The sequence below is a fragment of the Domibacillus iocasae genome (genome assembly GCF_001750285.1).
Classification (GTDB): domain Bacteria; phylum Bacillota; class Bacilli; order Bacillales; family Domibacillaceae; genus Domibacillus; species Domibacillus iocasae.
The window spans coordinates 1-57671 of record NZ_MAMP01000012.1; the positions used below are offsets into that span (position 1 = coordinate 1).

The following is a 57671-nucleotide window of genomic DNA, read 5'->3' on the forward strand; positions in this document are numbered from 1 at the left end:
TTTTATTGAAAAATCTTGACATCCTATTAGCTGGTTTAGTTGAAGAGTAATATAAGAAAGGACCTCAAATGCACTGGATAATGAGGTCCTTTTTTATCTCAAATAAATAATATCTTCCCAACTGTATATTTTATCTACTACACCAATCCTTTGAGCCGGAGCTGCAAGTTTTCCCTCCTATTTAAAAACTCTTAATGTTTTGTATTTGAAGTCTCAACTGGTAATCTTGTTATATAGGGATACTAATTCGAAGTGAGTTAGTAGACACGATAGAAAAATTGGGGGAATAAAGATAATGGAATTCAAAATTAGTGAAAAGCAAATGACTTTTGAAAATGAACAGTATGTCACTCAGATGCTTGTTAATGGAAAGGGAGAAGGCCACGATAGAGGAGAACCAAGACTTCGATGTGCAGTCGCAATTATCCTTCGTGTTAAAGAAACTCAAAACGAATTAAACCTTCGAGCAAATATTTACTGGGATACCAAATATCCAAAAACTCACCCTATCTTTACGGGTGGCAGCCTGGTTAATTTTATAAATGATCAAGGTCATAATTATGATGAGTTCAAAGAATACTGGGATAAGGTTAAACGATTGGCATCCAACGTATTCACAGATGAGGAAATTCTTGAGTATCAAAAAAAGATGCTAGTAAAAGCTTAAGTTACTGACTGAACAGGTGCTATTTTAGAATAGCACCCTTATTTTTGATTAATCCGATTCTTGTTGAACTAACAGTAAGTTATTCACAGATGTTTGCCTATGTGAATAACTTACTGTTAAAGCCATTTTAATTTTATGGGGGAATCGGTGTGGGATACTATGTGACTGTAGAATTAGGCGTAAAATTATATGTGGAAGATATAAATCCCGAGGGCAGTAAGACGATAGTGTTTTTACATGGTTGGCCATTAAACAATAAACAGTTTGAGTATCAGTTTGATGTTCTTCCCGCAATGGGATACCGCTGTATCGGAATTGACTGGAGAGGGTTCGGAAAGTCGGATAAACCAATGAGTGGCTACAATTATAACCGATTAGCAGATGATATTCGTACAGTAGTTGATGTACTTCAATTAGACAACTTCACTCTTGTAGGTCATTCTACAGGTGGAGCTATCGCTATTCGGTATATGTCCCGATATAATGGTTACGGAGTTTCCAAGCTTGTCCTTGCAGACGCCGCAGCTCCAATAGGCTTTACTAAAGAAACTGCTAATAACTTTCTTAAAGAAACCTTAAATGACCGCCCTAAAATGATGCAGGACGTAACAGATGGCTTTTTCTTTCAGTATATAACTAAACCATTCTCGGATTGGTTTTTTCTATTGGGGTTACAAGCAGCAGGTTGGTCAACAGCAGCAATCATAATTACGCTAAGAGATGAGAAGCTTTATGCGGATTTGCAAAAAATCCTTGTCTCGACCTTAATCGTCCACGGCGTTCATGACAAAGTTATTCCATTTGCACAAGCTCAGGAACTAAATCAAAAAATAAAAAATTCACAGCTTGTTCCGTTTCATTACAGCGGTCATGGTCCTTTCTGGGAAGAACGTGACAAGTTTAACCAACTATTGAGGCAATTTATTGGTTGATAGTTTTCTTCAGCTAAAGGGGGCATTTAATGGAATAAAACATTATAAACAAAACACTCAGAGATCTTTCACTCTGAAGGTTTTTTTATGCCAATCGTAATGTTATTTACATTGATAAATCGGTTGCTAAATCTGTTTCGATTTTGCTCTCTAAATGCGTTTTTGTACTTTAAAACCGAACTACGTGAAGTTTTGGGTTTTTACACAGAACAGGAAGGAACGTATCCAGGGTCTCAACCTACAGTCAACTCGCAATTCACCAGTTTAAGCATCATTGCACCCTTTTGGTATAAGCTTGATGATAAACGTCCAGGCAGTCTTATAGTTTCCATTACAGCAGATCATAAGATAAAGGTTATTCAGAGTGCTCATAAAAAACACCTGAAGGTATATACGGTTGTACATAACCTCTTTTATGAAACCGCGGAGAAGGGCAAGCAGGTAGCGATTAATGTACTCGAAAACGATAAGAACCGCAATGTTTTCATTCAGAACTTACGCAATGAAATGAATCAGTTTAAATATGACGGTATTAATATTGACATGGAAAATTTGTATTTGACTGACCGAGATTCCTCTAGTCTGCTGATAAAAAATTGTCTGATGCTGTGCATCGTGATGGAAAAGTAGTTATGGTTTCAGTCCCTGCAAACACAGATGATTCCCATGCTAATCCCGGGTCTCAGATGGGTTAATGATTATGACATACGATGAACAAAACCCAAGAACAAAACCTGGGTCAACAGCATCTGTCAATTGGACAGAAGCAACGATCCGTTATGCACGGTGGTTTGATTACGAAAGCTTGGTCTATATTTTGAAACATGGCGTACCACCATCAAAAATTTTACTCGGTATCGCTGGGTATGGATGGGACTGGGTTACGAGAGCAGACAAAGTCTTGTATAACTCCTACGCACAGTTAATGGATCAGAGAACAAAATATAAAGCTAAAGTTATATGGGAATCCCGTTCGCAAACACCTCATTTCAGTTACGTTGATCATAATCATCATAGCCACCAAGTTTGGTTTGAGAATAGCGATAGTCTGCGGTTTAAGTTAAACCTAGTAAAAAAATATAACTTTGGGGGAATCGGGATTTGGCAGCTCGGCTTAGAAGACCCAAAGTTCTGGACCACTATACCCGAGGAAATAAAAGTAAAAAAGAGACTAATGGTTCTCTAAATCCTGAACTTGTTTAATTGTGAAGATTTGTACTTAAAGTAACGGGGGCAAGAGTTTAAAAACCGGCTGCTGTTCTAGTGGGTCTTTTTTCTACCTCAACTAAAGAAGCAGAATAGCTCAATACGGAAACTGTATTAAAATCATTAAATTAATCCCCCAATAAAAAATAGCATCATTATTAAATAATCTCCCGGTTCACAATAAAGCGTTAGGATTTTCGCTTGAAAGGGCAAAAGTTTATTAATTCTTTCTACTTCTAAGAGTTCATAACCAAACTCTTTTAATGCTTGTTTCAATTTTCTCCCTGCAATTAAGTCTCGTAATTGTAGATTAGAAAACATACACAATCCTCCCGACCTTTTTCCACTTGTTCTTATTTCATTATAGACTATTATTTTATAAAGACCCTGAAACCCTTTTAAGCTGTCGCTTTTCTTAATGGAATCGTTAAGTTTGTTTCGTTCAATTTGAAAAGCTGCACTTAAACTAATGGGGCGTTAGTTGAAAAAGTGAACTATAAAACTCATTTCCGAAAGCAATATAAATGATATTGTGTTGCATTGGAAAGCGCCATAGCTTTCAGATACTTCCTTTAAATGTAAGTTTTTTTGCAGAACTCTCCGCTTTGAGACGGTATTTATTTTTTTGCAAAAACAGTGTACATCATGCAGAATTTCGTCATTTGAATATTATTTAATTGACATCGATTCTCATTATCATTTATGATGTTATTTGAGCAACAAATAAAGTGGAAATGAAAAAAAGGTCGATTTGACATTCCGAGGAGAGAAATGAGCATGATAACCTTCACAAAGAAAAAGTTACTGGCTATAGCAGCAGCTGCTTTTATGTTAAGCGGCTGCAGTTCTAATGAAGAAGCATCTAATCAAGCAACTGCTGATCAAACACAAGAAACTGTCAGAATTGGGTATCCGAATATTTTATCGGTGGCACCAGCCATTATTGCAGAAAAGCAGAAATTGATGGAAGAGCAAGGGATTAAAGCTGAGTTTTATCAATTTGCAAACGGGCCTGATCTTAACAAAGCGTTGTCTTCTGGGAAATTAGATATCGCTTATACAGGCATACCAGTTGTTGTGAATTGGGCGTCAAAAGGGGCGGATATTTCGGTCATTGCTAAAGTAGGCGACGGGGAATTTGGACTAATCGCAAAAGAGGATTCGTCCATTACACAACCCTCTGATCTAGAGAGTAAAAAAATTGGGTTTTTGGGAAGAGGGACCGGATCGGATATTCTTTTACGAGGCTTTTTGCTGCCGGAGGCGCAGTTGGATGAAACATCGGTAAGTTTGGTAGAAATGAAAATGCCGAACATGGAATCAGCAATTACGAAAGGAACAATTGATGCGGCTCTTTTAGGAGAACCTTTCGTGACATTTGCTGAACTGCGGGGATTAAAGGTTGTTCGAAAAATTCCGGACCCTGCTGTCGTTGTTGTCGCTCATAATGAATTTGTCAAGGAACACGGAGATGCAGTGGAGAAATTTATGCAGGGGCACCAGGCATCCATTGATTATATTAATGAAAAACCGACAGAAGCGGCTGTTGTCCTGGCCGAAGCATTTAAGGTTCCCGAGATTGAAGCGGACGGAAAAACATGGACACCTGCAGAAGTGATGGAACAAGCGCTGGCAAAACAAAAGTATGAAGCTGGGTTTTCCGATGATGATTTTTCATTCTATCAACAACTTGCGGATGCCAATTATCAGTTGAAACTCATTGATAAACCGTTTGAAATTAAATCGGTGTTTAATTTGAAATGGATGAAATAAGAGAAAGGAAATCAGGGGCTGTCCCGAAAGTCGGTGAAAACGGACGAGGGACAGCCCTCTTTTTTATGGAGGCGGGATGTTGACTCCCGATGGCAGGATGAACGCAAATGATGACGGGAATCGATTGAATGACGGCGAAACACCGACTAAAATATAGAAGAAAAATGTTTCATTCAACTCAGAATGAAACATTTTTTGTTTGTACACTTCACTTTACATAATAGTCGTACATGGGTTAATACCCCTATTCATTGAAATGGTGATCGTCCTTTTGGTCATTACGTGTTTCTTTTTAAATACAGTGAAGCAAAGAAAAACATTAATACAAAAGGGTGGGACGCGTTTACCCATCTAATAGCGTACAAAAACAGGGTGAAATTGAGGGGTTATATTATTGAATACTTACCACCCATAGATTTAGTGCAGGAAACAACAGAATGAATTTTAAAAAATATAAAAACCGACTTTAAAACGGATTTTTTTACCCGCATGACTTATTTCGACAAAATTTCATGTGATCATGTAGTACAATTTTAGATATATTGAAATCGAGATAATGGCCAACTAGTCGAAAGACTAGGACGCAAAGATGCAAATCTAAGGTCAAGCGACTAGGATGGCTGAGTTACCTCAGAAAATGGGGGGATTCGATGCTGGATCGAATCAAGGTTGAATTTGATAAATTAGATAAGGAATGGCTTGAACCGATTCAAATTGCACGTGACATGAATATTCCGATTGAGGACACTAGAGCATTTTTATCCTCTGGTAGAATCCCATTAGAAGGAAGCAATTTGGTAGAAAAGATTATTTGGTTGATCTAACCTTTCAATTTTCTGAAAATAGGGAAGGGAAATACAATTCGATATGAAAAGAAACAAAATAAAACTAATTTTGGTATTCTCTATTTTTCTGTTATTGTTTTTTACAAGTTTAAATATCTTTGCATCTTACATAAAGATAAAAAAGACTGTTGAAAAGTCAATCGCACACCAAGGTCTTCAAACAGCAGAGTCAATAGCTGCTTCAATGGATATTGAAGGTTATAAGCAATTTCTTCTTAACCCTTCGAAAAATCAAGGTTATTGGGAAATTAACAAAGTTTTAAATGATACACGGGAAAAAACAGGTGCTTTACATGTATATACACTCGCTATTGATAATCCTAAAGTATCAACAGTCATGATTCCAGGGATGCCCAAAGAGATAGCGGAGGAGTTTCCGATAGGGCTAGTCTGTACAGTTCCAGAAAAGCAAGTTAAAAGAGCATATGAAGGAAAGACCTATATTACAGAAATTATCAATGACCCTAATTATGGAAATTACATATCAGTTGGAGCACCTATCAAAGATGATGAAGGAAAAATTATCGGATATCTAGGAATGGACGTTGATAAGGATACACTTAATACTATTGGTGAAAAAGTATTGGGGAATAGCAATTCAATTATTGAATTAGTAAAATACATAAGTATAACAACTATCCCATTTATCATTTTGGTTTCCATAGTAGCCTATATCGTGTTACAAAAACTTATAAAGCCTATAAGGGATTTATCCACGTATGCACAGCTAATTACAGAAAAGAAAGCGGTCCCACCTCCGCATATTCCAGATTGGTATTTTGAGTTAAAAGAGTTGAGAAATACTATTTTAACAGCTGTTGATTTTTATGAGAAAAAAGCTAATTATGCTGAGAATGAATCAAACATTGACCCGTTAACTGGCTGCAATAATCGTCGTTCTTTAGAAAAAACAATTAATGATTTAGATATGTACTCTACTATTTTGTTTGACATTGACCATTTTAAAAATGTGAATGATAAATACGGACATATAGTAGGGGACGAAGTATTAAAATATTTGACCAAATTAGTTAAAAAAGAAACGAGGAAGAGTGATTTGCTTTTCCGTTTAGGTGGAGAAGAGTTTTTGATTATTCTCCCAGAAACCGATATTGAAATTACACAAATAATTGCAGAAAGAATAAGAAAAACGACGGAAACAACTATTAGCCCTACAGGAAAGCCAATTACAGTTTCAATTGGAATTGGAAACATGCCGAAAATGGCAAATCATTTTTCAGAGCTATTAAACATTACTGACCAAGCATTATATAAAGCGAAACAAGAGGGAAGAAATAAAATAGTCATTGCAACTACGTTAAACAATAATAATGAGAAATTTAATGGGTTTATTTCTATTGAATCAAAGAGCAAAGCTAATTGAATCAGATAAACAAAAAAACCGCAATAAAAATCGGTTTTTTTCTTTGGTTAAAAATTAATAACAAAATTTAATACGCCCTTTTTATAGCAGTTATTTAAGTTATTCTATAAACCAATGTTTGAGATGATCGGATCCGTAATGCAAAAGGGCGCGACGTGTTTATTCATATGGTGCAATACAAATGCAAGTTAATAAAATAAATATAAAATCGTATGAGTTAAAAAATAACAATATTTTATTTTATTATAGTATTCATTATTGGAGATGAATTGCCGATGTAAAGGTTATGTAAACTAATTGGTGGGGAGTTTTGTGAATGAATTTTACAATCGGAAAAAAGTTGATGAGTGGATTTCTAAGTATTGCCATTCTTCTTGGTATTATTAGTTTTATATCTTATTACAACATTCAAAAAGTGGACGATTCCTACTCGGACTTAACTGAGCGTCGAGCGGCAATTTTGTCAAACGCAAAAGACATACAAATCTATGCTTCAAGAGAAATTTCAAACGTACGAGGACTTTTATTAGAGGAAGAGGGTGCTGCAGATGCTTTATCAGAATCTACAGCCGGAATAAATGAAAAAATTAAAAGCACAACCAATATAGTTCAACTTCAAGAAGTCAAGGATTTACTGAAAGAGCTTTCTATATTGAATGAGGAATTTAAAAGTAAGTCGGAGCAATTTGTCACTTTGGTGGAGACCAATAAAGGAGAAGCTCAAAAGTTCGCTGGCGAAGAAGTTATCCCACTGGCAAGAGAAATAAGAGATACAGCGGATAAAGTAGCGGATTTACAAGCAAAAGCTATGGAGGAAGGCAGCAAAGCAAATACCAATATGGTTCATTCAGTTAAAACAATGGTGCTGATCTTGAGTATAGCCGCTTTTATCTTGGCTATTATAATAGGTACGATGATTACCCGAATGATTACCAAACCTATTTTATCTCTCGCAAAAGGAGCAGAAAGTATCGCATCGGGTGATCTGACTCAAGATGACATTCAAGTGAAATATCGAGATGAAATTGGAAATCTGGCAGAGTCCTTTAATCAAATGAAAATGAACCTTCGAGAGTTGATTCATCAAGTTGGCTCAAATGCCGAGCAGGTAGCAGCAACCTCGGAAGAATTATCTGCGAGTGCTGAACAGACGAGTAAAGCGACGGAACAAATTTCAATGGCTATCCAAGAAGTGGCATCAGGTTCAGAAAAACAAGTTTCCAGTACCGGAGAGTCTGCCCAAGCGGTCGATGAAATCTCAAGAGGAATGAATCAAGCCGCATCTTCTATTCAATCTGTTGCAGATTTAACGGCTTCTACAAACGAGAAAGCAAGCATTGGTAATACAATCGTTGCCCAAACTGTTGAACAGATGAACCTTGTACAAGATTCTACAACTGAATCTTCAGAGGTTGTAAACGCTCTTGGGCAAAAATCAAAGGAAATTGGTCAAATTGTGGAATTGATTACACAGGTTGCAAATCAAACGAACCTATTAGCGTTAAATGCTGCCATAGAAGCTGCTCGAGCAGGTGAACAAGGGAAAGGTTTTGCAGTCGTTGCTGATGAGGTTCGGAAGTTAGCAGAACAATCGGCTGACGCAGCAGGTCAAATTCGTGATCTGATACAGGAGATACAATCAGAAGCAGAAAAGGCTGTCCAATCGATGAATAACGGTGCAGACGTTGTTCAAGAGGGGATTAAAATGGTGGATCAAACGGGAGAAGCCTTCCGAGACATTGTGCAGTCAATTGAGCAGATAGCTGTTGAATCTCAAGAGGTTTCTGCTATTGTAGAACAAGTAAGTTCAAGTTCGCAAAGTATGGTAGGAATGATGAAAGATATCAGTCATATTGTAGAACAATCCGCAGGGAATATACAAAATGTGGCTGCTTCAGCCGAAGAACAAAATGCTGCAATGGAAGAAGTTTCATCTTCAGCGGTAGTTTTAAGTGAAATGGCTCAAGATTTACAACAAGTAATAAGTAGATTCAAAGCTTAATAAAAAAGGTATCCTCATTGGTTTAATGCCAGTGAGGTTTTTTGAATATGAGAAGTGGAAAATAAAAGATGTTCCAAATTTAAGCATATAGTTCAAGGGTAAGGGCTGGCATATTAGGTCGATACCAAAATGTATCCTTCTGCTGCGAGAGATATGTATTGATACCTAGATGTTAAATTCCGGAAAATAAAACAAATGAGATGAATGTAATGCAATTCGACAAGTTTCGAAAAAATAAACCTTTTTACTTACGAAAGGAAATGTATTATATTAAAGGTAATTGTTGTTCATATTCTTTCTGGAATATACAACGAAAAGGCAAAACTATGGAAACATAGCAGCGCAAAGCTATAGGGGCTAAAGTGGTTAATCCACTATGCCAGCCAGTTGCCGAAAATATATGATAGAATAGGAGAAAAAGAATGAAAACGATGAAGAAAGTTTTAGTTAGTAGTTTAGGTCTATCCTTGTTATTATCACCAGGGTTTACACCGGCAGAAGCTCAAGGTAAGGGAAAACAGAAAGTTGTTGATAAGAATAAAAACGAAATTGCTGACAATTGGGAGAAGAAGTACAAACTATCTGGCAAAAATGTAGCTTCACTAGATAATGACAAAGATGGTCTAAATAATCTTGTTGAATACAAGCTAAACTTAAACCCAACATTAGCAGATACAAATAAAAATGGAACATTAGATGGACAAGAAGATCAGGATAAAGATGGACTTAGCAATGTAGCTGAGGGTGATCTCAGCTTGAATCCCTTAAATCCTGATACGGACAAAGATAAAATAAAAGACGGGGATGAGAAAGGAAAAGACGGGATAGCGTTTTCCGATAAAATCCGCGAGCTGGAAATTGAAATTTCCACGGATAAACATGATATTGAAATTGAGTATGAAGTGAAAAAAGGTAAATCAAAAATTAAAGTGAAAGATAAATCCCGTACTGTAACAAAAGAAATGGTTGCTGTTCTAGCAAATGAACTGCAGGATCCTGCGACTTTGACTGAAGAAGAAATTATTGCGAAAATTCAAGATCTGTTCAACATCACTGGCCCATTTAGTATTGAAATGGAAATTGAATTTGCAGACGGAGAAGAACTAGAAATTGAACAAGAAGTAGACAATGATGATCAAAACGATAATGGCGATGATGATCAAGAAGATAATGATGATGATCAAGACGACGAAGATGATAAATAAGAAAGGAAGCCAGCTTACCAAGCTGGCTTTTTTTATTAACCATTTAGAATAAAACGTTGAATAACGTACAACTCGCTATCGGTAAACCAGTGACTAAAGAATATGAAATAATGGCTTGTCCATCTTTTTTTAAAGAGTGTTTTTGACCGAAAATGTCCTTTGTATATTCTTCAGCTTTCAAAAACTGGTCATTTTTTCACTCCTTTTAATATATATGAGTATGTATGTTTGATTAGAGTGTACAATAAAAACATTTAGAAGAAAATTCTAGAGTGAAAAAATTAACAATAAAGGTGCTAAATTACCTATTTGTCCTGCTGATTCAATACTAATCCTTTTTCATAAAAACATTATCTATACAGGCAAGTGCCTAATCCAATGCGCTTCTCTCTTCAAATCCTATAACATAGATCAATTCAGAAATATTGATTTATATTATTACTTCATTACCTTTTCGATCCATAAAAAGAACATGCAGGATCAGGGGCGTGTGAAAGGCATTGATCCTACGCAGTTTGAACCCTGGCTTGATGAGTTTATGAGAACATCTATAACGGAGAATGTGAGCTATATCAGCACTATTCGAGATGAATACTTTTCTAAGATTGAATCCATCATCTATCAAGGCATACAGAATGGTACTAGTCCAAAAGAAACTCGGGATCAGCTGATACAACGGACTGGCATGTCAGTGAATAGAGCAAAATTCATTGCCCGGGATCAGGCAGGCTCCATTCTTGGCCAAATGACTGTCGAGCGGCATAAGACAATGGGCGCCAGCAAATTCAAGTGGAGCACATCAAACGATGAAAAGGTACGTGATTCGCACGACAAGCTGGAAGGACAGGTATTTGAATATGCTGATCCGACGGCTGTTGGTTTCCCTGGCACTGACTATAATTGCCGCTGCACTGCTACCCCGTTTTTGATGATAATTGAAGCTCATTAACGATGATTAGAGAACTTAGGTAAAATGATTCTGACAGTCGTGCCTTTACCAAGTTGACTGTTAAATTCTATCGTGCCGTCATGGTTTTCTATAATTCGTTTACACATCATAAGCCCTAATCCTGTTCCTTTTTCTTTTGTTGTATAGAAGGGTTCAAATAGTCTTTTCTGTCTTTCTTGTGAAATTCCGCACCCTTTATCAGTAATTTCTATTAATAGGCTATTTTCGTTTGTATTTTTAAGCGAAACCACTATTTTTTGTGTAGAATCGGTCGTTGCTTCAATAGCATTCTGTATCAGGTTCATTATAACTTGTGTTATCTGATTGGGGTCACAATGTGCAGTAAATATAGAATCAGAACTAATAAATTTGATAAAGTTTAAACCTTTTAGATTTGTTTGGGGTTTCATAAATTCTATAACTTGGGAGACCAAAGCCTTCATATCCGTATTTCTAGTCTCCATGTTTTCTTTAGGTTTAGATATAAACATAAATTGATTAACGATGGTATTAATTTGATTTAATTCATTAAGTATTATCTCAATGTAATTATCTATTGTTTCGTCATTTGAAAGTTCCTTAATCATTTGAGCAAAACCTGTTACAGATGTTAAAGGATTTCGAATTTCATGGGCAATTCCTGCTGCTAATTCACCGACTAATGAAAGTTTTTCTAGTTCCTGAATCTTGGAGGCGTTCTTTCGGTGTTCTGTAGTCTCGATAGCTGTACCATTTACTTCAACAACTTGTGAATTGATTATTACTGGAGTTAACGAAGCAAGGTAATGGAATCCATTTGCACTTCCTTCACAGTTAATAGTATTGCCGCTCCAGGCTATTTCATAAAAATAATGTTTCTGATTTGCCCGATCTTCAGGTAAAAAGTCATGCAAAGTTTTACCAATAATACATGCAGAAGAAAGCCCTATTTTTTCTAGAAAATCACCTTCAGCGAACGTATGGATAAAATCGTTATCTTTCTTTATAAATTTAAACACAAACCCATTTCGTCTTGGGATAAGATGCTTGTAATCAACTTGATTGTTATTAATATTCTTATTACTTTCATTGTTGTAGTGATCCATGCGTAACATCCTCTATTTATATTAATGGTTTATAAATTCAATTTATCATAATCGGTAAATATCTTTAGATTATACAATACATTTCGCTATGTTTTCTTTATATGACGACATTTTGTTTTGAAAAATGTCACAAGACCGAGAATCGGTCTTTTTTTATTGCCTAAAAGGGGGTGAGAACATTGTGAAGGTACAACGATATGACAAAATGCTGATTATGGATTTCATATCATGCGGTACCAAAAAGGCAAGAGCTATAAGGATAGCCGTGTGGAAGGCGGAATGCTGGTTGTCTCCATGACGATAACGGATTCCGCTTTAATGGACTGGATCTTCAGCGGGGAACAAAGTGAAATCAGTATTGGCTTCATGAGCGATATTGTGGAGCAGCGTGGCACATATCAAGGTGGTTAATACGGATATGTTCAGTGCAACATCGATATTAACCATATTGCCATCGTGGACAGATGACGAGTGCGATCCGCGCCGATTCTGATGCATGGCAAATCAATAACGAAAGTGGAGGGAAACCAAATATGGCAGTCTATAAAATTGACGGCAAAGAGTACGAAGTAGATTCAACAGTAAAAGCCCATATGGATGCACAGGATGCTCGGTCATCTTTTAAGAAGAATTTTGGATTGAAAGTAATTTTTATAAATATAAGATTACTTTATATCATGAAAAACAAAAATAGATAAATTCGACATTTTTTATAGTAAAATTAGGTAAGGGGTTAGTGATTTTATTCAGTAATGAAACCCATTTTGAAAAAAGGTAATTTACCGTACAAGACTGTATTATTACCGTTACCGAAAAAAAAATCATCGTCCAAAATACAATGGAACATGGCAAGTTGATTTATTTACTGGGAAAAGAACGAAAATCTCGAATTAATATGTTGGACTCCTGGTAAAGAGTCTTCATCATACCTGTATAGAAAATATTCGGTTATCATTCAACTACACGGATCTTTTAATAGCTTTTTGTAGTTCTATAAAGGAGAACGATCAATGGAACATATGACATATGTCTATGGTGAGCATCATTTAATATTGGCCTTCTTTTCGATTATGATTGCCATATGCTCATCGTATACGGCTCTTCATCTTGTCAGCAGAATAAGATTAGCAGAAAAGGGGATTATGAGGAATTACTGGCTAATTGCCGCTTCTATCTCAATGGGCACCGGAATATGGGCGATGCATTTTATTGGGATGTTAGCATTCCATATCTATCTGGACGTTGGCTATAATCCATTGCTAGTGGCCGTATCCATGATTTTGCCTGTCATGACATCCTATTTAGCTTTTTATATGTTAAGCCAATACGTCCTTAGAAGATATTTAATTGTTAGCGGAACGATTGTGGGAATCGGAATTCTGTTAATGCACTACATTGGAATGAAAGCAATGATCGTAAAAGCAGAGATTCAATATGATCCGGTCTGGGTTACGGCATCTGTATTGATTGCACTGGCGTCCACCAACATCGCTGTGCAGCTATTTGCTCTATTTAGAGACAATCCTGTTTACAATAACTTGTGGGCTAAACCAGCCGCGGCACTTTTAATAGGTACTGCGATTTCAGGGATGCATTATACCGGGATGAAAGCAGCAACCTTTTTAACGACATCCGATTACCAACAAGATTTTCCGCATGATTGGTCAGAAAATAATCCATTAGCCATAAGCATCGTCATTATTATCTTGTGTATACAGGGGTTTATTTTTATCAGCTGTTACATGGATCAAAAAACATCCTTGAAAATAAAAGAAAGTGAAGAACGGTATCGTCAACTGGTTGAATTATCCCCTATTGCAATAGGTATCCATAAATCTGGTGTGTTCACCTATATCAACCCTGCGGGGATGAAAATTTTAGGTGCAAATGCTTTGGAAGAAGTCGTTGGCCAAAATCCTTTATCCTTTATCCATCCAAGTTATCATGAGATTGTCAAAGAGCGATTGAAAATGATGTTTGAAAATAAAACCCCTGCAGCTCCTTTAGAAGAAAAAATGATGCGGGTCGATGGGAAAATTGTCGATGTTGAAATTATGGGATTGCCCATTACCATTCACGGACAAGATCATGTCCAGGTCTTTTTTCAAGATATATCGGAGCGAAAGAAATTAGAAGAAATGATGTATCATTTTGCTTATCATGATACGTTAACGGGATTACCGAACAGGCGGTTATTCGAAGAACACCTTCAAAGAGCAGTACTCGACAAACCAGCTGAGCCTAAAGTAACAGCTGTTATGTTTATTGACTTAGATGGATTCAAGCAAGTCAATGATCTATATGGCCATGATGCAGGGGATACTTTATTAAACATGATCGCTGAGAAGTTAACAATCGCTGTTCGTAAAAGTGATGTAGTTGCCCGCTTGGCAGGCGATGAGTTTACTATTTTGTTAACTGATATTGAGAAGCGGGATGTAATAGGTATAGCGAAAAGAATACTTGATATGTTGGGACTTCCTTTCAGCATAAAAAATAAGAGTATCCGCATTACCCCAAGTATAGGAATTTCTTTTCACCTACATGAACGGGAAGATGGCCATTCTCTCATCAGAAAAGCAGATACAGCCATGTATCAAGCGAAAAGAACAGGGAAAAACACTTATCGAATTTACAGGGATGATTAGATGCAAATGCCCTCACTGAAAAAGAATGGATCAAATAATGACTCTTGCCTAATTAATCATGAAAAAATAGAATAAAGACTCCATTCACCTGGTCATAACTCAAATGCCATTGATATGAGATGCTTTTCCTTGTTTCACTTTACGGGGTCACTTCACCAAATAATTGAAGGTTTTTAGTACTTTAATTGAGGCAGAAGGTTATAAGAGATAAAAACTCTTTCCCTGCTATTTTTCTTTCTAATTTAGCATTCATAGAAGAGATTTAACCCGTAAATTTTAGCGTTATAACAGCATGATCCCACGTGAGATTGTTTCCTGTTGTTCCCATATTTGAACCCGATTATAATGACTAGAGATAGACATACATTTTCTTTGATAAAGGCAAACTTATTGAAAAATAAGGACGCAAAACTAAAGGTCTAAAGTCCTGGTTAGGGAACTATGATCGCCGGGTTGCCGAAGCCCATTTATACAAGGCTTCCTCTCTTAGAAGATGGCTTTTTATATTTAATAAATAAAATAAATGGAGAATGTAAATGGACATTAATTATATTGCCGGCCTATTTAAAAATAAGAAAGATGCTGAATTCACAAAAAGTGTGATTGATAGTGTGAACGCATCCATTTGGTACATGGATTTAGAAAGAGATGCTCTTTGGGTTTCAATTGAGAATGTCAAATTCAAGAGAGTGCCCATGTTATTCAAGATGCGAAAGGAAGAGTTATTTTATGTGCGGGCATTGCTTTTGATATTACAGAGCGTAAAAAGGTAACAATACATTTAGCTGAAAGTGAAGAACGGTATCGTACTCTTATTGAGCTATCCCTCATGCTGTTTTTGTGCATCAGGAAGAAAAAATTGTTTATACGAACCCAGAGTCATTAAAGATGCTGGGAGCAAATCATGAGAATGAAATTTTAGGTAAAAGAATTCAAGAAATTTTTGTGATTGAAGAGGTAGATAGATTACAAGATTGCCTAGAAAGGCTATTAAATGGAGAAAGTCTTCCTTTTTGTGAATACAGAATAAAAATGTTGAATGGACGAGTAATAGATGTAGAATCTAATACAGTAAACATAACATTTCCCATTCGAAAAGAATGTTGGGGTTTTTGTTTTTAATCAAGCTCGTGTCCCCGGAACCGTGTCGAAACAATATCCTTGATGCCATAAGAGCCACCAAGCGTCCTCTTTCTAGACTCAGCGCGACTTTACTACACCTTTTCCTTCAATAAGGGTCGAACGTGACCCGTGACATCACCTGCCGCCTTGGAACGATTCAATCCCGTTCGTAGAAACGACACCACACCGGGTGGTTTTTTTCAGAGACCATGAAAATCATGAAATCGACGTAGTGACAAGCCTGCGGAATGTAGCAGCTGAAGTGGTCGCCGACATGTACAAAGCAAGCTGGGCGATCGAGTCGTTTTTCCGATGGATCAAGCAGAACCTCAATGTGCCGGTGCTTTTTGGCGCGACAAAAAATGCCGTATATAATCAGCTTTTTGCGGCCTTGATTGCGTATGTCTTGCTCAAATGGCTGTATAATCAGACGAAATCTTCCATCCCGCATGCCAAGCTGTCTCTTGCCGGCTTTCAGCGCATGCTTCTTTATGCGCGCTGCCGCTGGAATGGCAGGCAGAAATGGCCTTGTTTCTGCATCATTATTTTGAGGTTCACTGGAAGAAAACTGTATGATTCTGGCTAATCAACACGCGTGTATTTTTCTTTTAAAATGGGTATCCTAACTGAGTAAATTCGATAAAGAGGATGATTAACATGATGCGCAAAACAACTACAGAACAAACAATTTCAGTTCAAGAAGCCATTGAATCACGGCGCAGTATTCGTAAATTCATACAGCAACCAATTGACCAACAACATCTTCAAAACATTTTTGAGCTTGTGCAGCTGTCCCCAAGTGCATGGAATCTTCAGCCATGGCGTTTTCATGTGGTAACAGATGTTAATTTGAAGAAAAAGCTTGAAGAAGCGGCCTATGGTCAAAAACAGGTTACATCAGCTCCAGCAGTAATTGTCGTAACTAGTGATATGGAAGATGTACTTACAAATATTGGTGACACCGTTCATCCAGGTCTTTCTGAAGAGCAAAAACAAGAAGAAGTGGCGAATTTATCAGCATTCTTTAATGGTATGAGTGTTGAAGACCGCGGCCAATGGGGTTTAAATCAAACCAACATTGCATTTGGTATCCTCATGACAGCTGTTCAGGGATATGGATATGCGAGTAATCCCATGCTGGGCTTCGACCAAGACAAAGTAAGAGATTTATTAAATCTTCCTAAATATGTGCAATTCGCAGGAATCCTCCCTATAGGAAAGCCAGATGATGAGGGATATCCTCATCACCGCTTTACTCTAGAAAAGATTGTTAAATTTCATTGAGTTCATATTATAAAAGAAAGAAAAGGGGTTGGACTTTGTTCTTACTCCTTTTTTTTTGAGAATCAACTCTTCATTGCAATTTTATTTTCAATATTGCTTTTTTTGATAACTCTGGTTTATTTTAACCTGAATATATTAAAGAAAAAGTTACACGATTAAAGTTCCTTGACAACACGCCTGTTGATTAACCAGAATTAGACAGACTTGTCCTGTGCAACTGCTTCTGCCGATTAAGACATTCTGCTACAGCTGCTTGTCGTTTATTTATGGAAAATTATTCATAATCAACAGGCGTGATGTCCGGTAAGGGTATGTAACAAAACTCCGCCTAATAAAAGAGATGATTTATATGAATTATCATTTATATTCCAAAGCCCATCTATCTTTATCTCTATCATATTTCTTATCATAAGATAGGCGGCCTTTTTTCGCGCCATCCGAGTACTTCTTGCGCAGGGCTGTGTAGTTTTTACAGCTTTCTTTTTCGGTGTTGCAGGTTTCGGTGCTGGTTTTGAAGAGAAGACCAACACTGCTTCACAGTATTTTTAAATCGCTTCAGCTACTGGAAGGAGAATAGTAAAGCGAGTACCTTTCCCAACTTCGCTGTCCACTTCAATTTCACCCCGCATGGCTTTCACAATGCTGAAGATCACCATTGTTCCAAGTCCAGTCCCTTTTTCTTTTGTTGTATAGTAGGGGGTTCCTAACCGTTCGATCTGTTCATCCGTCAGGCCAACCCCTGTATCTGCCACTATGATGACTGCCTTACCGTTCACCTTCTGTAACGCAATGACTAATTTTCCTCCATCAGGCATCGCTTCAATCGCATTTTTAGTGAGATTAATGAGACATTGATGAAGTTTTTGACTTTCACCTGCAACAGAGACATCTGCGTGCAGCTGGAGCTCAATACATACATTATTCATCGCAGCAAAAGGTTCAACTACTTTCACAGCATACGTTAATTCTTTCTTTAAATCTAATACCTTAATGTTTTCTAATGAAGGCCTTGCAAAGGTAAGGTAATCACTAATGGTGGATTCCGCTTTATCCAGCTCACCTACCGCTATATCGATGTAGTTGCTTTTCTCTTTCTCTGTAAGATCAGGATCTCTTAATAATTGGAGAAATCCCCTTGTAACAGTCAATGGATTTCGTACCTCATGTGAGATACTAGCTGCCATATCGCTGACTGTTTTTAACTTTTCCAGCTTTCCTATTTCCGCGGCTATAGCCATATCCTTTTTTGCTCTTTCTATAAAATTAACAAATAGGATAGTTCCAGTTATTTGAATACATAGAAACAGGGTAAAAGTTGTAAAAGTTCTTATCCCCATTACTTCGGAAAAAAATAAACCGAGTGCAATACCTGTATACAATGCTGAAAAGACAGAAACTGCTATAACAAGGCGTATTCTTTTTTTTAGATTAACTGTCTTCTCAAAAAAAGGAATCATAAACCAAAGTGAAATAAGTAAAAGAGTACTGCCTGCTAGATTGATATAAAAGCCGGAACCACCTAAACTAAATCGGTAAGTAACTAAAATAAGAAATAAAGTAATCGCAACTTTACGACCGCCATAAAAAGCGCCGACTATAAAGGGGACATAACGCATATCGATTAACTGGCCCGGGCTAATGTGGATGGAAAATGTCATACATAATACAATCGAACTTCCAGAGGCCAGAATAATTAAAAATTTATTGGTTATTTGATAAATTTTTTTTTCAATAAATTTAAGATATATGAAGAAAAAAGTAAAAATAAAAAAAATATTTAATAATAAAATTTGAAGATCATGAAGTACGTTACTCATGTCTTTTCCCCCTTCTTGCTGTTAGCTTACAATTTATGTATAAATGGAAAAAGTGCTAATCATTTCAAACAAGTATTTCTTTTTATTCTCCTACAAAAAAAGCTAAAACCCTATTTTTTTCTTTCGACAAATTAAGACAAAAGTTTTGGTGAAAAGTTAAGATGATATTCCGTTTCCAATTCTATTTATCTGTAATAAACTATGGAACATTATAGCAGCCAGCATTCAAGCCTTTCTTCGGCAACATCATATTTGACACTGAATGTGTAAGCAATACTTCTAATGACTATTTGCTTGTCATTTGTTAGTTCAAGTCTTTTTTAAGCATAAAATTCGGGATACAAAAGTGCAGGGCAAAGCTATTCGCTTTCCATTTCTGTATTCTTAAAAAGAAGAAAGGAAGTGTAAGCTGGTTGTCTGTATGACGCAGTAAAACAAAGCTTATGGGCAAATTCCTGCCATTGCATAGTTGTGGTAAGGTTTTGATTTAGCATGATGATTGAAAATTGTTCATGCTCAAGATACTGCCTCATTTTCAATTGATAAAAAGAGAATATATGCTCGGGAAAAGTGTACAGTAGATCTCTATCTTAAAAAAGGGCAAAATACTGAGAAATAGAAAAACTTTTGAAAAAAGGATAGGTTGGGTGATAAATATTTCAAAAAGGGGAAGCCCAGATCTATTGCCATTAATCAGTCTTTTTGCTTTTTAAAATGCGTTTTTAAGGTTTCATTCCTTCTTCTAGCAGGAAAAGAATAATAAAATAGTTTGCTAGATTTAATATATCTTGAAAGGGGCAGTGATTTGAAAAACTTTGTATGCAGGGTAATATCTTTCGGTTTGCTGATGACGCTTCACGGAAATCATCCGGTCTTTGCTGATAGTAATGAGGAAAAACAAATGGTTATTGTTTTTGATGAGGAAACGAGTGAACAAGAGATGGACAAAACAGTAGAGGGTGTAGACGGTGATGTGACGGAGGCGTTTGAGCAAGTGTCAGCTGCATCTGTTGAAATACCGGAAGATTCAATTGATGAGCTCAGAAAAGATCCTTCTGTAAAGCATGTGGAAGAAGATATCCTCATCCACTTGAATCAGCAGGTAGAAGACTGGGGTATTCAGGCCACGAACATACCGGCTGCATGGAATTCCGGTCTCACGGGTCAGGGGGTTAAAGTGGCGGTTATTGATTCGGGTATCGCGCCGCACAGCGATTTGAGGGTCGCAGGAGGGGTGTCCACGGTTGCCTATACCTCTTCATACAGCGATGACCAAGGCCATGGAACACACGTGGCTGGCATAATCGGCGCGCAAAATAACAGCTTTGGGGTAAGAGGGGCTGCTTATGAATCAGAACTTTATGCCGTAAAAGCCTTTAATCAAGATGGCGCAGCTTATCTCTCCGATATGATTGAAGGAATCGACTGGTCGATCTCAAATGGAATGGACATCATTAACTTGAGTGCAGGGACGCAAGTTGATTCAGTTGTATTACAATCCGTCGTTGACCGGGCCTATACGGAAGGCCTGCTGATTGTTGCGGCTGCCGGAAATGACGGAGCGCCGGATGGATTAGCAGATACAGTAGATTTTCCGGCCCGTTATTCGTCGGTTATCGGAGTTGGTGCGGTAGACAGCAATTTTAACCGGGCCTCTTTTTCATCCACAGGACCGGCTGTAGAGGTAGCTGCTCCCGGTGTAGGAGTATTAAGCACATATACAGGGGACCGGTATGCTTATTTGAGCGGCACTTCCATGGCGGCGCCTTATGTAACTGGGAAACTTGCTTTATTAAAGCAGGCGTACCCGCGACTTACCAATGAAGAGCTGCGGCAAGTACTGATTGAGCATACGCGGGATCTGGGAGCAGCGGGAAGAGATCCATTCTTCGGATATGGCTTCATTCAAGCTTCTTCCTTCACGGAGCCAATAGAATTGGAGGAAGAGAATCCGTTAAACGGCATAACGCTCAGTGAGAATTCTTTCTCAGGAGTTCCGGGAGATGCCATTCAGGTTACAGCAGCCGCTACCTTCAAAAACGGCAACGTGCAAAACGTGACGAATGAGGCCACGTGGTCATCGGCTAATACTGCTGTTGCGACAGTTGAAGGCGGAAGAATTGTTTTAAATGGCTATGGCAGCACGACAATCACGGTGACGTATGGGGATCAGTCAGCTGTCTTTATCGTAAACGTCCCAGTTCCTGAGCCAGTGCAGGAAACAAATCCTGTCGTCAAACTTGAAGCGAACCAAACCATTCTATTAGGACAACCGGGAGATGTGATCAATGTCACAGCATCAGCTACCTTCAAAAACGGCGATGTGCAAAACGTGACGAATGGGGCAGCATGGTCATCAGCCAACCCGGCTGTCGCGGTGGTCAAAGGCGGCAGAGTAGAGTTAACCGGCTATGGCAGCACGACGATCATGGTCACCTATGAGGGTCAATCAACAATGATTGTAGTAAACAGTCCAGAACCATTACCTGAATCAGAAACAGATATTGATTCTTTCCAAGACGTTTCTTCCTTTTATGCTCCGGCCATAGAGTATTTGGTTCGTAAACAAATTTCCAATGGTTTATCTCAAACAGAATTCGGTGTTCAAAAGAATATTATTCGTGCAGATGCGGCCATTTGGTTAGCTAAAGAACTGAATTTAAATACAGAAAGAGCACCGGCATCTGGTTTTGTTGATGTACCTTCAAGAGCAGCAGGGGCAGTGAATGCTTTGAAAGAAGCAGGAATTATCGGGGGGAAAACAGAAACTAGGTTTGGTGCCTATGACCCACTGACACGCGGGGAAGTCGCCCTTATTTTACAGCGGGCTTACAATCTTTCAGGAGACGGGAGATCCTCTTCTTTTACAGATGTCTCTCCCCGTTACAAGGCAGCTGTAGATGCGTTGATTGCTAATAATATCACCTATGGTTTGACTGCAACACAATTCGGTGTTTCCCGTAATATAACTCGTGGCCAACTGGCCGTTTTCCTTTATCGTTTGTCATCTAAATAATATTATATTCATAGCAGTACCTAAAATTGAGCTGACACAAAAGCGTAAATGCTTTTGTGTCAGCTTTTTATTATTGAATTTTGATAGGGTTAATATCAAGTGAAAAGTTCCGACCCGATGTGCAAGAAGGGGCTTACTCAGAATTGAATTTTTTCCAGCCAGCTTAAAAGTCGAACTTTTAAAAGAAGAAATATAGATAAAAATGCTTTAGATCAAGAAATTATGCTTAAAAACAGGTGGTCCAAAAATAATTTTACCATAACTGTGCTAGCAAGCAGAGCCGAACCATAAGAGAGAAGTGGAGAAGCCTGGTGGAAACGAGGCTTCTCTCTCAGATTGTTGGAGAGTGATTTACGGTTTCTATATAACCTTAATAGTAGACCTCACTAAAATATCGAGATACTTTTGGGGGATAAACTTTACTCCTTAGGATCTTGCTGCTCATTAGAAGTAAAACAGCGGTTAAAAAGACTAAGTTATTCTAATTTGCGGATAGACATTAAAAAATATATTCATTTTTTTAGGTAGTCAATGAAGTCTTCAAATGCTTCATCTTCACCCCCGGTTTTAAAATACACAATATCATTTGGCTGCAGCAGCTTGTCAAAATAATTTATTATATCCTGGGGTTCAGATGAATGATAAACGTCTTGTTTATTCATTCCGAATGCAACCGCAGCTGTCCCTATATCTTTAGCCAAAGAGCCTTTTGTAATCAGTTTGTCTAATCCTAACTGGTACACTAATTTTCCCGCTTTTTCATACTCTGCATCTGCATAATCACCAAGTGCAGCTATTCTTCCTAAAACAGCTATTTTTCTTTGGTATGGCAATGGAATTTTCTGGAGAGTCCGTAATCCGCTTTCTAAAGAAGTTGGATTTGACTTCCATGTATCATCAATAATAGTTATTTCATTCCGTCCTTCGATAAGTTGAAAATGAGATTTTAAAGGTGAAAAGGAGATCAGCCTTTTTATTGCGATATGAATGTCAATTCCCAATTCCGCAGCTACTGCAATAGAAGCGACCGCATTGTATACATTATGGCTTCCCAACCCTGGAACAACCCCTTTAAACACCTTATCATCATAGGCTACTTTAAATTTCATGTTGTTTTTGTCAAAATGAATATCTTTTATTTGAAATTGTGCATTCTTACTTTTGCCAAATGTCACGATTTTTCCTCGATAGTCAGAGAAATCCATAGATGAAATGTGTTCATCATCCAGATTAATAATTAAGGTCCCTTTATAACCAAGACCTTGTATTAACTTTGCTTTTTCTGCTTTATAATTTTCAAATAGACGGATTTTATCTGTGTGGTCCACACCAATCATCGTTATGACACCGATAGTGGGGAAAAAGTAATTGCATGCTTCCATCATGTCCCCGCGCACTGATACAGCCGTTTCAATGACAGCAACATCTGTGTTTTCATCAATTCCCAATAGATAGGGAAGATGAAAGCAGCCAGCGTTTTTACTTGAAATTGTAGCTTGAACGGTAAAATCTTTTTGGAGAATATGTTTGAGCATTTCTTTAGTAGTTGTTTTGCCACAAGTACCGGTAATGGCTACAACAGGGATGTTAAACATATGCCGGTAATAAGAAGTGAAATTCAGGAAAGCTTTCTTCACATCGGCAACCATTATAATTTGATCTCGATTTAATTTTTCCATATTTAAAAAGGGCTCTTCTGTCACTATATAGAAGTGGTGATGTTTTTTTAAACGTTCACCATCCAGTTTCCAGCCTTTTTTCACACGGAAATAAACCGTGTTATTGTCTGCCTCATAAAGTTCACGAGTCACATTTACAATGGGCACGCTAGTTTGTGCTTTATTTGGCTTCATGCCCATTGCCTGCAAAATGTCCTCTAATAGAAGAGTTTTCATGCTATCGCTCCCTTTCAGTACTGAATGTTCAGGAACACTTTCACCAGCCTTTTTTTTATCATTCAAATCAAGGTGTTATTTTCATAAAAACAGTACTGCTCTATAATGTAGAGGAGTCTGCAGGTGGTTAGTCTTTATAATTGTCATCGTAAGCATGATAAAAGGAGCGCCCAGCATTCAAACGTTGGCTGAATTTTTAAAAGGCGAAATAAATCCTTTTTCTCTTAACAATACATTTACATTATTACTACAGGTTAGAGTGATACATTCCTTGAAAAATTAGAAAAGTAAATGTTGAAAAGGCACGGACTTAAAACATTAAATAATAAAGTGACCATTAAAAATTTATTGATGATAATCATACATTGAGGCCAAGCCAGAATTATTGGAGCAGGGTATTCAAGATAAGCCGTTCAACATGATCAGTGAAGTGAAATTTGTCATTCAGTGGATAATGGCCGGCCGGAATCAAGAGGCAAGATGCCGAGCTGATCGAACAGGGACTTATACATTGGATATGAAATTGATTGAAGCGATTGTTCCGGATTGAATGGCTAGTGAAGAACGGAAGCTAACTACAGATGAGCAATGGTTTTTAACAGATATGATGGCTGATTTAACAAAGAGGAAAGAAGATGTTTTTAAATTAGTTAAGGCAGAGAGGGATTGACGTTTGAATATACAGCGGAATTACTTGGGGTCACAAAATCATCTGTCCAGACATATTTAGAAGGAGTAGAAAATGAAATAGAATATTTTCCTTATTTATGAAGGGAAATACTTTATTGGAATTAATAAGGAATTATTAAAAGATACGACTCGAACAAGTAAAAAGACGAAACAAAAAGGGATGTGTTTATCTAAAAAGGTTGTGACATCACAGGATAAACAAAATTGATAAGACAGATATTGGGGAGCTTTTCAAACGTTTTTATGAAACGATTCATTCAATTCAGGAGTTTATTAGATGAGAGAATGAAAGGCCATAACTGTTACAATCATACAAAGTACAATAAGCCGTACCAGAAATAGCAGTAAACCAAACAAAAAAACACGCTGAATTTATATTCCTTCAGCGTGTTTTTTCTTTAATCCGCTTCTTTTTATAACGTATATTCCCCTCATTTCCTTATGTTGATCCCTGGATGCTTCTTTTAACGTTTTGAAAAAAAGATTTCGAACCGGATTATTGAAGAATTCCCATATCATAAAAGAGCAAGAGAATAATGATACATAACGCCCATCACAATTTTTGCCTTCTCATCCATTGTGTTGCAATCCACTTTTCTCCAATTATAACTGGTGCTCCACCATGTAAAGTTAGTTCGTTTACATTTTTATCAGTATAGAAATATTCAAAATACACCGCCATTCCCTTTTGAGGGGATACTGAAAAATTTAGTTTTGGAAAAAAGGTTTCTCCCCCTTGTTCTACGTCATTTAAGTACATGACGAGTGTGCTAATTCTATTATTTTTTGCTGCGTTGCTTGTGGGTGAAAAAAAATCAAAATGAGCTTTATACTCTTGGCCAGGAGTGTAGTTAAGAATTTGAATACCATCCCCATGTTCAATGGGTATATTCATAATAGATGATATTCTTTTTTCAACTTTGGTAATGATATCGTTTTCATTTTCTTGAAAAAACATGCCGCTGCTTGTTCTTATCTCATTTACTTCCCGTGTGGTTCCAATTTTTGAACGCTTTATTTTGTCTTTTGACAATGTGATTAATTCGTCACATTCTTCGTCACTCAAAACATTTCCTAAAATGATTATTAAGGGTTCTTCTAATCGGGCAATGATTTTAATTTCTCTATCTTCGGTTTGAATATTATTTCCAGTGTGATTAAAAATAGTTTGTTCTTTAATGGTTGATTGTTCACTATCTGTTATCAACTTTCATCCGCCCCTTAAAAGATTTAATTTTCAGAATAATTTATTGGTGTTTTCTCTGTAGACGATTACCTGTTATAACTATATCATAAATTTAGTTTAAATTTCCAAATTGTTGTAACACAAACTAAAAATAATACGCTCTCGTTAAAGGAAGGCATATAAGCCCAACCCGCGCGGCTATAAAATGATGATGCATTTTCAAATTGCCGTTTTGCATCCGCACGGATTGGTGCAACGATGATTATTTCTAAAGAACTGGCAGAAAAAGCGGGGATATATCCTAAACTTGAATCTATATAACTCAACTTTTGTACCTGGAAAATAAATTCTATTCGCTGGCTGTATTAAGCTTATGGTCTATCGTTTATAGGGCTTGACCCACCATGAAACATGAAAAAACACCTCATTCTCTGGTATAGTGTAATGGACTAGAAAACACTACCATATATAATAGCGAAAATTAGATGGCAGCGGTTCATTGGTAATGGCGAATCAAAGCCTTAATCCTTGCAAGAAGCTGGGTTAAGACCTTGGCTTTTTTGTGTTCCTGTGGCCTTGTGGATGAACTTCTCACTTTTTGCCAGCTTTTAAATAGCTTATAATTATCAGATAATAGTAGATATTTTAATCTATAAGTAATTGTAGTACACTATGATATGGGTATAATTGAAACAGTAAAGGTGTGTGACTAGGTCGCGCCTTGGCTTTATGTGGCGCCTGAGCAGGAGCGCCTGCATTCTTTTTGCAAATTTTATGGTATAAGGGGATGGTAAAAATGAGCAACAGAGAAACGAAAACAGACGTCATCTTAATTGGTGCCGGAATCATGAGTGCGACTTTGGGGACACTTTTGAAAGAATTAGTACCGGACTGGAAAATTGCAGTATTTGAGAAGCTCTCAAAAGCAGGAGAGGAAAGTTCAAACGAATGGAATAATGCGGGAACGGGGCATGCGGCGCTGTGCGAGCTTAACTACACGACTGAAAAGCCGGACGGATCTGTAGACATTAGTAAAGCGATAAACATTAATGAACAGTTTCAAGTTTCAATGCAGTTTTGGTCTTATCTTGTAAACAGCAAGCTGATACATAATCCACAGGAATTTATTATGCCGTTGCCTCATATGAGTTTAGTACAAGGGGAACAAAATGTAACATTTTTAAAGAAACGTTTTGAAGCGCTGTCAAATAATCCGCTGTTCCAAGGTATGGAATTTTCCGATGATCCGGAAAAGCTGATGGAATGGATTCCACTTATTATGCAAGACCGCACAGCGAATGAACCGATAGCGGCAACAAAAATCGACTCTGGAACGGATGTAAACTTTGGCTCTTTAACGCGCATGTTGTTTGACCACTTAGAGAGTCAAAATGTCGATATAAACTACAAACAGAGTGTTCAAGATATTAAACGTACGAGTGACGGCTTGTGGGAATTGAAAGTACGCAATCTCGATAGCGGTATTATCGAACGCCATACTGCAAAATTCGTCTTTATCGGAGGAGGCGGAGGAAGCCTGCATTTATTGCAAAAATCCGGTATCCCTGAAGGAAAGCATATGGGAGGATTTCCGGTAAGCGGAATTTTTATGGTGTGCAAAAATCCGGATGTTGTCGCGCAGCATCATGCAAAAGTATACGGAAAAGCGAAGGTCGGTGCTCCGCCAATGTCTGTTCCGCATCTTGACACACGATTTATCGACAATCAAAAATCGCTGCTGTTTGGACCGTTTGCCGGCTTCTCACCAAAGTTTTTGAAAACCGGTTCACTGTTTGATTTGGTCACGTCCGTAAAACCAGATAATCTCTTAACCATGCTGTCGGCAGGGGCCAAAAATATGTCATTGACAAACTACCTAGTCCAACAAGTGATGTTATCAAAAGAAAAGCGCATGGAAGAGCTGCGTGAGTTTATCCCCAGCGCCAAAAGCGAGGATTGGGATTTTGTAATAGCGGGCCAGCGTGTGCAAGTGATCAAAGATACGGAAGCTGGCGGCAAAGGAACGCTTCAATTTGGTACAGAAGTTGTTAGTGCCGCTGATGGTTCAATCGCAGCATTGCTCGGTGCTTCTCCAGGTGCTTCTACCGCCGTTCACGTCATGCTTGAAGTCATAACAAAATGCTTCCCTGAACACGTGAAAGAGTGGGAACCGAAAATGAAAGAAATGATTCCTTCTTATGGCGTGTCACTAATGGAAAATCCAGAGCTTCTGCACGAAATTCATACTTTAACAGCGCAGACGCTTGGTCTAAGTGAAAAAAAACCGGCCTTTAGTTAATTATTTGGATGTAGAAGCAAAGGTATTGAATGAAAAAGTTTAAGCAACATTTTTTATTAATGGACAATCGTTTCTATTATCGGCGCCTTTTCAAACCGACAGACATTCTCTATAAGACCGATCTATGCGTGCCAAAATAAGGTGGTAGTTGGAAGAGTGGATGCCAGAACAAATCGGTAATCATCCTTGCATTTATAAGAAACGCACCAGCCTAAACAGTCCTGTTTTCTAAAGTAAGGATCTTTTTTCAACCTATATATCTTTGGATTGAAGGCTCTTTTTTCAAAATTCGCAGTTAGAGAGGCTGCAGTGAACCGTATTACAAATAGCGGCAAGTTTCTTATTGCAAAATAAAAGGCCGACTGCAATCAGCAGTCGGCCTTTTATTTATTTCCCATTGCAATAGTCGTATCACCGATTTATCGAGCAAAGGAATTCTATTATTTTGTACTTTCCACAAACAGGTTTTTAAACAAAGCCCTCTAGAACAACCTTGCCAATCGTCCTATTGCTTTCGATCAGCTTGTGGGCCTGACGAACATTCTCTGCTGAAATGGGTCCAAGCACTTCGGCGAGCGTTGTCTTCAATTTTTGATGGTCCACTGCATCTGCGATATGATTAAGCAACAGATGCTGTTCAATCATATCATCCGTTTCATAAAGCGAGCGTGTAAACATAAACTCCCACACGAAGGTGACACTTTTTTGCTTGAGCAGTTTGAGGTCAAGCGGAGAGGCCGGATCATCAATTGCGCATACAACCCCCTGGGGAGAAACGGCTTCACTGATGCCGGTCCAGTGCTTCTCCAAAGCATTCAGGCAGAAAATGTACGGAACATTTGGAAATCCAATTGCCTGAAGCTGTGGAAGGAGCGGGTCATGGTGATTAATGGTATAGTCGGCGCCCATTGATTTAACCCAACTGACAGTTTCCGGTCGGGAAGCAGTTCCGATTACAGTAAGCCCAGCCTGTTTTGCAAGCTGAGTGGCAATGGACCCTACACCCCCGGCTGCCCCAATGATCAGCAGGACCTTTCCTTCGTTGGCACCTGGATCTTGGGAAATAGACATTCGAGTAAATAGCGCTTCCCAAGCTGTGATAGAGGTTAGAGGAAGGGCTGCCGCTTCCGCAAAATTCAAGGAAGCGGGCTTGCGCCCAACGATTCGTTCGTCGACCAGATGGTATTCACTGTTTCCTCCTTGTCGTGCAATACTGCCCGCATAAAAAACTTCATCCCCCGGACGGAATAATGAGCATTCCGGTCCCGCATCTTCAATAATTCCTGCTACATCCCAGCCTAAAATTTTAGGAACTTCTTCAACTTTGTCTTTAGGCGCCCGCACCTTGGTGTCAACCGGATTGACCGATATGGCGGCAACTTTGACCAAAATATCATGACCTGTCGCTTTTGGTTTCTCTACAACTACATCTACCAGGCTTTTTGGATCTTCAATTGGAAGATACCGGGTTAGTCCTACCGCCTTCATTTTATCCATGATAAACCACATCCTTTCTTTACTATTATACCCTTTGTAAGTAATGACTTAAAATAATAACGCTGTTATAACTTCTGCAACACCTAATACAGCTTAATAAATAGTAAGGAGCTGGCTAAGTGGACCGTCAGCATATACACGAGTGAATAACAACTCGGTTACATTCAACCACAGGTCGTCGCTGAAAATAGTCCGTTTATGTGGGGAAGAGTTATCAAAAGCCAGCGAAATGGAGATGCTGTGAGGAATAAATGCAGAGCCTGCGGGGGCCGAAATTTAATGGATTAAAACTGAGTGTGATAAAAAGATGCCGGTAGAGTCATGAATATTAGCGACTTAATTCAGGCTTTGGAAAAACAAAGGCGAACCGGCTTATGGATGGGCGCAAAATATTCAAAACATATTTATTAAATCAAGGGAGTGGAGCATTGTGAAACCAATTGCGGGCTATGAAAATTTAACCGATGCAGAACGGAGATGTTTGTCCGGGCACACCGCATGCATTTATCGTGGCATGAAGGCTAAGAGCGTAATCGGTACGAGCTTGGAAATGTAGGAAAGCCAATTTGCAGGAAGCAGCCATTGATATTCGATTCCTGAAAGGTGAGCAGAGGATATTTACAGAAAAAGGAACGCGATATGAATAAACGATATGATTTTTAAAAACATAGTTAACATTGTGCAAAATTCATGATTAAAAACAAAAAAGAAAAAACCAATATATATTTTTATACTGGCTGTTCACATTGCACTAATGCTTCACTTAACAGTTGAATGTCACTTTGAATTTGTTCCTTAATGTGCGAATCCGGGCATTTATAATAATCATCTATTAGACGACCGAGTTCAGCAGACAGAAGAATAGTCGTATCTTCCAGAATGAGCACTCCTTTTTTGGGTAGTTTATCTTGGTTCAAATGTATTATACATGAAGATTTCTACTATTTTCTACAAAAAAAAAGAAATCGGCCATACAAATCCGTATATTAATACCCTAATTCACAAAAAATATGTTTGAAATTTATAAATAAAAAAATGAATATACAGGAAGCGGATTTTAAGGGGTAAAAGGAGGTTATGCCTGGGTGATTGAATTTATAGTCCACGGCGAACCAATTGTATAAGGAAAGCCACGTGCCGGATTCAATAGTTCAAAGTTTCATAGTGCAGCGTTACATATTGAAATTATTATTAAAATCAGTGAAAAGAGTAGGCGTTTGTATAGAAAAGTCATAGAATGAGAAATATTATTAGACACTCAAAGAAACAAGATAAGGGATAGAGTCTTTATATGTTGGAAAAAGAAAAAAACAAAATAAAAAGGCGCAAAATGCGCTTTAAGAAGACAGTTTGTTTTTCCATTCGAGTGTTTGATTATTCTTTTGTGAAGATTTATATTCTGATTTCGAAAATAAGTTTAATTTTTTTAACATAGAGCCTAATAAAAAAAATAGGCTAACTTCTAAAATTACTAACAATATAAAGATAAAAAGTTCCATTGATAACATAGTGAAGCGACCTCCAGGATAATAAGTCTAATCAAATAGATTAAATTTCAAATACCCAATTTTAAACAAGATAAAACATCTTGCAAGTAAAAAGTGAGACAGTAAGAAGCAGAAACTAGTGAGCAGCAATGGCCGCCAGAGGAAGTCATGGCCTACTGTGGAGAAAAATGTGAAGCTAAACTTCCAGCTAATCTTTGTGAATTAAAACAGAAAAATCAGTCAAAACGTACAGTCAATTCATGAGGAACAAGACGAGGACGTTATCAGTAGAGTGGCGATCATGCTGCATCAAAGGCTATAGGACAACGACTTGAGTTTTAAAGAGCTATTTGAAGCAATAGGTAAATTAACGCCATTGGAAACAAATCCTAATAGGCTGGGAGAGGAAAAAACCCCGTCACATGACAGGGTTGCACAATCTTCTTCATACCGCCATTCAGGCACTTACGAAAGGAAGGATCATATTTTTGGTTAAATCGTCTTTCATAGTGAATGAAGCAGGGTTTCTTTGTATAAGAAGCAAGTTTTCAAAGTTACTTTAATTAGGCCGGATTAGATAATTTGTTTGCAGCCAAAAATTCTTTGATTTCTTTAATGGACAACCCCAAACTTCTAGCGACTTTCATCAGTTCTACCCATTCAGCGTCCAAAAATTCTTCCGTCAGTTTTTTTTGCCCTGCCATTAAGTACCTCCGTTTCCGAAGCGGCTCAGCCATCATAGTCTTTTAGTATAGACCTTAGATCTGGAGCTTTGTGTCCCGGCCTTTCGATCGGTTTACCTTTTTTCATTTTTTGTTATTGCTTCATAGTATAACAAAAGTTGTTTAAGGATCTTGTCGGAATTTGGATTTAGTAAAAATTTTTTGATAGTGAAAACTGATAGAGAATTTTAAGTGGCTTTTGAACGTTTTATGCCATACGGATTCCGTATATATGAGAGAGTAAAAAAAATAAAACATAAGAAAAAGGAAGAGAAAAAACAAAGTTATAAAGATGTCACACAAACTATAAATATAATTGATACGAGGTAGGTAAATTTATATATAATATATCTTATTATGAATCCTATTAAATTAAGTATAAAAACCATATCCAAAACTAGATGATGGAATGCTCACAAACAGTGATTCGATTGGCTTGATTTTTGTGGTCATTGAGCGCGGGCTGATTTAAGGAGAAAATAAGTAATTGATTTCAACAAAAAGCCCGATACTCGTTTGAGCGCCGGGTAATTAATTACCTTTCTTTCATGGAATAAAGGATCTTATTTCTTATATCAGCCGCAAACTTTGCAGCGACATTTTCGTTTACTTGCTTCAAATCGGAATATAGACTAATTATAAAGGAAAGCTTTTCACTAGATGTATTAATTAGACGTAACATAACGTTCAGCGAAATAAGAAAATCAGAATAATCATCTGCCGTTCCAGTGTATATTAATTGAAAAGGGGGTCTGGCAAACCGTTTTCCTGTATAAAATTTTATACAGTCTTCAGGAGTTTCAGAAATAACAGTTCGATACTCTTGCGGATCACGTTCGGGTCTGTCTTCTTTGCAGAGAGTTTTAGCAAGCTCAACTAATTGATCAATAGGTTTATGTCGGAACAAATCTTTTTGTCCTTCTATATCTAATACGTCGTCATGTAGGTGACGCCAATAAATAAATAAACTCCTCATATTAATTCCCTCCCAAAATTCTCCCCGTCTTAGTCCTAGCAATTATTAATACCCTCACCCAATCAAATTAAAACAATGTCTTTCGCGTAATAAGCGCTATCCGGATCGTTTCAACTGGCCAATCATCTGCTGCAGGCTTAATGAAAGAAAAAGAAGAAAATAATAAAGAAAAACACCTAAAAGAGGCAGGCGCTTTTGGGTGTTTACTGTGATTTTGTTCGATTCTTTAATGAATGTGAATGGAATTTCCTGTTCGAATTTCGCCGTTCTTTACAACGGATGCGTAAACACCGAAACTGCCGGCATTGTTTTTGACAATCGACTTTAACACATTCGGGTCTTTCGGAAGGTCTCCTTGCGCAAGCGTAGTCATCACACAACGCGGTGTCGGCTGCAAAATCTTTAGCTGGACGTGACCGCCAATTGTCAGCACCTTACCAACCCAATCATTTTCGACAAACCCTTCTGCATCCGGCAAATGAATAATGATATTTGGTCTGAAGCGTCTTGGCTCAATTCTGCTCTCAGGAATGTATTTTCTAAGAGTATCAATAGTAGAAGTCGTTATAATATGAACCATTGCAATATCGAAAAACGTTTCTTGAGGGGAATTGCGCGTGAAAATTGTTCCTGGATTTCCCAGTTCTTTCATATCCTCTGGTATATAGCCTTCAAACTGGATATCATGTGATGATGGAGTGGCCAGTTGGACAGTTCGGCCAAAGCTTTCTGTAAGTTTTTCATTTTGCGCTTCATCTGTACTTAGCGTTGTCTGGCCATCTGGAAATGTTATGCGCACTGGCGGGAATGGCTTAGACAATTCGGGCGGTTCCGTAAAAGAGGCCCGGTATTGAAACATATTCGGCCATTTAAGCGGGTTTTTTGCGTTTGCCAGTTTGCCTGATGACAAATCGATTACACCAAAGGCTCTGTCTCCCAGCAGTCCTTTTTCCGTTAGATCGCATGCGTTTAGTTCTTCACCCATCATTGATTTAACCGGATATCTCCACAAAGAAGCAATAGTTGCAGAAGTCACCTTGATCACTCTCCTCCTTTTTATTGTCATTATATCTTATTAAATCATAAAATATAGCTACATTCATACTATCAGTCTTTAAGAATGAAAGCACTTTCAATTTTTCGGTCAGCCTTTCACATTTTTAAAGAATTAGAAGAGAGTTATTAAATGATTAAAATACTAGATAGGATGGATATGCAGTTCATTATTGTAGATAAAGAGTATTATTCATTTTTCAGGAGAGGAATAGTGGAACAAGCTATTGAGTAATAAAAATTAAACAAACGACGTTAGAACATCCAATTGGGTGCATTAACAAAATAAGAAGTATAACATGCAGCATAATAAGGAAATATAGCATAACAGGATTGTTGGCGGAGGTATTTGAGCTCTAGCTGATTATTTGATTAGAGCGCTGAGCCCCCTAATTAATCCCGAAAAAATAAAATAAAGAATTTAGTCACTTTTTCATAAAAGTATACTTTTATGAAAAAATCATTGATGCGTGATGTTTTTCCTTGTTTCAATTTGCGGGGTCACTTCATTACATATTTGGGGTATTTAATGTAATCACTCTATTTGAGCTAAGAAGGTTATAAGAAATCAAGATTCGGGAAAAACAAAAGGGGGCAACTTTAATTATTTGACTTTCCCGACTACTTTTCATTTTTAATTTAATATTCATGCAAGTAATTTGATCCAGAAAATTTGATGGTGTGATGGCGTCGCCAGAATAAAACAATTTCCTGTTGTTTCCACATCTGAACCAGATTATAATGACTAAAGATATGTATATATTTTCTTTGGTAAAGGAAACCTTATTGAAAATAAGGGCGCAAAATTATCGGTCTAAAGTTCTGTTAGGAAGTATGATCACTGGGTTCCCGAAGCCCGTTTATACAAGGCTGCTTCCTTAGAAGATCGCTTTTTTATATTTATAGTCAATAACTAAAATAATTGGAGAATCTAAATGGATATTAATTATATTGCCAGCCTATTAAGAAATAGTAAAGATATAGAATTAACAAAGAAAGTAATTGATAGCGTAAGTGCATCCATGTGGTACAGGGATTTAGAGGAAGATTCTCTCTGGGTTTCAAGTGAGGCAGCCAAAATATATGGGTATACGCGAGAAGATTTTGAGAAAAATCCTGAATTATGGAAGGGTTTCATTTTTTCAGAAGACATGAATATCGTTGAAGGTCATATAAAAACATTATTATCAGGCAGGTCGTCTAATATTGAATACAGAATCATTCGTCCCAATGGAGTTATGAGATGGATTCAAGAGAGTGCCCATATTATTGAAAATGATAATGGAAAGGTTATTTTAAGTATAGGGATCATTTTTGATATTACGGAGCTTAAAAAAGCGACGATACAGTTAGACCAAAGTGAAGAACGGTATCGTACTCTTATTAAGCTATCACCCCACGCTATTTTTGTACATCAGGAAGGAAAAATTGTCTATGCAAATCCGGAGTCACTAAAGATGCTGGGGGCAAATGATGTGAATGAGATTTTGGGTAAAAGAATTCAAGAAATCTTTGTGCCTGAAAAGTTAGATAAATTACAAGATCGTCTAGAAAGGCTATTAAGTGGAGAAAGTCTTCCTTCCTGTGAATATAAAGTAAACACGCTGGATGGGAGAGTAATCGATGTAGAATTAAATGCTGCGGCCATCCCGTTTAATGGAAAAACGACTGTAATGGTCGTCAGTCAAGATATTATGGAAAAAAAGAAGCTTCATGAGCAGATAGAGGAAAACCAGCATAGATATAAAGCGTTGTTCGAAAATAACGCTAATGGCGTATACTCTATCGATCTTGATGGATATTTTACGGCTTGCAACAGTGTATGTGAAAAATTAACTGGCTACAGTGAAGAAGAGATTGTAAACAAAGTGCGTTTTAACGACATTGCGATCCCTGAAGAAAAAGAGCAGAAAGCAAAGTATTTTGAATTAGTAAAGAAAGGGATGCCGCAAAACTTTACTACATCCATTTTTCACAAAGATGGATCACTCGTACATTTAAGTAACACACTTGTCCCTATTATGGTAAGTGGACAAGTTGACGGTGTATTTGGAGTATCACAAGATATAACGAAACAAGTAAAACTAGAAAAATACAATGAACACCTGGCATTCCATGATTATTTAACGGGGTTGCCTAACCGAAATATGTTGCATTCACGTCTTTCAAATGAGTTAAAGAAGGCTGCAGAAAAGAAACAAAGCCTCGCTATTTTAATGATTGATCTTGATCGATTTAAAGTCATCAACGATACGTTAGGACATAATATGGGTGATCTTCTCTTAATAGAAGTGACGAAACGTTTGAAGTTATCTGTGCGTGGTAACGATATCATTTTTCGTCAAAGTGGGGATGAATTTATCGTTATTTTAGCAGAAGCCGATAAAGATACTGCTTCAAAGGTTGGGCAACGAATTATGGGTATGCTTGCTGACCCATATAAAATAAAAAATTATGATATTTTCACTTCTGCAAGTATAGGAATCAGCCAGTTTCCTAAAGATGGGGAGACGGCCGAGGCATTAATCAAACATGCTGATTTTGCCATGTATAAAGCAAAGAAAGCAGGTAAAAACAATTATAAGTTTTATTTTTCCAATGAACACGAATTAAATCCGCTGCAAATGGAAGTGGATCTTTATAAAGCGCTGGAACGTGATGAATTACTGTTGCACTATCAGCCAAAACTCAGTTTGAAAACCGGTAATATAGTGGGCGTAGAAGCGTTAATTCGTTGGAATCATCCGGAACGGGGAATGATATCCCCTGCAGCCTTTATCCCTATTGCAGAAGAAACCGGTTTAATTATTCCTATCGGGGAATGGGCGTTGTATACAGCGTGCAAACAAAATAAAGCATGGCAGGAAAAAGGATTTTCATCAGTCATCGCTGTCAATTTATCAGCCACTCAGTTTACTCAAGCCAATTTCGTTCATACGATTGCCTCTATTCTGAATGAAACCGGGCTTGATCCCCAATATTTGGAACTGGAGATTACTGAGAGCATGACACTGGACATTGAACGAACCATTTCCACCTTGCAGCAGCTTAAAAATCTGGGTGTTCACATCAGTATTGATGATTTTGGGACAGGGTTTAGTTCGTTAAACTATTTAAAACAATTCCCCGTTGATACATTAAAGATCGATCAATCGTTTGTCCGCGAACTTTATAACAACCCAAACGATGAAACAATTGTTAAAACCATCATTTCAATGGCTCATAACTTGAACTTAAATGTAGTAGCAGAAGGAATTGAAACCAAGGAACAGCTTGTGTTTCTGCAGGAACATTTATGTAATGAAGGGCAAGGATATTTCTTTAGTAAACCATTGCCTGCAAATGAACTAGAAAACATATTTCAAGAAGTCCAGCAAATGGTCAAAAAGCATGGAATCTCTCAAGATATGAATGAGCGAATGTGGGCGGAAGAATTAATATACAAAGCAAAAAAAGAAATGCAAGACACCGTTCGCTTACAGCAGGGAATGATCTTGAAGTTTAAAAAAATCAATGATCGATTTATTCATACATTGTGTGATGGGGAATTATTATACCGAATGGGGTTAATTCCATCTCAAGTAGTTGGGAAAGCTTTGCATGATTTTCTGCCTATTGAGAGTGCAAAGGAAAAGACAAAATATTACCAGAGAGCCTGGGAGGGAGAAGACCTTGTTACTTACGAGAGCGTAATTAATGGCCTATCATATCTTGCCAGCCTGCGCCCGATTAAACGGGGGGGAGAAGTAATAGAAGTCATTAGTTCATGTGTAGATATAACAGCATACAAAAAAGCTGAGGAAGCATTGCGAGAAAGTGAATACAAATATCGTCTTATTGCCGAAAACATGACCGACTTAATTTGGTTGTTAGACAGCAATGGACAAGTTTTGTATACATCACCATCACACGAAACAGTACTTGGTCTTTCTAAAAAAGACTTTATCGGAAATAAAACAAGCGATAAAGTACACCCAGAAGATGTTGGATATTTCAAAGAGAAGTTGGAGCAGATTGTTAAATCGAAGGCTTCTTCTCAATTGGAATTTCGTTTCTTGCACACTAATGGGAATTGGATATTAGTTGAATGTGTGGGGACACCTGTAATGGGGGAAAATGGTGAAACAGAGCATATTATTATGGTAGGAAGAGATATCACAGAAAAAAGAAAAGCAGAAGAACGGCTGTCAAAGTCAGAGAAATTAACCGTAGTAGGGGAGCTTGCTGCAGGTGTTGCTCATGAAATAAGAAATCCTCTTACATCAATAAAAGGGTTTGTTAAGCTCATGCAACAAGGAATGGTTAATGAGAATTTTTTTGATATCATTTTGGATGAATTTAATCGTATTGAGGAGATTATTAATGAGTTTCTTAATCTAGCTAAGCCACAAGAGATTCAATTAAAGAAAAGTGATCTTAAGAAAATACTAAAAGATGTTGAGACACTGCTGGAATCAGAGGCTCATTTACAAAACGTGCAAATATACCAACAAGTTGAACAGAATATTCCACCAATTACGTGTGATCCAAACTTAATAAAACAAGTGGTTATTAATTTAATTAAAAATAGTATCGAAGCCATGCCTAACGGAGGTTCTGTAAACATTCAGGCTATTAAAGAGGAGACAAATGTTTTAATAAAAATCATCGATAATGGTGTTGGGATTAATGAGGCACGTCTTCAGAAATTAGGGGAACCTTTTTTTAGCAATAAAGAAAAAGGAACGGGTTTAGGCTTAATGTTGTGCTTCAGGATTATAAGTCAGCATAAGGGGACAATCATATTCCAAAGTAAAGAAAATCAAGGTACGACTGTTGAAGTGAGGCTGCCCCTTTCTTAAAAAAATCACGCATTAGGTAATAAAATAAATGTTTATTTTACTACGTCATTATAGAGCACATAAAAAATGCTGGAGAGCCAGATTGGATGTTCCTTAAGCGTCATTGCTGAATTATTTATTGATCATCTGAAAAATAAATATATCGTTTTATTCAAGAATGTACAAAAAACCAGATTCATGTTTCAGAATCTGGTTTTTTTAGATATTCTGTGTATGGAGCCTTATTTCTATATACGATTCCCATTACAGACATAAATAGCTTTTGAATTTTATACTGCTCTTTTAAAGTCTCATTTTAAAATCTTGATAGCCAAATTCACGCACGACCTGACAATCTCCATCTTTATCTTGTACAGCGATGGCTGGAAGTGCCATACCGTTAAACGTCGTATTTTTCACCATTGAGTAAATCGCCATATCACCAAAAACTAATCGATCACCGCTCTTTAATGGCTGATCAAACGAATAATCTCCTATCACATCGCCTGCCATACAAGTTTGGCCGCCAAGCCGGTACAAAAACGGTTTCTCTCCTGCTTCTCCTGAGCCGAAAAGAGGGGGACGATAAGGCATTTCCAGCACATCAGGCATATGACAAGAGGCAGAAGTGTCAAGAATGGCAATATCAATTCCATTTTGCATTGTATCAAGAACAGTCGTCACCAGATATCCTGCATTGAGCGCAACGGCTTCGCCTGGCTCTAGGTAGACTTCTAACCCGTATTTCTCCTGCATTCTCTTAATACAATCCTCAAGTAAAGAAATGTTATAGTCTTCCCTCGTGATATGATGGCCGCCGCCAAAGTTGATCCATTCCATCTGCGGGAGCCATTGTCCAAACTTTTCTTCTACTGCCTGAAGAGTGGTTGCTAAATCGTCAGAGTTCTGCTGGCAAAGTGTGTGGAAATGCAGCCCTGAAACACCTTCAAGCAATTCGGGACGAAACTGCTCTTTCGTTACACCGAACCGGGAACCTGGTGAGCATGGATCGTAAATGGCATGCCCATCTTGAGTGGAGCATTCAGGATTTATGCGCAAGCCAACTTTTTTACCAGCTTTAAGCACTTTCTCTTTAAATTTTTCCACCTGTGAGAAGGAATTAAAGATGATGTGGTCACAAATCGAGATAATTTCATCGATTTCATCCTCACGGTAGGCAGGGGCAAAGACATGATTTTCTTTGCCCATTTCCTCGTAACCGAGGCGTGCCTCGTATAAGCCGCTTGCTGTCGTACCACTTAAATGCTCTGCAATGAGAGGATACATCTTATACATAGAAAATGCTTTTTGTGCCAAAATAATCTTGCATCCCGTACGTTCCATGACTCCGCTCAGGATTTTTAGATTTTTTTTCACAAGATTTTCATCGACAACATAACATGGTGTTGGTAATTCTTCAAACCGCATCTTAACGAACAAACCCCGACTCTTTAGCTTTAATAGGCTCAGAGTCTACAAGATCGGGACAAAGATCTTCTTGCCATGGAAGTCCCCACTTGTTCAATGCATCCATGAATGGATCTGGATCAAATTCTTCAATATTGTATACGCCTGGTTTGTTCCATTTTCCAGTCATCAACATCATCGCACCGATCATAGCAGGAACGCCTGTTGTATAAGAAACAGCCTGGGAACCCACTTCTCTATAGCACTCTTCATGGTCACAAACATTGTACACGTAATACGTTTTATCTTTTCCGTCTTTTTTACCTTTAAAGATACAGCCAATATTTGTTTTGCCTTTTGTACGTGGTCCAAGGGAAGCAGGATCAGGTAGTACTGCTTTCAAGAATTGAAGCGGAATGATTTGTTTTCCTTCAAATTCAATAGGCTCAATGGAAGTCATTCCAACGTTTTCAAGGGCCTTCAAGTGAGTAAGGTAACTTTCACCAAATGTCATGAAGAAACGGATACGCTTAATGCCAGGGATATTTACAGCAAGAGATTCAAGTTCTTCGTGGTAAAGCAAATACATATCTTTCTCGCCAACTTCAGGGAAGTTATAAACGCGTTTGATTTCCATCGGTTTCGTCTCGACCCATTCGCCGTTTTCCCAATATCTTCCGTTAGCTGAAACTTCACGGATATTGATTTCAGGATTGAAATTTGTTGCAAACGGATAGCCATGATCCCCCGCATTACAGTCGAGAATATCGATATATTCAATTTCATCAAAATGATGCTTAAGCGCATGAGCAGAAAATACACCTGTTACACCAGGGTCAAATCCACTGCCTAAAAGAGCTGTAATACCAGCCTTTTCAAAGCGTTCGCGATAATCCCATTGCCATTTATATTCAAATTTCGCCGTATCTTCCGGCTCATAGTTCGCTGTATCCATATAGTTTGTTTTTGTTGCCAGGCAGGCATCCATGATTGTTAAATCCTGATATGGTAAAGCTAGGTTCATGACGATATCTGGTTTTACCTCTTCAATTAAAGCAATCAACTCGTCCACATTGTTTGCATCAACTTGTGCAGTTGTAATTTTTGTTTTGCCACCATCTAATTTAGCTTTTAAGTCATCACATTTTGATTTTGTACGACTTGCGATACAAATCTCTTCAAATACATCACTATTTTGAACACATTTATGGATGGCTACTGATGCCACTCCACCACAACCGATAATAAGCGCTTTTCCCATTCTTCTATCTCCCAACTAAATTTTTTGTGAAGCAAAGAGGGATTCCATAATAGCCTATGGAAAAAAGATTATTGTAAAACCCCTCAAAGTTTTGAACAACAAAAAAGCAAGTGCAAAGCGCACAATCGCGCACAACACTTGCTTCAGATACATTTATCAATATTAAAAAGCATGAGTATATGCGTAATGAAAATCGTATATACGGCTACCTTTAAAAGTCCTCGGACATTATAGTAGAAAGCTTATTAATATTTAAAATATATCTTCATAGGATCAGAGTCTATACAGCAAATAATTATTTTGCCACTCTTATTGACCGTTTCACAAGTTGTGTGCACATGCACTGGTTGTTAAAGTAACCAACTTATAAAATTTGAGCTTCTAACTCAATCAATAAGGCAACTGAAGTTGCCAATCGGCATTTGACCCGGCTGTCCGTATGGCCTTAACTTCTTTAAGGGAAGTGGTCAAAAATTATCTACTCGGAAAGACTCGAGCATTTTGAATATTAGCTTTCCAAATCACGCTTCTCCATATTATCAGCATGTAATGAAAATAGCAATCAGCAAGTTTAAAAATTATTTAATAACTCACTCTTGGACTTGTAAAAAAAACACCTCCAAGTTATTTTTCAGGTAATCAATACCCGTTTTCCAACTTAAAAGTGCTTTTTATTTGTTTCTCTATAGGCTTAGTCCCGTAATGAAGTTTCTCTTTTTAATTAGATGGCTCATCAACAACTTCCTGATCCTCTAAGGCCTTTCTGGCTTCTGCATTAATTTTTTCAACCTCGGTATTTGTTTCTTTCACTTCAGCACTTGCTTCACTCACTTTTTCATTTGATTCTTCAAGATTTTCCTCTGCCTCTTCAATTTGATCTTCTGCTTTTTCGGCCTCGCGCTCAGCTTGTTCCACTTTATTATTAGCAGCCTTAGCGTTTTCAATAGCTTTCATCATCTCAGCACTGGCTTTTTCTGAATTGGCAGCAGCTTCTAAAGCTGCAGTGTTAGCTTCTTTCACCATTGCGGCGGCCGAATTTAATTCTTCTGCCAGATCATCGATATTCATTTTAGATTCTTCCAGATTAAATACAATATTTTCTGTATTATTTCCATTGTTTTCAAGTGTATGGAGATTTTTTTTAAGGTCCTCTCTAAATTTTGCTGATTCAGCAGTGAGCTTTTCTGAAGCCGGTTCCCATAATTCTGTCACGACACCTTTTAAAAGACCGAGGCAGATACAGGCATACAGCAAAACAGCCCACCATGTTTTATAGAAAGGCTTTTTTGGGCGCAGCAGTTTTGCAGATGGCACTTTGTGAACACCCCCTGTATATGATCCACTATATAATGAACGCAACAACTAATTGGAAATGCTTCTCTCATTTTATATTCTTCTTTTATCCCATATATGACGAAAACAGAGGGGCTTGCTGAATGGCGCTATAGGGGTAGTTATTAATATTGCCTCAGCCGTCGTTTAAAATGGTGATCGTGCAGGCGCAACTTATACTGTCTTTAAGCCATGCAGTTTTTGGATTTGCAAAAAATACTGGCTTTATTTATGTATGCTCAACAAGTAATCCATTGTAACATAATCGGAATAGACGGCGTTGAGACAAAAATTAGTTCTGCAATGACAAATATTAATAAATTTGATATGGGCGCACATAGCCTGGAAGGGGTGTTAATCTACGTTTTAGCAAGCCAGAAGAAATCGCTAAACTGACGCGGCTTTTTTATTTATTTAGTTTTGTTAGCGACTAGTGTCGATTTCCTTGTTAAGCTAATGCAAATGGGCAGTCTAGTTGAAGCAGGAAATCAACACAGTTTTAGCCAAATTTAACAAGATAAATTATAGATGTGTAATGTAATAAATTTAACAAACATATTCAATTTCCGAATTTAAGGATATAATTAAGCAATATAGAGATAAGGACGTGGGAATAATGAACAAGATCTCAATTGTTGCGAAATATCTTACTGATAATTCTGAGTTATTAGCTATTAAAATCGTTGATGATATTCTGCAAAGGCTTGAGATTGAACTCCCTAAAGAAGAGCTAACGTATTATAACGGTGTTTACAAGGAGTTTATAGAGTTTCTGGCCGAGTCTATTACATTAAATGAAAATAAAGTGCCGCATGGGTTTATCGAAATGAGCAAAAAAAATGGAGAGCGCCAGGCAGCTCTAAAGGGAAGAATTTCAAGCATGATAGGACGCTATCCTGCTATTCGATTAGGCTTTATAGAACAAATCACGAAAATCTCTACAGAACATGGACTTTCTACAGAGGATACGGTCACGCTAAATAAAACGGTCAGCTATATGCTCGACGTCAGCGTTACAGAGACCATACTTGCCTTTGAAAGACAAACAGATAATCTTCTTGATGAAAGAGAGAGAGAGATTAATGAAAAACAAAGAGCGATTAATGAATTATCGGCTCCCATTGTACCTATTCAAGATGGGATTGCGATTCTTCCATTGATTGGGAGTGTTGATTCAGAAAGAGTTGAACATATTTTGAATAAGGTTTTGCCAGATATCCCCCGGTTAAAAGTTGAGTATCTTATTATTGATTTTTCTGGCATCGTGACGATCAATACAGACGTTGCACGTCATTTATTTAGAGTATATGATGTTCTTCGTTTGTTGGGAATAAATGTACTCTTTACTGGCATTCGCCCGGATTTAGCTACAAAAGCTATTAGTGGAGGAATCGATTTTTCGTCGATTAAGACATTTGCAAATGTGAAGCAGGCGATAGAGAACATAAAGTAACATCTCAATTGCCATTACGATTTATTCTATACTTTTTTATTGGGACAGTCCTGTTTCTGTAGATTTTAGTCACGATATAAAATAAAACTCCGCTTTAAAAAAGGCGGAGTTTTAAGGAAAGAAAAAAACTGTCTCAAAAGGGACAGTATAGTGAAAAATAAATTTTTTACATTGCTAATTTAATATCACTATTAGGAGGGTATTAACCTTAATGGTTTCCTGGCACATACGCTCCGCTCAAGAAGGCACTCCTTAATTGGTCAAGTAAAGAAAAATAGTACACCGTTTATGTAAAAATAATGCACGCCGCAGCGTGCTTATTTATTCAATTCCCGTTTTTTAATAACTTCCCAAAACTGCCGTATTTCCTCGCGCTGGTCTTCTGGAACTTCTCTTTCATCTCTTTGAAAAGGTTAAGGTACATCTTATTAAGATTCAACTATATTATTTGCGCTTTGGTATAAGCCGGACGGGAGGATTCCATCTTCAGACAGTATGTATTCATGGCATTTCATTAATGCCGTTTTGATTGAGTCAGGCACTCTTTTTTCATCATAAGCACAGACTAAAAATAATCCCTGTTCGCCGACTAAGCGGTCAGCTTCATTTTCAAATTCTTCTAGTACGGTTAAGATTTCCTTCTGGTCACTCCATTCTACATGTGCCCAGATTCGGAAAGAGACATTCTTTTCATTGAAAGGTTTTAACGTTTCAGAAAGATATTCAAAAATGGTAGGAGGGTGGAAACTTCCATTTGAAAAATAATAATCAAAGTTATTGATAGTGTGAATATGTGTCAGTTGTTCCTTTGTTAAAACACTTTCTAATTCCGCATACATGAGGGAGAGCAATCTTTCGTTTTCTATCACAAAAATATGTTCGTTCTGCTTAACAGCGGAAAGAATGTATGAAACAAGGTTGTTTATATAAGGCTTCAGCTCGGCCACACTATAGAAAATATGGACGCTGTCATTCTCTTTAATCAGTTCAGAGAATTTATTTTCCACTTTATCGCTCCTTTCGGTTTATTTTCTTATTAGGCGATTAATACGGGATGTGCAAAAAGTTCCATTCGATATGCGAGACATAAATCACAACGCAGCATATTTATTTAACCCTCTTTTTTGATAACTTCCCAAATATGCCGCAGTTCCTTCAACTGTTCTTCTAGAACTCTTTTCATCTCTTTGAAAAAAGTTAATGATTTTAACCCTATAAGCATTTTCTCATAGTAATCATTAAAATTCTATACCCTTCGCTCGATTAATGATAAAAGTATTTTATAGGAGACGATGCTGATACTGCTGGAGTTATATACGACGCTTATTATGATTTTAAAGAAATACCAGAAACGAGGCTTCAGCACGTTGCATTTTAAAATTAGCTGAGGATCTTTATAAGAAAAGCACGCATATTAATCACGCAAAAATCGTGAAATAAAAAAAGTCCTCACAGATTGACTGCAACGATGGTTTTCAGTAATGACCATTTCCAGACTCAACTCATTTTGGACGGTTTTAGTTGTAGAAGATTTTGTTTTTCTTAAAAGTTTTTGAATTTCTCCCGTTTCAAGAAATACAGCAATTCTATCAGAGATTTCGTGTGTAGATCCGGAGGCACTAATTCCATTCTACCTTGAAAACGTTTGCAATTATTCCTTTAACCAATAGTAAGAACGAAAATCTTTTATGACTAATTTCTTTGCAAGTGGAGACCGCAAAATAATCATCTTCTTTATTTTTTTAACTAAATATACTGTAAATGTAACTTTATTTCCATATGGATAATGAATATTATGCGCCCAAAAACTAAAAGGAGTGGCAGCTTCTAGAAGAACGGTTACTTGCTAAAAAGGACCCATAATGGAGTATATGAAAGCAGGATAAAGAAAGAAGAAGCAATCCGTAATAGACCGCTATTGTTGAATAAATGGTTCTGTCGATAATCGACCAAAAAGAAAAAGAACCTAAGGCGGTTCTTCTTATTCTACAACTTCAAATGGAGTAACAAGCCCCCCAATGGTCGCTCGATATTGACCGGGAGTTAGTTCATACTTCAAATCATCTACATCAAAACCTATTGTAGACAATTCACCTGGGGGATAGACAATTCCCTCCTGTGTGAAAGAGTCTGAGTCTGCTTTCATTGGCACGCTGTACCATACATCTTCTACCTTTTTTTAAAGGAAAACGTGAGCGTCTGTCGTGTATTCTGTGTTGCTGTCATTTTGGATTTCAATGATAATTTTATCAACTGATGTTAAATATTGGTCTTTTTTCTGTAGTAATGGTCACACCGTTTTCTGAGCTTAAACGTTCTTGAGCAGGTGCTTCTTCTGTAAGGTTATTGCCTACATCATTCACTGCTTGTAAATCATTTGATTGACATCCTGCTGAGAAAACAATGAACACCGAAAAACAAAGAGTAATCAGTGAGCTTTTCGTCACTATTAAAACACCTCCCGCCATCTTCATTATACAAATAATTGGATTGTAAATCAGTAAGAGCGTTACTTAACAGTTCGTCCCAAGAGATTAAAAAGTATTAAAGCCCTACTAAAAAGTAGGGCTCCAAATATCATTCTTTGATTCGGTTTTCGTTGACCCACCAATCGATGTGGTCTAAATCAAAAATGAAAATTCCACTAACCGGTTTTTTATGAGGAAGCTTTTTTTGAGCGATTAAGTCTTGAATTTCCTCATGAGTTAGTGGGAAGCTGATCGAATCAAGGTAAGGAATTAAATTATTTATGCCCTGGATTCTTCTCATTTCATCACCTCCCACCAAAATTTCTCTTCACCTTAGGAGGAGCGGAGAAAAATTCGTGTAAAGGATCAAACGAGTAGATCTATAAGGATATATACCCACATTAAAAGTGATTTACACATGTAAATCACTAACATTATGTTTATTCTGTATCGTAAGGAGAGAGCGTTTTGATAAGAATCGGAGAATGGAAAAAGGTCAAAATCAGGGGCATCTACACGCTCGGCTGCGTCAGCATTATCACGCAGAGCGAATGGCCTTGTCCGAATAAAAATAGTATCTGGAGTAAGGATGTGAGCGATGTTTCATTCAGCAATATTACTGAAATAAGGCGGTGTAATAGTGAAGCAGTTAGATTTACTCCGGGAAATCATTGTCGATAATTTTGCCGGCGGCGGGCAGTACCGGCATCGAGCTTGCTGCTTATCACAATTATCACAATAGCAGAATTTAACGCGGGAAAGGTTTAAGGCAGCGAAGAATTGGCAGTGTTTGCATAAAAAAAGCCAGAGGGGGCTCTGACTATGCTGTGTTAATGGGAAATATAAACTTGGAAGGCTGGGACTGCCTTACCACTAACAGTATGGTCCAGTTCAGAAAGTTTTATACAAACAAAATAAAAAAGCCAGGAGTCCCCATGAAAATCCTTTTTTGTCTTGCAGATGATATATATATGAGAAGAAAAAGCTCTTGACGTTGAAGGTAATAATTTGACGAAAAAGGAGATAATAAAGTGGAAGTCAGGGCAGGTCTATCCAATTTAATGAAGGAGATGACAAAGTGGAAGTCAGGCCAGATCTATGCAAAACAACGGATGTTAACGAAATTTACAATGAAATGCCTGAGCCAGTGAAACCAACGGGACAAAACTTGGCAAGTGAACTTTATAAGCATTTAAAAAAAAGAGCTGAAGACTTTGACAACAAACTAGATGGCAGCCAAGGGGTGGGGGTTAGGCTTATTCCATCTGGGCAGTCAGTCACTTTTCAGGTAACGGCATTAGGTTACTGTGATCCCAGCTTAATCATTTTTGCGGGAGTTACGGAGAGTGGATTGGAAGTGCAGTTGATGCAGCATGTATCCCAGCTTAATTTTTTATTAATGGCAATGCCTCGACCGAATCCTGAAGAGCCTAAAATCCCATTTGGTTTCATCCAATAATAAAAAGGTCACTCAAGAGTGGCTTTTTTTCTTTGATCTAAAACAAACCCAATGAAAGGAGGGAGATGGCGGAACCAAGAAATCCGAAGCGGGATGAAGGATTTCAACTGTGGCTAAACAATATCGAGATTGCAGCCGAGTTGGACGTTTCCGATTCGCAGACCAGCCCCGTAAGTAAAAAACTTCCTTCATTAGCCGCTTATTCTTCAGAGTAACTGTCTATAATAGTGGGCAGGGTTTCAAATAAGAATAAAAATTAATGAAAAAAAGCTGCATGCCTATTACAAATTGAAACAGTGAGAGGGATTTCAGTGGAAAATAAATTCAAAGATATAAAACGTGTTGCGAATATAGATGAATTTGTGGATTCTTTAGAGTTTGATCAGCTGCCTATGGTAGAGGAAGAGATGTCACTTTATCATTACACAAGTATTTATGGCTTAGAAGGAATCATTAAGAATAAAGAATTATGGCTGTCTAAAAGTGAATTTTTAAATGATAAATTAGAACTCAAATATACCCTGGATACGGTTATGATGCTGATAGAACAATTTTCAGGAGCAGATAAGGTCACTGAAGAATTAGTTTTTAAAGAATGGATTAAGCGATCAATTCAAAATAAATTCTTTTCACTGGAAATTTATACTTTATCATTAAGTACAAATAAAGACTCAAATCTTCTCTGGTCGAATTATGCAAATAATGATGGATATAACATTGAATTTATTTACTCAGAATTGCTCCATTTATTAAGTGAAAATATTGCCAAAAGCCATGAACCGAAAAAAGTGTTTGTTTTTCCTTACGCTGTTATTTATAACAAAGAAGAACAATTAAAATTACTTAGAAAGGAATTAACAAATCTATATAAAATCTTTCTGTGTGCATTTGATAAAAATGATGAGACCCTTTATTACAAATATGGCGCTAAGCCATTAGCCAATATTGTAACGTACTCTATCTTTTTTAAAGATTCTAGTTTTCATCAAGAAGAAGAATTTAGATTTGCTGTTTATTTCACAGATGAAAGATATGCGAAAAAGGTCACGAAATTTCGAATTGGAAATGGGGTTTTTATTCCTTATATCCCTCTTTCTGTTGGAAACAACAATAATAGAAAATTTATACAAAGCATTACGATTGGTCCGAAAAACAGTTTAGACATTGCTGAAGCAGGGATGGAGCACTTTTTAGATAACAACGATATGACAGAAGTTGAAGTAAAAAAATCTAAAATACCTTATCGGTATTAAAGCATCCCGCTCCGGATGCTTTTTCTTCTTACAGAAAAGAGGTGACACAACTGCTGTCTGTCACACACAACGATGGCCGGTCGGAGCCGCTTCTGAACATGTAGAATTGTAAACAATTATAGAATGCAATAAAGGAAGGAGGCGAAGGATATACAGGTATAAGCTGATTTCCAGGGGAATTGGAATAATTTCTTGGGGATATTCCCTTAATCTTTTAAATTTTTAGCCGATAATAATTCATCGCTTTAATCTCGAAATTAAGAAATACGCATAAAAAGCCACGGATCCGCTGCAAATGCAGTCGTGGCTTTTTCGTTTTATGAAATCCGTATAATGAATAAATTTTGTGTTTAGGAACTTGGAAATACTCTTCGAACAGCATCACTAAATTCGTCAAAGAATCCTTCAACGGGTTCGCCTGCCTCAACCCGATCAGCATAATCCTTCATTTGAGTGCTGAAATCTGGATCTTCCGAAACATACACCTTCTCAATAGAAGTGTCCGCTTCTTTTACTTTTTCCTCGATTCTATTTTTCAGTTCATTATTTACTTTTGTACCATTTTTTAAATCAATGGCAGCGTAAGCAGTCTGATCTGTTACAAGTACTGTCGCTCCATCTACCTCTTCCAGTTCTTCAACACGGTCAGCAGCCTTTTGGGCCAAGTTCAAATTAGCTTGATTGGCTTGATCAGCGTCGTCCATGTCATTGTCTGCTGTTTGATTATTTGTGGACATGTTTTCCGCTGGGGCATTATCCGCTCCGTCTGAAGCATTATTATCATCACCCATACAAGCTGCAAGTAAAAACATAGTCATAAAAGCTGTCACATAAATCGATATTTTCTTCATTGAAAGTCCTCCCTTATATCATTTAACAAAAGATATCCTCTCCAGTGTTTTAAATAATTATTCAGAAAGGGAGAAAAGAGGAACAGCTTTATGAAACTCTTAAAGGGATTTTTATCGATCTGATTATGACTTCTGTTTATAGAAGGTCATATATTCCTAAACAGAGTGGATGATTCCTTCGACTTGAGTGTGACAATAAAAAATAATGATTTGGATTTTTAATGTGAAATTTTAAATGGGTATTAAATAAAGGAAACAGAGTAAGAAGAAATTAGCATAAGTCTCTTTACGTGGAATATGATTATTCCACTGTAAGGAGATGATAATTTGAAGGCCATAATAAAGTTTAAAGATGGCAGGGTTATTAGTTATGACTCAATTGAGAAAATGGAGCCGTGCGAAGGTCTTGATTTTATTAGCAGCATAATAGCCGCAATTAAAATTGAAGCAGAAGAGAAAAGTAAAAAAGATTCAAAAGAGCAAACGTTAACTGCTTCTGATATTTATTCGTTAGAAATTATAATGTAATGAGCGAAGGGACAGAGGAAAAGCCGGAAGCCGGCGGTTATGTGGAAGTGGTAAGCCCATTATACTGGTATGAGGATGAACGTTACGAAATAGGAAAACGTTTTGTCATTAAATCAGAACACATCAATCGCAGTTTTAAAAAATGTGTGAAGAAGATTAGAAGCTTACAAATGAATTTGCGGAAAAATGTTTAAGCACTTTTATAAAAGAATTATTCAATTTAATACAAGAAGAGCATGTTTTGATTAATCTATTTTCAAAATATGCTCTTTTCTTTTGTTCGTGCGAAACAAAGCGATGTGACAGGCTGAATGAGATTACTTATCCTTGGGGATAAATAGAACAAACACAGCCGTGTACCAGGAAAAGCTAAACGTGAAGCATCGGAGGAACAACCTTGGAATTAAAACTGATATATCTGTCTCTGTTAATTGCAATTTTTCTTTTTTTCACAGTCGCTGATTACATGGGGAATGATGTTAATGCAATGGGGGCGTCAGCATCAATCGCAACAGCCATAGTAATTGAATTATATATAAGGCCATTTTTCAAGTGACGATGGTGTGAGAAGGAAAAGAGAAAAAAATGAACATGAACAATTCGAATATAAAAGGCAAGGTGGCCGTGAGGAATGGACGCGTTGCTTTAAAAGGTCTAATTTCAAAACGAGGAGAATATTTCCGTTTAAAAGCAGTAATTAAGCAGCAGTGGACACCGGAAGAAATAAGAAGTTTGAAGGGAAGCGCCCGGCCTATGTTAGAGAAGCAGACAAACGAGTAGGGATTCATTTTTCCGCAGGTCGGAAACGGTCAGTCAATTCGAACGGGGATTTAAGTAAGGACCAGTATATACGGTTCATGGAAAAAGGAATGTCGGATGAACACATTTTAGCGCGGGAACGTCTGGGGATGGCGAAGAAGCGGTGGAAGATTAATTGAATTAAAAGGCGAGAGAAATAAAAAGATGCCCAGAAGTGAGCTCCTGGGCAGCCAGCTTGTGACAACAGGGGTGAAATCACAGCTGTGATACTATTAAACGCACATAGAAGAAGAACGCTTCCTTCTCCCCGTAAATAGTATATGCTTCGATTTGGTTAGTAGTACAAAATAATACAAAAAAACAGTCAGGCAAGTTCCTGGCTGCAAAAATGGTTCTGAGTTGTAGGAGTTAAGTTTTGGAACTAACAGTACCAGTATGCACTATTCCATAAATATTTATACAAGAATAAAAAAAGCCAGGTTATCATGACTGTCTATTAGGAAGAAGTATTAAAAAAGCTTATCAACAATAAATTTATATGCGGTGAAAAAACAAATATAGATCTAAAAAGGACAGCAGAGATCGACCTTATAGAAAGCGCAGCACACATCGTTACAAAAACCGTGAGCTTAAAAATTGCCTGTTCCAGAAAGCGGACACGGCAAGCGTGTAATCAATCGACAAGGCGATAAACCTTGTCAAGCCAAGCTGGAAACGGATATTAGATAGTTGACCAAATATTTACAGGGGGGAAGGGGCTGACCGAGCTTTCCTTCTTCCCATGCTCATTGCATTCCATTGGCAACCTTGAGTCACAAGAAAAAGCCGGGATAGGACCCGGCTAAGAAATGATTAAGACTATTTCAAGATTTGAAATTTAAAACAATATTCTCATTATGAACCATTGAAACTCTTTTTATACAGGGAAATTACCTTATAAGTAATTAACAATACGCCAAATTTGAATTCAGTATAATATAACTAATCGAATAAGTGGACACTTATTTACGAATAAAAACAATTTTTACGCACTCTAAAGAAAATAAAAGGCGACATTGAAGCTAAATTGGAATTGTTGGAACTGGATATTCAAGATAAGGCGCTCATTAACAGGATGATCAGGGAAGTGGAATTTGCGATTCAGTAGATGATGTCCAGCTGAAATCCTAATGCAAGACACGGAGCAGATCGAATAGAGGTTTTTATATCTTGGATCCAAAACTGATTGAAGCATTGGTACCAAATAAAGTGGTTGAAGAAGGGAAGAAAATCACAGCTGACGAACCGTGGCTGCTGGATGATATGCCTGGTGATTTAATAAGGCGTGAAAAAGATGTGTTCACGTTGGTAAAAGCAGAAGGATTAACGTTTGAGTACATGGCGGAGTTGCTCGGGATCACAAATCATCTGCCTAGACATACCTTGAACGGACAAATCAGAAAATTGAAGACTGAAAAATGTGAGCCTTTTTCTTGTGTCTTGAAAAAAGCTTTTTATATTTATTTATAGTATGTTCTGTTTACAGCCTCATATAATAAAGTAAATTAAAAGAGCAAAAGGAGGACCGGTAACACCCCTTTTGTTAAAGCAATGTTTTGAAAAGGAAAATAATCAGAAGTGTAAGAAGTATCATGGAAAGACCAGTAAGAAATAAGCGGTGAATGTAATGCATACCGCAGAAGATTCCCTCCTTTCTTTTCTCCATAAAGGATATGAAAAACAAGAAAGGAAAATACCAAGCATCTCAAAGTACACTGGGAGGCTTTTTTTTTAGCGTACAGGTGACGTATATGAGAAAGGAAAAAAGCTCCTAACGTTGAATGTAGTAATTTGATGAAAGGGGAAGATTTTTTGGCTAATACATTTACAAATTCAGTTTGTAAAGCAATTGTTGTAGCAACAAGATCCGAACCAATTTTACCGAATGTAGAGTTGATTGATGATTATCAGCTAAGAGTGGGATTGTTAATGATGGGTCGGGATGAAGAAAAGCTTACCAATTTAAGTGAACAATTAACTAAACTGGTGGAAGGGGAAAAATACAAATTATCTTCACCAGAGTATATGGTGGAGTTTGAAAAAATTTCAACGCAGGTTGGCTATTTTGCCGAGAAGAAGAAAAGGGTTGCCGAGGTAGAATTAATTGTTGATAGGCAAACAGGTGAAAAACGCTTCACTATTTTAAAAGATAACGATGTCGTCAAAAAACTTATACTGGGAGAAAATGAAACGATTGATGAATTTTTCGAATATATGCAGGGGTTTTCTAAAGTCATAGTAGCATAAGAAATTAAAACGTCATCAAGGGTGCTTTTTTCTTTGCTCTAATGGTTGTATGATTAAAGAAAAAGGAGTGAAGAAATGGATTATAATTTTTTATTATTAAGCACTACTATGAATGGAATAGCATTGAATCAAATAATATTATTCGGAATGATTGTTTTTTCCATGATAATAGTCGGAACAATTTTGAAAATATTTAAGGTGCCAGGCAAAATCATAAATTTCGTCATTACAGTTGTAGGTTTAGGCTTCGGATATTACTGGCTGACAACTTTAAATTAGTCACTCATTTGAGTGGCTTTTTTGACTGGTTTAGAGAGTGTGAAATTTTTGTGTAATCCAGACTTAGCGCTGGAAAAGAAAGCTCCTCATTTTCTGCCTGTGTTATTTGCTTATTTCCCTATCACATATCTCACCATTGGGAATGCGAGCAATACATATCAATATACTATGAAAATCAACCCCTGAAGCTGTGTAGCTTCGAGGGGGTCTTTCTATTTGTAAAAAAGAGATATTTTATTTGTCCAGAAGGTGAGAAACTCGGTCTCTTTACATATATTTCATGGCTGCTGGTTCAGAACATTCATCGATAAACAACAGGACCAGCTTTTAGTGAAGAAATGCTGAAATAATTAATGTTCTCGTAAATCAGATAAAGGAACAGTTTGTTCTTGCTGCGGTTCACCAAGAGGATAAATTCTAGCCGTTTCATTATTTTCCTCCACATGTTGTATGTAGACAGGTACATCATTAAACGTAACATTGACCATCACTGGTGAAGCGGCAATTTCCTGCGCTCTATATTTATTCATGGTCATGACCTCCTTTGAATTTATAACGGTCATAATGTAATGTTTGCTTAAAAAGGTTTAATTATGCTTAAAAATAAGCGTTTAAATGAATTATATAACGGTGTTCGCTTTCCTAAAAATTTTCATGGATAAGGATGGAATGATAAAAGAACAATCCAGCTATTTTTTTGATTGCCAGTCCACGAAAAGGACATGCTATTTAATGATTAAAATGAATCAAAGGAGAATCTGGAAATGAAAGTTAATTGGATAAAACCAATGTTGATTGGTGGAGTGATTGCTATGCTTACACTCGCGCTAGCCGGATGTGGGAATGGAGAAGATCAACAGAATGAAGGTAACAATGGGCAGGAAAAGGTCCAGCAAAATAACCACAGCGATATAAATGAGGGAACAGATCGAAATAACGATACGGGGACTAATGAGAATGACCAAATAGAAGCCGATCTAAATGATGAGAAATAATAAAGAAAATGAAAGAAATGCTGGCGAAGTTCAAAATAATGGGATGAATAAGGAAGAGTCATGATGGCCGAAATTATAAGAAGAACATAAAGAAGGATTGCAATTTCTTCTTAAAAGAGGTTATCTAAATATAACCTTAACAGGAGGAATTATTCATGCATGAAAAGCAGCACAATGCGTTCTATACAGTAGACTATCAATGGACTGGACAACAAGTTTTGTTCGTGAAGGTAGCTGGTTTTGATGCTGAAAAGGGAAAAGAGTTTGAGGGACTTATAAAATTTGTGAAGGGGGCACCTTTTGGAGATTTAATACATCCGCAACAATCATCCTTATCAGCAGATTGTATAAAAGATCTTCGTGATTACCTGACTAAAAAATTTGCCGGGGACGAATTTAATTGAGTTTAAAAACAGCATTCTGTTGTGAGTGCTGTTTTTTTAATGAGGTTTAAGCAGATGTACTGAAACATCTGTGTTTGCGGAGGAATAAAGGTGGTAAAGTATCATAAAAACCTCATCCGTTAAGAGTCATGTTAACCATGTCAAATGATGAATTAAGAACGATAGTCATTCTCCGCGATGTGATTGAAAAAACGAAAACAACACTGGACGATTTGCGAAATGAAGAATTCTCCAAAAAAGTTATAACGGCGATTGACTATCTGGCAAAGTGAGAAGACGAATCGTATATGGAATTTGTCCGCCGTGCTAAAGAAAATGAATTAGCGAAAGTAGTGAAAATCGCAGACATTAAGGATAACAAAGACATTCCTACAGTGCCTGATCCAACTGAAAAAGATTTGGATAGAATCAAAAAGTATGATAAAGCGCTAGAAGAACTGTTGTCATAAAGTCAATTAGATCAAATGATCAATCATTTAGACCAGTATTGAAGTTGGTTCATAGAGAGGCTTCTTTTGTGTAAATTATGCTTCATTCGAAATGAACCAATAAGACAGGCGTCTTATCCTTTATTTATAAAGGATAGACGTCTGTTTTAGATTGTCCAGCCGCTGCTTCCTTCGATGAAATGATCGGTTTTTTTGTTGTTAAAAAAATTTTTTCATAAAAGAAAATTGATCGTTCTAAGCAGCCTTTGTCCAAAATTTAATTATTTTTATGAATAAGATGTTGAAAAATAGCTCATATTTAATCATACAGGAGGTGAAAAAAATGTTAGATAATGACCGCATTTTGATTTCTGGAGATGTTAAACTAGTAGAAATTCCGAACCGTCCATTTTATCGTTTTGCCGTTGTTGCAGAACAGATAAACAGAGACAATCCACTTGAAAATCCAGTAGCTATCTATGGAACTGTAACATTTAATAAAAATAAAGGTGAAATAGTGGCAGAGTGTTTAAACACGTCATTTAATAATTTGAAAAGCAGCGCACAACAATGGATTACTAAAAAACTTTTAAGAGAACTTGAAGAGTATCACCATCGGCAAAACTTATTAAATAAAGCAGATTGAATAATGAAAGAGCATCCATTTGGTTAATGAATGAGAAGCACGGCTGCAGCCAGAAAATACGAAAATGAATGCAGAGTAAAACAAGAGGAAGTTCCGGTCGTGTGTATTTTTGTGACAGGGCTTTTTTTATTCAACATATAGGATATGTTCTTCTAGTCGTGTTCAGGCATGGCAATATACATATCACTATAAACCGAAAGTACCTTGATGAAAGGGTGCTTTTTCTTATTATTTCAATTAATTTTATAGATCTTAAAAATAAGAGTTCATTTTATCGTCTATCTAATGTTTCTTTCAAACACATGTCTTTAGAAATTTTACTTGCTATTTTTGTTTTCCACTTGCTCATGTCGGCTGATACTGCGGCTATCGAGATTTCTTGATGATTATTATGCCGCAGAATCATGCAAAATTGATCCGAGGTTTTTAGCTTCTTTTGATTTGATTAATATATGAGAGCGACCGGTGAGAACATTATGTAAACAAGTCTAAAGGTTTATGAAAGACTAGGTATAAAAAGCTGGATTAATTGTATAAATTACTATAATTCTATTGACTCGACATAATTCGACATGATTTAATAAGTTTTAAAGATAAAGGCAAACTTCTCCGAAAGGGAAGGACGCAAAGCCACGGGTCTACTATTCATTGTTTGAATTATGACAGCCGGGCTACTAAATAGGGGAGTACCTCCGTATTTGGTTCCATAACTGTATAAGGCAGGGTGAAAAGTGCGGAGAGAAACAACAGAATTAAAAGCGAATGTAGAAAAGTTTTTTGTTTTATTGAAAAATTATCCGGACAGTATGGACTCGACTTTAGTATTTGTAAGGTTTTTGCGGTCTTTCTTAAGGGCAGATGCTCAAGAAGAAGTGCTGCCCACTATTGAAGTAATGACATTGTTAAAAGAACATAAACCTAATGTTTTTCAGTCCATGAAGAAGCTTTCAGAGAAAGATCCCATGCTGGCATTTTTGACTGGTTTATCGATGAACCTTCAAGAAGCAGAGGATAGGCTTCAATCTATTTACGAAAACAAAAAGAAAGAACAATAAAAAAGAATGGAAATGGCACTTCATTTATGAGGTGCTTTTTTGCTTAACACAACGATCCCTGTTTTTATTGTTGCCTCACAACCGATTTTGCTCATGTCTATGACTGAGGATAGAGTAAGGACTGATCGCAATATTATTGTGGGAAAAATACAGGAAGATTATATCCGGGCTTACTGCTTTAAAAGGCGGCAGGTGCGGAATTTAAGAAAGCCAACATTTTCACAGCCGAAAAGCCTAAGCAAAAAAA

The 57671-nt window shown here is 37.2% G+C and carries 53 protein-coding genes, 1 pseudogene and 6 riboswitches; of the genes and pseudogenes, 35 read left to right on the forward strand and 19 right to left on the reverse strand.

All coding sequences use genetic code 11. The features are described 5' to 3' along the window. Positions 1–295: 295 nt before the first annotated feature. From BA724_RS04520 to BA724_RS04535, 4 genes are all read left to right on the forward strand, one after another. Entirely contained in the window at positions 296–667 is a 372-nt protein-coding gene (locus tag BA724_RS04520; protein ID WP_069937486.1) for a hypothetical protein, read from the forward strand. 149 nt (positions 668–816) lie between these two features. Continuing rightward, positions 817–1599 carry an alpha/beta fold hydrolase gene (locus BA724_RS04525; RefSeq protein WP_069937487.1) on the forward strand — a complete coding sequence of 261 codons (783 nt, stop codon included), beginning with the start codon at positions 817–819 and terminating at the stop codon, positions 1597–1599. Positions 1600–1686: 87 nt separating this feature from the next. Further along, on the forward strand, positions 1687–2229 hold the full coding sequence (locus BA724_RS04530) for a glycoside hydrolase family 18 protein (protein ID WP_069937488.1): 543 nt from the start codon (positions 1687–1689) through the stop codon (positions 2227–2229). A 70-nt stretch (positions 2230–2299) separates the two neighbouring features. Beyond that, positions 2300–2785, forward strand: a complete 486-nt coding sequence (locus BA724_RS04535) for a glycosyl hydrolase family 18 protein (RefSeq protein WP_069937489.1) — start codon at positions 2300–2302, stop codon at positions 2783–2785. Positions 2786–2928: 143 nt separating this feature from the next. Here BA724_RS04535 and BA724_RS04540 read toward each other — a convergent pair whose 3' ends face one another. Continuing rightward, positions 2929–3126: a hypothetical protein gene (locus tag BA724_RS04540; RefSeq protein WP_069937490.1), complete on the reverse strand. Its 198-nt coding sequence runs from the start codon at positions 3124–3126 to the stop codon at positions 2929–2931. 456 nt (positions 3127–3582) lie between these two features. Between BA724_RS04540 and BA724_RS04545 the strand changes: the two genes are divergently transcribed. The 6 genes from BA724_RS04545 to BA724_RS04565 all read left to right on the forward strand — a co-directional run bounded on the left by BA724_RS04545 (position 3583) and on the right by BA724_RS04565 (position 10963). Beyond that, positions 3583–4578, forward strand: a complete 996-nt coding sequence (locus BA724_RS04545; RefSeq protein ID WP_069937491.1) for an ABC transporter substrate-binding protein — start codon at positions 3583–3585, stop codon at positions 4576–4578. Positions 4579–5126: 548 nt separating this feature from the next. Further along, a riboswitch (cyclic di-GMP riboswitch) is annotated at positions 5127–5211 on the forward strand. 17 nt (positions 5212–5228) lie between these two features. After that, on the forward strand, positions 5229–5402 hold the full coding sequence (locus BA724_RS18470) for a hypothetical protein (RefSeq protein WP_169818490.1): 174 nt from the start codon (positions 5229–5231) through the stop codon (positions 5400–5402). Between the two features lie 43 nt (positions 5403–5445). Beyond that, positions 5446–6807, forward strand: a complete 1362-nt coding sequence (locus BA724_RS04550) for a diguanylate cyclase (RefSeq protein WP_069937492.1) — start codon at positions 5446–5448, stop codon at positions 6805–6807. Between the two features lie 316 nt (positions 6808–7123). Continuing rightward, complete coding sequence (locus BA724_RS04555; protein ID WP_069937493.1) at positions 7124–8809, forward strand: methyl-accepting chemotaxis protein; 1686 nt, start codon at positions 7124–7126, stop codon at positions 8807–8809. A 307-nt stretch (positions 8810–9116) separates the two neighbouring features. Continuing rightward, positions 9117–9204, forward strand: a riboswitch (cyclic di-GMP riboswitch). A gap of 27 nt (positions 9205–9231) precedes the next feature. Beyond that, complete coding sequence (locus tag BA724_RS04560) at positions 9232–10014, forward strand: hypothetical protein (RefSeq protein WP_083256064.1); 783 nt, start codon at positions 9232–9234, stop codon at positions 10012–10014. Between the two features lie 538 nt (positions 10015–10552). Continuing rightward, positions 10553–10963 (forward strand): minor capsid protein, encoded by a 411-nt coding sequence (locus BA724_RS04565; RefSeq protein ID WP_245676163.1) that lies wholly within the window; start codon positions 10553–10555, stop codon positions 10961–10963. On the opposite strand, the gene BA724_RS04570 is transcribed toward BA724_RS04565, so the two are convergent. Continuing rightward, on the reverse strand, positions 10960–12048 hold the full coding sequence (locus BA724_RS04570) for an ATP-binding protein (protein ID WP_069937495.1): 1089 nt from the start codon (positions 12046–12048) through the stop codon (positions 10960–10962). The genes BA724_RS04565 and BA724_RS04570 overlap by 4 nt on opposite strands. Positions 12049–12276: 228 nt before the next feature. On the opposite strand from BA724_RS04570, the gene BA724_RS04575 reads away from it, so the two are divergent. The 7 genes from BA724_RS04575 to BA724_RS04600 all read left to right on the forward strand — a co-directional run bounded on the left by BA724_RS04575 (position 12277) and on the right by BA724_RS04600 (position 17102). Then, positions 12277–12459, forward strand: a complete 183-nt coding sequence (locus tag BA724_RS04575) for a DUF2213 domain-containing protein (protein ID WP_069937496.1) — start codon at positions 12277–12279, stop codon at positions 12457–12459. A 122-nt stretch (positions 12460–12581) separates the two neighbouring features. Then, positions 12582–12746, forward strand: a complete 165-nt coding sequence (locus BA724_RS18475; RefSeq protein ID WP_169818491.1) for a hypothetical protein — start codon at positions 12582–12584, stop codon at positions 12744–12746. A gap of 312 nt (positions 12747–13058) precedes the next feature. Next, entirely contained in the window at positions 13059–14696 is a 1638-nt protein-coding gene (locus BA724_RS04580; RefSeq protein WP_069937497.1) for a sensor domain-containing diguanylate cyclase, read from the forward strand. A gap of 370 nt (positions 14697–15066) precedes the next feature. Beyond that, a riboswitch (cyclic di-GMP riboswitch) is annotated at positions 15067–15157 on the forward strand. 75 nt (positions 15158–15232) lie between these two features. Beyond that, positions 15233–15469 (forward strand): hypothetical protein, encoded by a 237-nt coding sequence (locus tag BA724_RS04585; protein WP_069937498.1) that lies wholly within the window; start codon positions 15233–15235, stop codon positions 15467–15469. Between the two features lie 67 nt (positions 15470–15536). Next, the gene (locus tag BA724_RS04590) at positions 15537–15818 is read left to right on the forward strand and encodes a PAS domain-containing protein (protein WP_169818492.1); all 282 of its coding nucleotides are present in this window, start codon (positions 15537–15539) and stop codon (positions 15816–15818) included. Between the two features lie 232 nt (positions 15819–16050). Then, complete coding sequence (locus BA724_RS04595) at positions 16051–16404, forward strand: transposase (RefSeq protein ID WP_169818493.1); 354 nt, start codon at positions 16051–16053, stop codon at positions 16402–16404. A gap of 71 nt (positions 16405–16475) precedes the next feature. Further along, entirely contained in the window at positions 16476–17102 is a 627-nt protein-coding gene (locus BA724_RS04600; protein ID WP_069937501.1) for a nitroreductase family protein, read from the forward strand. A 545-nt stretch (positions 17103–17647) separates the two neighbouring features. Here BA724_RS04600 and BA724_RS04605 read toward each other — a convergent pair. Next, on the reverse strand, positions 17648–18919 hold the full coding sequence (locus BA724_RS04605) for an ATP-binding protein (RefSeq protein ID WP_069937502.1): 1272 nt from the start codon (positions 18917–18919) through the stop codon (positions 17648–17650). Positions 18920–19820: 901 nt separating this feature from the next. On the opposite strand from BA724_RS04605, the gene BA724_RS04610 reads away from it, so the two are divergent. Continuing rightward, positions 19821–21935 carry a S8 family serine peptidase gene (locus tag BA724_RS04610; RefSeq protein WP_169818494.1) on the forward strand — a complete coding sequence of 705 codons (2115 nt, stop codon included), beginning with the start codon at positions 19821–19823 and terminating at the stop codon, positions 21933–21935. A gap of 512 nt (positions 21936–22447) precedes the next feature. On the opposite strand, the gene BA724_RS04615 is transcribed toward BA724_RS04610, so the two are convergent. After that, positions 22448–23830 carry a Mur ligase family protein gene (locus BA724_RS04615; protein WP_069937504.1) on the reverse strand — a complete coding sequence of 461 codons (1383 nt, stop codon included), beginning with the start codon at positions 23828–23830 and terminating at the stop codon, positions 22448–22450. Positions 23831–24215: 385 nt separating this feature from the next. Here BA724_RS04615 and BA724_RS18480 point away from each other — a divergent pair, with 385 nt between their 5' ends. Next, the gene (locus BA724_RS18480; RefSeq protein WP_169818495.1) at positions 24216–24380 is read left to right on the forward strand and encodes a hypothetical protein; all 165 of its coding nucleotides are present in this window, start codon (positions 24216–24218) and stop codon (positions 24378–24380) included. Positions 24381–25073: 693 nt separating this feature from the next. On the opposite strand, the gene BA724_RS04620 is transcribed toward BA724_RS18480, so the two are convergent. Further along, positions 25074–25727, reverse strand: a complete 654-nt coding sequence (locus BA724_RS04620) for a 2OG-Fe(II) oxygenase (RefSeq protein ID WP_069937505.1) — start codon at positions 25725–25727, stop codon at positions 25074–25076. Between the two features lie 775 nt (positions 25728–26502). Here BA724_RS04620 and BA724_RS04625 point away from each other — a divergent pair. Continuing rightward, positions 26503–28005 carry a malate:quinone oxidoreductase gene (locus BA724_RS04625; protein ID WP_069937506.1) on the forward strand — a complete coding sequence of 501 codons (1503 nt, stop codon included), beginning with the start codon at positions 26503–26505 and terminating at the stop codon, positions 28003–28005. A gap of 468 nt (positions 28006–28473) precedes the next feature. Here BA724_RS04625 and BA724_RS04630 read toward each other — a convergent pair whose 3' ends face one another. From BA724_RS04630 to BA724_RS04640, 4 genes are all read right to left on the reverse strand, one after another. Continuing rightward, positions 28474–29502, reverse strand: a complete 1029-nt coding sequence (locus BA724_RS04630) for a zinc-binding alcohol dehydrogenase family protein (protein ID WP_069937507.1) — start codon at positions 29500–29502, stop codon at positions 28474–28476. A 2050-nt stretch (positions 29503–31552) separates the two neighbouring features. Then, positions 31553–31693 carry an anti-repressor SinI family protein gene (locus BA724_RS17840; RefSeq protein ID WP_083256109.1) on the reverse strand — a complete coding sequence of 47 codons (141 nt, stop codon included), beginning with the start codon at positions 31691–31693 and terminating at the stop codon, positions 31553–31555. Positions 31694–31709: 16 nt separating this feature from the next. Further along, a riboswitch (cyclic di-GMP riboswitch) is annotated at positions 31710–31800 on the reverse strand. A 446-nt stretch (positions 31801–32246) separates the two neighbouring features. After that, positions 32247–32687: a hypothetical protein gene (locus tag BA724_RS04635; protein WP_069937508.1), complete on the reverse strand. Its 441-nt coding sequence runs from the start codon at positions 32685–32687 to the stop codon at positions 32247–32249. Between the two features lie 226 nt (positions 32688–32913). After that, positions 32914–33723, reverse strand: a complete 810-nt coding sequence (locus BA724_RS04640; RefSeq protein ID WP_245676146.1) for an MOSC domain-containing protein — start codon at positions 33721–33723, stop codon at positions 32914–32916. A gap of 783 nt (positions 33724–34506) precedes the next feature. Next, positions 34507–34594: riboswitch (cyclic di-GMP riboswitch) on the forward strand. 81 nt (positions 34595–34675) lie between these two features. Between BA724_RS04640 and BA724_RS17845 the strand changes: the two genes are divergently transcribed. Continuing rightward, the gene (locus BA724_RS17845; RefSeq protein ID WP_083256071.1) at positions 34676–38581 is read left to right on the forward strand and encodes a PAS domain S-box protein; all 3906 of its coding nucleotides are present in this window, start codon (positions 34676–34678) and stop codon (positions 38579–38581) included. Positions 38582–38863: 282 nt separating this feature from the next. Here BA724_RS17845 and nspC read toward each other — a convergent pair whose 3' ends face one another. The 3 genes from nspC to BA724_RS04660 form a co-directional block, all read right to left on the reverse strand. Next, a complete protein-coding gene (gene nspC, locus BA724_RS04650; protein WP_069937850.1) occupies positions 38864–39988 on the reverse strand; it encodes a carboxynorspermidine decarboxylase in 1125 nt (374 codons plus the stop codon). Between the two features lies 1 nt (position 39989). Next, complete coding sequence (locus tag BA724_RS04655) at positions 39990–41228, reverse strand: saccharopine dehydrogenase family protein (RefSeq protein ID WP_069937510.1); 1239 nt, start codon at positions 41226–41228, stop codon at positions 39990–39992. A gap of 717 nt (positions 41229–41945) precedes the next feature. Further along, positions 41946–42542, reverse strand: a complete 597-nt coding sequence (locus BA724_RS04660) for a hypothetical protein (RefSeq protein WP_069937511.1) — start codon at positions 42540–42542, stop codon at positions 41946–41948. 634 nt (positions 42543–43176) lie between these two features. On the opposite strand from BA724_RS04660, the gene BA724_RS04670 reads away from it, so the two are divergent. Further along, positions 43177–44013 (forward strand): STAS domain-containing protein, encoded by an 837-nt coding sequence (locus tag BA724_RS04670; RefSeq protein ID WP_069937513.1) that lies wholly within the window; start codon positions 43177–43179, stop codon positions 44011–44013. A 428-nt stretch (positions 44014–44441) separates the two neighbouring features. Here the strand turns inward: BA724_RS04670 and BA724_RS04675 are convergent, their stop codons facing one another. The 5 genes and pseudogenes from BA724_RS04675 to BA724_RS04685 all read right to left on the reverse strand — a co-directional run bounded on the left by BA724_RS04675 (position 44442) and on the right by BA724_RS04685 (position 46782). Beyond that, positions 44442–45020: an MEDS domain-containing protein gene (locus BA724_RS04675; RefSeq protein ID WP_069937514.1), complete on the reverse strand. Its 579-nt coding sequence runs from the start codon at positions 45018–45020 to the stop codon at positions 44442–44444. A 407-nt stretch (positions 45021–45427) separates the two neighbouring features. Next, positions 45428–45637: a hypothetical protein gene (locus BA724_RS19110; protein ID WP_342669990.1), complete on the reverse strand. Its 210-nt coding sequence runs from the start codon at positions 45635–45637 to the stop codon at positions 45428–45430. 357 nt (positions 45638–45994) lie between these two features. Beyond that, a pseudogene (locus BA724_RS19200) lies at positions 45995–46180 on the reverse strand (immunoglobulin-like domain-containing protein); the annotation flags it as partial. Between the two features lie 82 nt (positions 46181–46262). Continuing rightward, positions 46263–46460: a hypothetical protein gene (locus tag BA724_RS04680; protein WP_069937515.1), complete on the reverse strand. Its 198-nt coding sequence runs from the start codon at positions 46458–46460 to the stop codon at positions 46263–46265. A 130-nt stretch (positions 46461–46590) separates the two neighbouring features. Continuing rightward, positions 46591–46782, reverse strand: a complete 192-nt coding sequence (locus tag BA724_RS04685) for a hypothetical protein (RefSeq protein ID WP_069937516.1) — start codon at positions 46780–46782, stop codon at positions 46591–46593. Positions 46783–47559: 777 nt separating this feature from the next. Between BA724_RS04685 and BA724_RS04690 the strand changes: the two genes are divergently transcribed. The 3 genes from BA724_RS04690 (at position 47560) to BA724_RS04695 (ending at position 49193) form a co-directional block, all read left to right on the forward strand. Further along, positions 47560–47940, forward strand: coding sequence for a DUF6173 family protein (locus BA724_RS04690; protein WP_083256072.1), 381 nt, complete (start codon positions 47560–47562; stop codon positions 47938–47940). 65 nt (positions 47941–48005) lie between these two features. After that, on the forward strand, positions 48006–48155 hold the full coding sequence (locus BA724_RS18250) for a phage terminase small subunit-related protein (RefSeq protein ID WP_141719872.1): 150 nt from the start codon (positions 48006–48008) through the stop codon (positions 48153–48155). A 96-nt stretch (positions 48156–48251) separates the two neighbouring features. Next, positions 48252–49193 (forward strand): DUF2971 domain-containing protein, encoded by a 942-nt coding sequence (locus tag BA724_RS04695; protein WP_069937517.1) that lies wholly within the window; start codon positions 48252–48254, stop codon positions 49191–49193. A 350-nt stretch (positions 49194–49543) separates the two neighbouring features. On the opposite strand, the gene BA724_RS04700 is transcribed toward BA724_RS04695, so the two are convergent. After that, entirely contained in the window at positions 49544–50044 is a 501-nt protein-coding gene (locus tag BA724_RS04700; RefSeq protein WP_069937518.1) for a YhcN/YlaJ family sporulation lipoprotein, read from the reverse strand. A 327-nt stretch (positions 50045–50371) separates the two neighbouring features. Between BA724_RS04700 and BA724_RS04705 the strand changes: the two genes are divergently transcribed. From BA724_RS04705 to BA724_RS04725, 4 genes are all read left to right on the forward strand, one after another. Beyond that, entirely contained in the window at positions 50372–50572 is a 201-nt protein-coding gene (locus tag BA724_RS04705; RefSeq protein ID WP_069937519.1) for a hypothetical protein, read from the forward strand. Further along, positions 50572–50766, forward strand: a complete 195-nt coding sequence (locus tag BA724_RS04710) for a hypothetical protein (protein ID WP_069937520.1) — start codon at positions 50572–50574, stop codon at positions 50764–50766. Before BA724_RS04705 ends, BA724_RS04710 begins: the two co-directional genes overlap by 1 nt. A 1774-nt stretch (positions 50767–52540) precedes the next feature. Beyond that, positions 52541–52840 (forward strand): hypothetical protein, encoded by a 300-nt coding sequence (locus BA724_RS04720; RefSeq protein ID WP_069937522.1) that lies wholly within the window; start codon positions 52541–52543, stop codon positions 52838–52840. Positions 52841–53182: 342 nt separating this feature from the next. Further along, positions 53183–53617 carry an RNA-binding protein gene (locus BA724_RS04725; protein WP_069937523.1) on the forward strand — a complete coding sequence of 145 codons (435 nt, stop codon included), beginning with the start codon at positions 53183–53185 and terminating at the stop codon, positions 53615–53617. A gap of 629 nt (positions 53618–54246) precedes the next feature. Here BA724_RS04725 and BA724_RS04735 read toward each other — a convergent pair. Continuing rightward, positions 54247–54426 carry a small acid-soluble spore protein H gene (locus BA724_RS04735; RefSeq protein ID WP_069937525.1) on the reverse strand — a complete coding sequence of 60 codons (180 nt, stop codon included), beginning with the start codon at positions 54424–54426 and terminating at the stop codon, positions 54247–54249. Positions 54427–54660: 234 nt separating this feature from the next. Here BA724_RS04735 and BA724_RS04740 point away from each other — a divergent pair, with 234 nt between their 5' ends. From BA724_RS04740 to BA724_RS04765, 6 genes are all read left to right on the forward strand, one after another. Beyond that, entirely contained in the window at positions 54661–54891 is a 231-nt protein-coding gene (locus tag BA724_RS04740) for a hypothetical protein (RefSeq protein ID WP_069937526.1), read from the forward strand. A gap of 155 nt (positions 54892–55046) precedes the next feature. Then, complete coding sequence (locus tag BA724_RS04745; RefSeq protein WP_069937527.1) at positions 55047–55295, forward strand: hypothetical protein; 249 nt, start codon at positions 55047–55049, stop codon at positions 55293–55295. Between the two features lie 137 nt (positions 55296–55432). Beyond that, a complete protein-coding gene (locus BA724_RS18985; RefSeq protein ID WP_281181990.1) occupies positions 55433–55567 on the forward strand; it encodes a hypothetical protein in 135 nt (44 codons plus the stop codon). Between the two features lie 15 nt (positions 55568–55582). After that, positions 55583–55744, forward strand: coding sequence for a hypothetical protein (locus BA724_RS18485; protein ID WP_169818496.1), 162 nt, complete (start codon positions 55583–55585; stop codon positions 55742–55744). A 322-nt stretch (positions 55745–56066) separates the two neighbouring features. Continuing rightward, entirely contained in the window at positions 56067–56369 is a 303-nt protein-coding gene (locus tag BA724_RS04755) for a hypothetical protein (protein WP_069937528.1), read from the forward strand. 588 nt (positions 56370–56957) lie between these two features. Next, positions 56958–57048: riboswitch (cyclic di-GMP riboswitch) on the forward strand. Between the two features lie 52 nt (positions 57049–57100). Beyond that, on the forward strand, positions 57101–57424 hold the full coding sequence (locus tag BA724_RS04765; RefSeq protein WP_069937530.1) for a hypothetical protein: 324 nt from the start codon (positions 57101–57103) through the stop codon (positions 57422–57424). Positions 57425–57671: the final 247 nt, after the last annotated feature.

Coding starts and splice junctions, on each gene's coding strand:
- BA724_RS18985 (WP_281181990.1), top strand. CDS start 55,433: ATGTCAAATGATGAATTAAGAACGATAGTCATTCTCCGCGATGTGATT.
- BA724_RS04670 (WP_069937513.1), top strand. CDS start 43,177: ATGAACAAGATCTCAATTGTTGCGAAATATCTTACTGATAATTCTGAG.
- BA724_RS04530 (WP_069937488.1), top strand. CDS start 1,687: ATGCCAATCGTAATGTTATTTACATTGATAAATCGGTTGCTAAATCTG.
- BA724_RS18485 (WP_169818496.1), top strand. CDS start 55,583: ATGGAATTTGTCCGCCGTGCTAAAGAAAATGAATTAGCGAAAGTAGTG.
- BA724_RS04655 (WP_069937510.1), bottom strand. CDS start 41,228: ATGGGAAAAGCGCTTATTATCGGTTGTGGTGGAGTGGCATCAGTAGCC.
- BA724_RS04535 (WP_069937489.1), top strand. CDS start 2,300: ATGACATACGATGAACAAAACCCAAGAACAAAACCTGGGTCAACAGCA.
- BA724_RS17840 (WP_083256109.1), bottom strand. CDS start 31,693: ATGGCAGGGCAAAAAAAACTGACGGAAGAATTTTTGGACGCTGAATGG.
- BA724_RS04635 (WP_069937508.1), bottom strand. CDS start 32,687: ATGAGGAGTTTATTTATTTATTGGCGTCACCTACATGACGACGTATTA.
- BA724_RS04625 (WP_069937506.1), top strand. CDS start 26,503: ATGAGCAACAGAGAAACGAAAACAGACGTCATCTTAATTGGTGCCGGA.
- BA724_RS04685 (WP_069937516.1), bottom strand. CDS start 46,782: ATGAGAAGAATCCAGGGCATAAATAATTTAATTCCTTACCTTGATTCG.
- BA724_RS04755 (WP_069937528.1), top strand. CDS start 56,067: ATGTTAGATAATGACCGCATTTTGATTTCTGGAGATGTTAAACTAGTA.
- BA724_RS18475 (WP_169818491.1), top strand. CDS start 12,582: ATGGCAGTCTATAAAATTGACGGCAAAGAGTACGAAGTAGATTCAACA.
- BA724_RS04570 (WP_069937495.1), bottom strand. CDS start 12,048: ATGGATCACTACAACAATGAAAGTAATAAGAATATTAATAACAATCAA.
- BA724_RS04540 (WP_069937490.1), bottom strand. CDS start 3,126: ATGTTTTCTAATCTACAATTACGAGACTTAATTGCAGGGAGAAAATTG.
- BA724_RS04745 (WP_069937527.1), top strand. CDS start 55,047: ATGCATGAAAAGCAGCACAATGCGTTCTATACAGTAGACTATCAATGG.
- BA724_RS04610 (WP_169818494.1), top strand. CDS start 19,821: ATGGTTATTGTTTTTGATGAGGAAACGAGTGAACAAGAGATGGACAAA.
- BA724_RS04615 (WP_069937504.1), bottom strand. CDS start 23,830: ATGAAAACTCTTCTATTAGAGGACATTTTGCAGGCAATGGGCATGAAG.
- BA724_RS18250 (WP_141719872.1), top strand. CDS start 48,006: ATGGCGGAACCAAGAAATCCGAAGCGGGATGAAGGATTTCAACTGTGG.
- BA724_RS04555 (WP_069937493.1), top strand. CDS start 7,124: ATGAATTTTACAATCGGAAAAAAGTTGATGAGTGGATTTCTAAGTATT.
- BA724_RS04550 (WP_069937492.1), top strand. CDS start 5,446: ATGAAAAGAAACAAAATAAAACTAATTTTGGTATTCTCTATTTTTCTG.
- BA724_RS04565 (WP_245676163.1), top strand. CDS start 10,553: ATGAGAACATCTATAACGGAGAATGTGAGCTATATCAGCACTATTCGA.
- BA724_RS04740 (WP_069937526.1), top strand. CDS start 54,661: ATGAAAGTTAATTGGATAAAACCAATGTTGATTGGTGGAGTGATTGCT.
- BA724_RS04710 (WP_069937520.1), top strand. CDS start 50,572: ATGAGCGAAGGGACAGAGGAAAAGCCGGAAGCCGGCGGTTATGTGGAA.
- BA724_RS04580 (WP_069937497.1), top strand. CDS start 13,059: ATGGAACATATGACATATGTCTATGGTGAGCATCATTTAATATTGGCC.
- BA724_RS18470 (WP_169818490.1), top strand. CDS start 5,229: ATGCTGGATCGAATCAAGGTTGAATTTGATAAATTAGATAAGGAATGG.
- BA724_RS04545 (WP_069937491.1), top strand. CDS start 3,583: ATGATAACCTTCACAAAGAAAAAGTTACTGGCTATAGCAGCAGCTGCT.
- BA724_RS04735 (WP_069937525.1), bottom strand. CDS start 54,426: ATGAATAAATATAGAGCGCAGGAAATTGCCGCTTCACCAGTGATGGTC.
- BA724_RS04700 (WP_069937518.1), bottom strand. CDS start 50,044: ATGAAGAAAATATCGATTTATGTGACAGCTTTTATGACTATGTTTTTA.
- BA724_RS04520 (WP_069937486.1), top strand. CDS start 296: ATGGAATTCAAAATTAGTGAAAAGCAAATGACTTTTGAAAATGAACAG.
- BA724_RS04605 (WP_069937502.1), bottom strand. CDS start 18,919: ATGAGTAACGTACTTCATGATCTTCAAATTTTATTATTAAATATTTTT.
- BA724_RS04560 (WP_083256064.1), top strand. CDS start 9,232: ATGAAAACGATGAAGAAAGTTTTAGTTAGTAGTTTAGGTCTATCCTTG.
- BA724_RS04600 (WP_069937501.1), top strand. CDS start 16,476: ATGATGCGCAAAACAACTACAGAACAAACAATTTCAGTTCAAGAAGCC.
- BA724_RS04585 (WP_069937498.1), top strand. CDS start 15,233: ATGGACATTAATTATATTGCCGGCCTATTTAAAAATAAGAAAGATGCT.
- nspC (WP_069937850.1), bottom strand. CDS start 39,988: ATGCGGTTTGAAGAATTACCAACACCATGTTATGTTGTCGATGAAAAT.
- BA724_RS17845 (WP_083256071.1), top strand. CDS start 34,676: ATGGATATTAATTATATTGCCAGCCTATTAAGAAATAGTAAAGATATA.
- BA724_RS04575 (WP_069937496.1), top strand. CDS start 12,277: ATGCGGTACCAAAAAGGCAAGAGCTATAAGGATAGCCGTGTGGAAGGC.
- BA724_RS04630 (WP_069937507.1), bottom strand. CDS start 29,502: ATGGATAAAATGAAGGCGGTAGGACTAACCCGGTATCTTCCAATTGAA.